At 40.8% G+C, this 57,086-nt stretch carries 51 protein-coding genes, 1 tRNA gene, 1 other RNA gene and 1 pseudogene; 23 read left to right on the plus strand and 31 right to left on the minus strand.

All coding sequences use genetic code 11. From position 1 onward, the window contains the following. The first annotated feature begins 79 nt into the window (after positions 1-79). From CQA40_RS06540 to CQA40_RS06545, 3 genes are all read left to right on the plus strand, one after another. Positions 80-2,977: a hypothetical protein gene (locus CQA40_RS06540; protein WP_115520103.1), complete on the plus strand. Its 2,898-nt coding sequence runs from the start codon at positions 80-82 to the stop codon at positions 2,975-2,977. A gap of 56 nt (positions 2,978-3,033) precedes the next feature. Next, the gene (locus CQA40_RS11610; RefSeq protein WP_258864485.1) at positions 3,034-3,162 is read left to right on the plus strand and encodes a hypothetical protein; all 129 of its coding nucleotides are present in this window, start codon (positions 3,034-3,036) and stop codon (positions 3,160-3,162) included. A 225-nt stretch (positions 3,163-3,387) separates the two neighbouring features. Further along, positions 3,388-3,666, plus strand: a complete 279-nt coding sequence (locus CQA40_RS06545) for a hypothetical protein (RefSeq protein WP_115520104.1) — start codon at positions 3,388-3,390, stop codon at positions 3,664-3,666. A 111-nt stretch (positions 3,667-3,777) separates the two neighbouring features. Here the strand turns inward: CQA40_RS06545 and CQA40_RS06550 are convergent, their stop codons facing one another. From CQA40_RS06550 to CQA40_RS06560, 3 genes are read right to left on the minus strand one after another with little or no spacing between them, the layout of a single operon-like run. Next, a complete protein-coding gene (locus tag CQA40_RS06550) occupies positions 3,778-4,680 on the minus strand; it encodes a bifunctional riboflavin kinase/FAD synthetase (protein ID WP_115520105.1) in 903 nt (300 codons plus the stop codon). Then, positions 4,649-5,599: a TlyA family RNA methyltransferase gene (locus CQA40_RS06555; RefSeq protein WP_115520106.1), complete on the minus strand. Its 951-nt coding sequence runs from the start codon at positions 5,597-5,599 to the stop codon at positions 4,649-4,651. The genes CQA40_RS06550 and CQA40_RS06555 overlap by 32 nt, the downstream gene beginning before the upstream one ends. Positions 5,600-5,619: 20 nt before the next feature. Further along, entirely contained in the window at positions 5,620-6,135 is a 516-nt protein-coding gene (locus CQA40_RS06560) for a hypothetical protein (RefSeq protein ID WP_115520107.1), read from the minus strand. 279 nt (positions 6,136-6,414) lie between these two features. Between CQA40_RS06560 and CQA40_RS06565 the strand changes: the two genes are divergently transcribed. From CQA40_RS06565 to CQA40_RS06575, 3 genes are all read left to right on the plus strand, one after another. Then, entirely contained in the window at positions 6,415-7,515 is a 1,101-nt protein-coding gene (locus tag CQA40_RS06565; protein ID WP_115520108.1) for an aspartate carbamoyltransferase catalytic subunit, read from the plus strand. After that, the gene (locus tag CQA40_RS06570; RefSeq protein WP_115520109.1) at positions 7,499-8,809 is read left to right on the plus strand and encodes a homoserine dehydrogenase; all 1,311 of its coding nucleotides are present in this window, start codon (positions 7,499-7,501) and stop codon (positions 8,807-8,809) included. Before CQA40_RS06565 ends, CQA40_RS06570 begins: the two co-directional genes overlap by 17 nt. Positions 8,810-8,933: 124 nt before the next feature. Further along, positions 8,934-9,860, plus strand: coding sequence for a BspA family leucine-rich repeat surface protein (locus CQA40_RS06575; protein ID WP_115520110.1), 927 nt, complete (start codon positions 8,934-8,936; stop codon positions 9,858-9,860). 3 nt (positions 9,861-9,863) lie between these two features. Here CQA40_RS06575 and CQA40_RS06580 read toward each other — a convergent pair whose 3' ends face one another. From CQA40_RS06580 to CQA40_RS06620, 9 genes and pseudogenes are all read right to left on the minus strand, one after another. After that, entirely contained in the window at positions 9,864-11,177 is a 1,314-nt protein-coding gene (locus CQA40_RS06580; protein ID WP_115520111.1) for a ComEC/Rec2 family competence protein, read from the minus strand. Positions 11,178-11,295: 118 nt separating this feature from the next. After that, the gene (locus CQA40_RS06585; protein WP_115520112.1) at positions 11,296-11,868 is read right to left on the minus strand and encodes a hypothetical protein; all 573 of its coding nucleotides are present in this window, start codon (positions 11,866-11,868) and stop codon (positions 11,296-11,298) included. Between the two features lie 8 nt (positions 11,869-11,876). After that, a complete protein-coding gene (locus tag CQA40_RS06590) occupies positions 11,877-12,140 on the minus strand; it encodes a PP0621 family protein (RefSeq protein WP_115520113.1) in 264 nt (87 codons plus the stop codon). Positions 12,141-12,153: 13 nt separating this feature from the next. Beyond that, positions 12,154-12,840, minus strand: a complete 687-nt coding sequence (gene rsmG / locus CQA40_RS06595) for a 16S rRNA (guanine(527)-N(7))-methyltransferase RsmG (protein WP_115520114.1) — start codon at positions 12,838-12,840, stop codon at positions 12,154-12,156. 65 nt (positions 12,841-12,905) lie between these two features. Continuing rightward, positions 12,906-14,216, minus strand: coding sequence for an S-adenosylmethionine:tRNA ribosyltransferase-isomerase (locus CQA40_RS06600; protein ID WP_115520115.1), 1,311 nt, complete (start codon positions 14,214-14,216; stop codon positions 12,906-12,908). Between the two features lie 27 nt (positions 14,217-14,243). Further along, positions 14,244-15,038 (minus strand): twin-arginine translocase subunit TatC, encoded by a 795-nt coding sequence (tatC, locus tag CQA40_RS06605; protein ID WP_115520116.1) that lies wholly within the window; start codon positions 15,036-15,038, stop codon positions 14,244-14,246. 551 nt (positions 15,039-15,589) lie between these two features. Further along, positions 15,590-15,758: pseudogene (gene tatB / locus CQA40_RS11855) on the minus strand (Sec-independent protein translocase protein TatB); the annotation flags it as partial. Positions 15,759-15,772: 14 nt separating this feature from the next. Next, positions 15,773-16,012, minus strand: coding sequence for a hypothetical protein (locus CQA40_RS06615; RefSeq protein WP_023928115.1), 240 nt, complete (start codon positions 16,010-16,012; stop codon positions 15,773-15,775). Positions 16,013-16,056: 44 nt separating this feature from the next. Then, on the minus strand, positions 16,057-16,740 hold the full coding sequence (locus tag CQA40_RS06620; RefSeq protein WP_023928116.1) for a F0F1 ATP synthase subunit A: 684 nt from the start codon (positions 16,738-16,740) through the stop codon (positions 16,057-16,059). Between the two features lie 457 nt (positions 16,741-17,197). Here CQA40_RS06620 and CQA40_RS06625 point away from each other — a divergent pair, with 457 nt between their 5' ends. Next, entirely contained in the window at positions 17,198-17,755 is a 558-nt protein-coding gene (locus CQA40_RS06625) for a hypothetical protein (RefSeq protein ID WP_115520118.1), read from the plus strand. Positions 17,756-17,805: 50 nt separating this feature from the next. Here CQA40_RS06625 and mqnP read toward each other — a convergent pair whose 3' ends face one another. The 5 genes from mqnP to CQA40_RS06650 form a co-directional block, all read right to left on the minus strand. After that, positions 17,806-18,681, minus strand: coding sequence for a menaquinone biosynthesis prenyltransferase MqnP (gene mqnP, locus CQA40_RS06630; protein ID WP_181882870.1), 876 nt, complete (start codon positions 18,679-18,681; stop codon positions 17,806-17,808). A 235-nt stretch (positions 18,682-18,916) separates the two neighbouring features. After that, complete coding sequence (gene rimP, locus CQA40_RS06635; RefSeq protein ID WP_115520119.1) at positions 18,917-19,378, minus strand: ribosome maturation factor RimP; 462 nt, start codon at positions 19,376-19,378, stop codon at positions 18,917-18,919. A 31-nt stretch (positions 19,379-19,409) separates the two neighbouring features. Further along, positions 19,410-19,757 (minus strand): 30S ribosome-binding factor RbfA, encoded by a 348-nt coding sequence (gene rbfA, locus CQA40_RS06640; RefSeq protein ID WP_115520120.1) that lies wholly within the window; start codon positions 19,755-19,757, stop codon positions 19,410-19,412. Between the two features lie 70 nt (positions 19,758-19,827). Beyond that, positions 19,828-22,548 carry a translation initiation factor IF-2 gene (gene infB / locus CQA40_RS06645; protein WP_115520121.1) on the minus strand — a complete coding sequence of 907 codons (2,721 nt, stop codon included), beginning with the start codon at positions 22,546-22,548 and terminating at the stop codon, positions 19,828-19,830. Further along, on the minus strand, positions 22,533-22,886 hold the full coding sequence (locus CQA40_RS06650) for a DUF448 domain-containing protein (protein ID WP_115520122.1): 354 nt from the start codon (positions 22,884-22,886) through the stop codon (positions 22,533-22,535). The genes infB and CQA40_RS06650 overlap by 16 nt, the downstream gene beginning before the upstream one ends. A gap of 214 nt (positions 22,887-23,100) precedes the next feature. On the opposite strand from CQA40_RS06650, the gene CQA40_RS06660 reads away from it, so the two are divergent. Next, positions 23,101-24,327, plus strand: coding sequence for a hypothetical protein (locus CQA40_RS06660; protein WP_115520124.1), 1,227 nt, complete (start codon positions 23,101-23,103; stop codon positions 24,325-24,327). Positions 24,328-24,341: 14 nt separating this feature from the next. On the opposite strand, the gene CQA40_RS06665 is transcribed toward CQA40_RS06660, so the two are convergent. After that, positions 24,342-24,875 (minus strand): hypothetical protein, encoded by a 534-nt coding sequence (locus tag CQA40_RS06665; protein ID WP_115520125.1) that lies wholly within the window; start codon positions 24,873-24,875, stop codon positions 24,342-24,344. Positions 24,876-25,085: 210 nt separating this feature from the next. Here CQA40_RS06665 and CQA40_RS06670 point away from each other — a divergent pair, with 210 nt between their 5' ends. Next, positions 25,086-25,526, plus strand: coding sequence for a hypothetical protein (locus tag CQA40_RS06670; protein ID WP_147290176.1), 441 nt, complete (start codon positions 25,086-25,088; stop codon positions 25,524-25,526). 123 nt (positions 25,527-25,649) lie between these two features. On the opposite strand, the gene ssrA is transcribed toward CQA40_RS06670, so the two are convergent. Next, positions 25,650-26,015, minus strand: a transfer-messenger RNA (tmRNA) gene (ssrA, locus tag CQA40_RS06675). Positions 26,016-26,377: 362 nt separating this feature from the next. Then, positions 26,378-26,965 carry an outer membrane beta-barrel protein gene (locus CQA40_RS06680; RefSeq protein WP_181882868.1) on the minus strand — a complete coding sequence of 196 codons (588 nt, stop codon included), beginning with the start codon at positions 26,963-26,965 and terminating at the stop codon, positions 26,378-26,380. A gap of 399 nt (positions 26,966-27,364) precedes the next feature. Between CQA40_RS06680 and CQA40_RS06685 the strand changes: the two genes are divergently transcribed. Then, entirely contained in the window at positions 27,365-28,534 is a 1,170-nt protein-coding gene (locus CQA40_RS06685) for an FtsW/RodA/SpoVE family cell cycle protein (protein ID WP_023928128.1), read from the plus strand. Positions 28,535-28,562: 28 nt separating this feature from the next. Next, the gene (gene miaA / locus CQA40_RS06690; RefSeq protein WP_115520128.1) at positions 28,563-29,612 is read left to right on the plus strand and encodes a tRNA (adenosine(37)-N6)-dimethylallyltransferase MiaA; all 1,050 of its coding nucleotides are present in this window, start codon (positions 28,563-28,565) and stop codon (positions 29,610-29,612) included. A 102-nt stretch (positions 29,613-29,714) separates the two neighbouring features. Here miaA and eptA read toward each other — a convergent pair whose 3' ends face one another. Next, positions 29,715-31,445 carry a phosphoethanolamine--lipid A transferase EptA gene (eptA, locus tag CQA40_RS06695; RefSeq protein WP_220271902.1) on the minus strand — a complete coding sequence of 577 codons (1,731 nt, stop codon included), beginning with the start codon at positions 31,443-31,445 and terminating at the stop codon, positions 29,715-29,717. Next, positions 31,366-32,079, minus strand: coding sequence for a phosphatase PAP2 family protein (locus tag CQA40_RS06700; RefSeq protein ID WP_115520129.1), 714 nt, complete (start codon positions 32,077-32,079; stop codon positions 31,366-31,368). The genes eptA and CQA40_RS06700 overlap by 80 nt, the downstream gene beginning before the upstream one ends. A gap of 235 nt (positions 32,080-32,314) precedes the next feature. Between CQA40_RS06700 and CQA40_RS06705 the strand changes: the two genes are divergently transcribed. Together CQA40_RS06705 and CQA40_RS06710 are read left to right on the plus strand one after the other, a co-directional pair. After that, entirely contained in the window at positions 32,315-32,620 is a 306-nt protein-coding gene (locus tag CQA40_RS06705) for an ATP-dependent Clp protease adaptor ClpS (protein ID WP_115520130.1), read from the plus strand. Between the two features lie 46 nt (positions 32,621-32,666). Beyond that, positions 32,667-35,129 (plus strand): AAA family ATPase, encoded by a 2,463-nt coding sequence (locus CQA40_RS06710; protein ID WP_115520131.1) that lies wholly within the window; start codon positions 32,667-32,669, stop codon positions 35,127-35,129. A gap of 72 nt (positions 35,130-35,201) precedes the next feature. Here the strand turns inward: CQA40_RS06710 and CQA40_RS06715 are convergent, their stop codons facing one another. From CQA40_RS06715 to trpS, 3 genes are all read right to left on the minus strand, one after another. After that, entirely contained in the window at positions 35,202-35,786 is a 585-nt protein-coding gene (locus CQA40_RS06715) for an alpha/beta hydrolase (RefSeq protein WP_115520132.1), read from the minus strand. A 10-nt stretch (positions 35,787-35,796) separates the two neighbouring features. Next, positions 35,797-36,093, minus strand: coding sequence for a DUF5408 family protein (locus CQA40_RS11860; RefSeq protein ID WP_115520133.1), 297 nt, complete (start codon positions 36,091-36,093; stop codon positions 35,797-35,799). Between the two features lie 115 nt (positions 36,094-36,208). After that, on the minus strand, positions 36,209-37,300 hold the full coding sequence (gene trpS / locus CQA40_RS06725) for a tryptophan--tRNA ligase (protein WP_258864486.1): 1,092 nt from the start codon (positions 37,298-37,300) through the stop codon (positions 36,209-36,211). Positions 37,301-37,483: 183 nt separating this feature from the next. Between trpS and CQA40_RS06730 the strand changes: the two genes are divergently transcribed. The 3 genes from CQA40_RS06730 to CQA40_RS06740 all read left to right on the plus strand — a co-directional run bounded on the left by CQA40_RS06730 (position 37,484) and on the right by CQA40_RS06740 (position 39,983). Next, a complete protein-coding gene (locus CQA40_RS06730) occupies positions 37,484-38,077 on the plus strand; it encodes an LPP20 family lipoprotein (protein WP_115520135.1) in 594 nt (197 codons plus the stop codon). A gap of 186 nt (positions 38,078-38,263) precedes the next feature. Further along, on the plus strand, positions 38,264-38,722 hold the full coding sequence (locus tag CQA40_RS06735) for a tRNA (cytidine(34)-2'-O)-methyltransferase (RefSeq protein WP_115520136.1): 459 nt from the start codon (positions 38,264-38,266) through the stop codon (positions 38,720-38,722). A gap of 40 nt (positions 38,723-38,762) precedes the next feature. Further along, positions 38,763-39,983: an aminotransferase class I/II-fold pyridoxal phosphate-dependent enzyme gene (locus CQA40_RS06740; RefSeq protein WP_115520137.1), complete on the plus strand. Its 1,221-nt coding sequence runs from the start codon at positions 38,763-38,765 to the stop codon at positions 39,981-39,983. Positions 39,984-40,174: 191 nt separating this feature from the next. Here the strand turns inward: CQA40_RS06740 and CQA40_RS06745 are convergent, their stop codons facing one another. After that, complete coding sequence (locus CQA40_RS06745; protein ID WP_115520138.1) at positions 40,175-42,631, minus strand: TonB-dependent receptor; 2,457 nt, start codon at positions 42,629-42,631, stop codon at positions 40,175-40,177. Positions 42,632-43,102: 471 nt separating this feature from the next. Between CQA40_RS06745 and CQA40_RS06750 the strand changes: the two genes are divergently transcribed. After that, positions 43,103-43,178: transfer RNA gene (locus CQA40_RS06750), tRNA-Ala, on the plus strand. Between the two features lie 244 nt (positions 43,179-43,422). Here the strand turns inward: CQA40_RS06750 and CQA40_RS11620 are convergent. From CQA40_RS11620 to CQA40_RS06770, 5 genes are all read right to left on the minus strand, one after another. Then, a complete protein-coding gene (locus CQA40_RS11620; RefSeq protein WP_258864487.1) occupies positions 43,423-43,545 on the minus strand; it encodes a hypothetical protein in 123 nt (40 codons plus the stop codon). A 164-nt stretch (positions 43,546-43,709) separates the two neighbouring features. Beyond that, positions 43,710-45,164: a 2-methylcitrate dehydratase gene (gene prpD, locus CQA40_RS06755; RefSeq protein WP_115520139.1), complete on the minus strand. Its 1,455-nt coding sequence runs from the start codon at positions 45,162-45,164 to the stop codon at positions 43,710-43,712. A 78-nt stretch (positions 45,165-45,242) separates the two neighbouring features. Further along, entirely contained in the window at positions 45,243-46,370 is a 1,128-nt protein-coding gene (locus CQA40_RS06760) for a citrate/2-methylcitrate synthase (RefSeq protein WP_115520140.1), read from the minus strand. Positions 46,371-46,419: 49 nt separating this feature from the next. Continuing rightward, complete coding sequence (gene prpB, locus CQA40_RS06765) at positions 46,420-47,298, minus strand: methylisocitrate lyase (RefSeq protein WP_115520141.1); 879 nt, start codon at positions 47,296-47,298, stop codon at positions 46,420-46,422. 80 nt (positions 47,299-47,378) lie between these two features. After that, a complete protein-coding gene (locus CQA40_RS06770) occupies positions 47,379-49,301 on the minus strand; it encodes a propionyl-CoA synthetase (RefSeq protein ID WP_115520142.1) in 1,923 nt (640 codons plus the stop codon). Between the two features lie 385 nt (positions 49,302-49,686). On the opposite strand from CQA40_RS06770, the gene CQA40_RS06775 reads away from it, so the two are divergent. The 6 genes from CQA40_RS06775 (at position 49,687) to CQA40_RS06800 (ending at position 56,539) form a co-directional block, all read left to right on the plus strand. Further along, positions 49,687-50,607, plus strand: coding sequence for a hypothetical protein (locus CQA40_RS06775; RefSeq protein ID WP_115520143.1), 921 nt, complete (start codon positions 49,687-49,689; stop codon positions 50,605-50,607). A 281-nt stretch (positions 50,608-50,888) separates the two neighbouring features. Further along, positions 50,889-52,427 (plus strand): flagellin A, encoded by a 1,539-nt coding sequence (locus CQA40_RS06780; protein WP_115520144.1) that lies wholly within the window; start codon positions 50,889-50,891, stop codon positions 52,425-52,427. 334 nt (positions 52,428-52,761) lie between these two features. Beyond that, positions 52,762-54,051, plus strand: coding sequence for an argininosuccinate synthase (locus CQA40_RS06785; protein ID WP_115520145.1), 1,290 nt, complete (start codon positions 52,762-52,764; stop codon positions 54,049-54,051). Positions 54,052-54,255: 204 nt separating this feature from the next. Further along, a complete protein-coding gene (locus CQA40_RS11865; protein ID WP_408941416.1) occupies positions 54,256-54,366 on the plus strand; it encodes a TRL domain-containing protein in 111 nt (36 codons plus the stop codon). A 313-nt stretch (positions 54,367-54,679) separates the two neighbouring features. Beyond that, positions 54,680-55,888, plus strand: a complete 1,209-nt coding sequence (locus tag CQA40_RS06795; protein WP_181882869.1) for a transcriptional regulator — start codon at positions 54,680-54,682, stop codon at positions 55,886-55,888. A 252-nt stretch (positions 55,889-56,140) separates the two neighbouring features. Beyond that, entirely contained in the window at positions 56,141-56,539 is a 399-nt protein-coding gene (locus CQA40_RS06800) for a hypothetical protein (RefSeq protein ID WP_115520146.1), read from the plus strand. The last annotated feature ends 547 nt before the right edge of the window (positions 56,540-57,086 follow it).

Genomic DNA, 57,086 nt, shown 5'->3' on the forward strand with positions numbered 1-57,086 from the left:
TTTACTTTTTCATTTGACAAAGTAATCTCGCCAAACCAAAATCTAAAAAAGCGAGATTTTACACGAAAGGAGATGCAAAATGAAAAAAGCAAATTTCAATGCGATTAACGCTATAAACGAGAGAGAGAGAGAGAGAGAGAGTAGCTCACGCTTAAATTGCCATACTACAACTTCTTGTCATACTGAGCGAAGCGAAGTATCCAAAAATGCAAACGCAACTCTGCAAAATCCTTTGGATATTTCGGTTTCTACGAAACCTCAATATGACAATGTCATAAGCACTCAAAGCATTTGTCATACTGAGGCTTTAGCCGAAGTATCTCAAAAACAAAGCAGAGATATTTCGGTTTCTACGAAACCTCAATATGACAATGTCATAAGCACTCAAAGTATTTGTCATATTGAGCGTAGCGAAATATCTCAACCAAAATCCGCGCACACCCCAAGTAAGTCCAAACGCCTAGCACTATCTCTAGCCACTGCTAGCATTATCGTTAGTGCAGCACTCACAAGCCTAGCAGCTGATTGTAGATGGAGCCTAGACTGGGCTCAAGGCGATGCAGATAGTAACAACATAGGACGATTCAACCGAATCGACTGTTCTAACTTGACTGCCGCTCAAATGAAAAGTTATATGCAAAAAACAGCATATAATAACAATGGCTACTACCGCGAAACAAGGTGGTATCTAACAGGCAATATCAGTGGGACAGACACAATATCAGCCGAATTTTCTAAAGAAAGGTTTATGAGTAATGTAACTCGTCCCGAGCGACAATGGGAGAAAAACTATGTCTATCAGGGAATATTTTTCAGAAATCTAAACGCAAGTGGCGCGACTTTTTCTTTAACAAATAAATCAGATAGTAGTTCTAGTGTCCCATTGTTTGAGATAAATTCACAAAACTCAAACATAAAAGAGCTAGAAGTGCGAGGCAATGTCAGTAGAAATATCACTATCAATAGCTCAAATATCGGCACGATTACTACCTCTGCGGCAAATACTGCATATAATATGAGTATAGGCTCTGCCTCAAATATCGGTAGCCTAAATCTCAGTAGCAACCTAAACACACTTACCATAGACGGAGGCTCTGTCATCGGTGCAAAGCTAGCTGGCTCTGGCACTATCGGCACGCTAAATCTAGGTGCTAGAAACCAAGTAGGCTCTGCCTCTATCGCAGATACAGACTTCTCTAGCTCTACTATCGGCACGCTAAATATCCTAAGCTACTCACTTCAGCTAGGAAACACCACAAACACTACCCTAACAAATGGGCAAGGACAAATCAAAGTAGGAAATAACACCCTAGTAGGTGTAGCCACAGCTGGTATCACTGTAACTAGAAAGCCGGGCGATACAGTAACAGCAAATAAAGTCTACTACTTCAATGATTTGATACAAGGTGGTAGCAATAGCTTTAACCTCACTACAAATGAAGTAAGAGCTGGCTCTGGATTTAATATGAACCTCGTTACAAGTGGTGGTAGGCAAGGATTTATCATCGTAGCGGATGCTTCTACGACTTATGGTGCGAGTATGTATCGCTCACTAGCGATGAGCAATATGCGCCGAAACGCTATGACACAAAATATCCTAAACACAATGACAACTAAGACATTCCATAGCGATAGGTATTACAATCAAGAAGTAGAATTGCGTCTATTGCAATATGACTTGTCTCGCCTTACAAATCGCTCTTCCAAATTCTCAAAAACCACACGCAAAAATCAAAGCAAAGTCGATAAAGTGCGTGAAAAAATGGCAAAGCTGACTTTGGAGCAGTCTAAAGGGCAAAATCTAGATAAGGGCTATAACAACTTTGAAGTCATAGACCAACTAGATGCTATCTTTATCCCTTATACAGGTAGGCGAGATTGGCGTTTCTTTGCACTGCCCTATGCTAGCTATACTTATGGCTATCTAGCACAAGCAGAGACACAAGAATACGCTGGTGGTGCGATATTTGGCGTGCAAAGAAACCTAAGGGCAGCTGGAATCTTTGGCGGCTATCTAGGATATGAGTTTGCAAACACAAAAACACAAACAGCTGGTGCGGATACAGGCATACAAAGCAACTCTATCCAAGCAGGGCTAAACTACTTCAAAACCTTTGCTATCACTTCTAAGCTATGGGAAGGCTTTATCAAAGCAAATGTGAGAGGTGGAGTGGATTTACCACGAGTAGATTTTGGTAGTGGTAGCAGACTAAAGCTAGAGAGTGATACCAAAGGTGTGAGCTTGCCACTAATGTGGAATATCGGTGCAGAAGTCTCTGGTGGGCTTACATTTTATCAATTCAAGCGCAACAGCTATGTAAGCCCTGAAATAAGCCTAAGCTATGATATGCTATCCACTCTCGCAGCAAAAACGCTAAAAGAGCAAGTATATGTCGGCAGTGCAATGACTCCCGGAAACGATGAGTTTTATAATGCGTTTTATTGGCATTTGCCTCAATTAGGTGCTAGTGTGCGCTACTATAAAATGTGGGGCAATACATTCCGCACAAACCTAAAAGTAGGGCTAAAGTATAATATGCTAAATAAGCAAGATGTAACCGTTACGCTTAAAGCACATAGAGATAATATCGCTGGTGGTAGCAAATACGGTGGGGAGGAGAATGCTACAAATTCTATCACACTCCCTGCTGTGTATGGAAATCTAGCATTTGACTTTATCTGGATGGTAAAGAAAAACCACGAGCTAAGCTTTGGCTATGATGGACTTTTCTATGCTAGCACCTTTAGCAAAGACCAATACAATGTCAAAACAGATGATTGGTTTAATGGCGTTACCACGACTTTGAACTTCAAGTATGCTTATTGGTTCGGTGGCTCTGACTATGTAACAGACAAAGACGGAAACGCTGTATCTCGCTCAATCGCAGAGGGCAAAAAGAGCAAAAAAGGCAAGAAATCTTCTAAGTCTAAAAAGTCTAAGAAGTCTAAGAAGAAAGTCTACTATATCGATGGGTAAGTGGGCTTGTCATACTAAGGGCGTAGCTCGAAGTGTCTCAAAAGATTCTGCAAACAATGCAAAATCAAGTAGAGATATTTCGGTTTCTTGCGAAACCTCAATATGACAAAAACAGGCTTTTCAGTTTTGTAAAGCACCCCTCCCTAAATCCCTCTGCTACGGGGAGGGACTTTTTTGGTAAGTAACACCATTTTTGATAGGCAACACTATAATAATTCCCCCTCCTTTACAAGTAGGAATCTCAAAATTCCCCCTCCCTTGCGGAGGGGGCTAGGGGGTGGGTATATTGATAGACTTACCATTTGATAAGCTGGGGGTAGATTAGGTTTTAGATTTTAGGGATTTAAGGCTTCATTTTGGATTGCCACGAATTTGGAATCTTAACGATTCCAAATTCGTGGTAATCCAAAATGAAGCCGAAGTTTTTTAGTAATCCACGCCCAATAGTCATTGCGAGTGAGTCGCAAGACTTGCGTGGCAATCCATTCTCTGCCCTAATGTTTTATTTGGATTGCCACGAATTTGCTACGCAAAACAAACGAAGTGAAGTTTCTTTAGTAAATTCTCGCAATGCCGAAAAATTGACACACAATGCAAAATCAGTGTGCAATGACGAATTTTTCCGCGTTTTTACTAATGCAAAAGATACCCACCCCCAAACCCCCTCCGCAAAGGGAGGGGGTTTTTAAAAAGCCAAAACACCACCATTTTGAGATTTGTCAAAACTTATCAAACACTCTTATCAAAGAGTGCCAAAACTTCGCCAAAACAATTCACCAAACTTCTACCAAAACCCTCCACTAAAATCCCTTATCAAGTATCTTTTTTGCATTTGATATGTCTTTTTTGATTTGAGACTTTAGCAAGTCAAGCGTGTCAAAGTGCCGATTCTCGCGCAGTTTTTGGACAAATTCTATTTCTATTGCACCCTCTTTGTAGTCCTTATCTTGCAAAAATTCTGCAAAGTCCCCCAATATATGACTTTCAATAGCAAAGCACCCATCTGTGCTAAGCCTTTGCCCTATGAAGCTCACAGAGTTTGCGCCATTTGTGCGAGTAGCATACACGCCATTTGAGGGCAGGACATAGCCATTTGTGAGCGCGTTTATCGTGGGGAAAAGCTCTTTAGAGCCTATGCCTTGCCCTTTTGTGGTTTTGCATTTTAGTTTGTAGCACCACCCTAGCATCGCATTTGCTATGGCGATGTCTCCGTGCATTATCAAATCCTTTATCACGCTAGAATGCAGTGGAATCTCATTGTGGCTTACCTTTGGCACGATAGTGATTTTTGGCACTCTTGCAAGAGATTTTCCTCCAAATAGCTTTTGCAAATCCTCCGCACCAAAAGCGCGATTTTTGCCAAAAGCAAAATCATAGCCCACCACGATATGCCTAAGATTTGGCAGTAGGTTTTGCATCAACGCCACAAACTCCCCACCGCTTAGCTCACGCACACTATCCAAATCAAGCACAAACACATTGCCAACCATCCTAGATAGTCGCTCATACCTATCATATAGCGAGGTTAGATACTCGCTAGAGTGTGTATCTATGATGATAGTAGCGCACTCCTCTTTAGCAGACGAAGCAAAATCTATAAGCGTGCTAAGTAGCTTTTGGTGTCCTAAGTGCAAGCCATCAAACTTCCCGATAGCAATGCTTGAGATAGAATTATCTTTGGATATGGACAAAAAATTCTGCATTGCCTTGCTTTCCTTTGATATGAGATTTGGCACTATGCCTTATGCAAAAACCCCTTTGTATCAGCATTTCTCTAAATCCTGCTAGATTTTTTTCAATGAGATTTTGCTCTTTTAGCACGCCTTTTTTGTTGCGCTTTGCTTGTATGCCTACTTCAAATTGTGGCTTATATAGCAATATCATCTCATCGCTCAAAACCTCCAATGAATCAAAAATCTTCTCTAGCCCAATGAAGCTGACATCACACACAAGCAAATCAAATGGCTTAGTTGATTTTGGCGGTGTAAGTGGTGTCGGCAGTGATAGCGGCGTTGGTTTTGGTGCTAGTTGTGGTTGTGATGCTGATTTTGGCAGTATTGGTTTTGGTGGCGTTAGATTTCTTTGCGTTGTTTTATTTGCCACAAAATCTAGGCTTTGCCTTTTTGATTCTTGCTTGGCACATTGCTTAGGATTTTGTCCATCATATCGCCCCTCATTACATTTGACTTCATATCGCTTGGCAAACTCCCTCACATCGCAGTTTTCAAACGCCTCTACACAAGGGTGTGATTTTAGCTTGCTATGAAGCTGATTGCTACCCACATCTACGCACACCACACGGCTAAACCCAAACTCTAGCAAAATCTGGCTAAACCCCCCACGCGAAGCACCTATATCCACCGCCACCTTTCCTGCGCCAAAGTCGCTATCCACCCCCAAATCCTCCAAAAATCCCTTTAGCTTAAAAGCCGCTCTTGAGACATACGCGCTACCCTTTGCTAGCACCAAGTGAGAAGACAAATCCAAATCCTTATCCACGATAAACGCTGGCTTTGTTATAGTAGAGTTATCTAAGCGGACAAATCCCGCTTTTATGGCTTCACTAGCCTTTTGACGACTATCAAAAATCCCTCCCTTTACTAGTGCAATATCTAGCCTCATCGCTCAATTTCCATAGATAATCAAATAATCGAAAAAGGCAAAATATGAAAGCTAAAATCTAGCTTGTATGGCTCATCATCGACAAGCACTTGCAGTTGGACATTTTTTTCATCGATTTGGCTTGATTTTTCAAAAGCGATTAGATAGCATTGCGACCACCTATTTAGTGGGCTAATGATTTCATCAAACTCATCTTTTGAGAGTTCTTTTATGTAGTGTGGGGTATGCTTTTGCCCTTTTTTGTCCTGCAAAAGAAATGAAAATCTCGCTAGATTGATTTTCTCGTGGTTTGCATCAGTGATTTCTACGAAAAAATACATTAGATTTGGATAAAAGGATTTTTCTATATCGTTTAATAAAGTGGCAAAAAACATTGTTTGGACTTGATTGTCTTTTATGACTTGAAAACTCCTTGTGGCTTGGATTTTTTTCTCTTCTAGTGTATGGGGTGCAAAATCTCTATTTAGATAAATCGTACAAGAGCTACACAAAAAAGCACAAGCAAAAAGACAAAGCAGAATAAAAACATTTTTCATTAGATTTTCCTTTAGATTTTTTTAGGCTTTTGGGCTTAGATTTTGGTTTTGTGGCTGGACTTGGCTAGTTTGTGGCTAGATTTTGCAAAAATTTATATGCTATTTTTCACGCTATTTTTTGCATTATTTTCTAAGGCACATTTTGCTTGGCATTGATTTTGATATTTGCTAAAAATAAGCTAAAATTATAGCCACACTTCGCCAAAAAAACAAGCCAAGCAATTTATGCAAACCAAAAATCTTAAATGCCTAAAATTCCAAACGCTTCTAAGGAAAAATATGCAAAACCTACCACACATTTCACAAAATCTTTGCACCTCACAAAGCCTTTGCGCTTCGCAAAATAGGCATTCTCCACAGCGACACCTTATCCAAACAAACGATTTAAGCAAAGACGAAGTAGAGCGGATTTTAGCGAGAGCTAGGGAGTTTTTGCCGTTTTTGGATTCTACTTTTGGTGCGACAAATGATTTTGGCAGAGCAAGTGATTCTAATTTGACAAGCGATTCTAGCGCGACAAATGCAACAAAAAGAGCGACTTTAGAATCGACTTCGCAAGATAGACTACCACAAACACTGCTTGGCAAAAATATCATCACCATTTTTTTTGAAAATTCCACTCGCACGCTTAGTAGCTTTGAGTGTGCGATAAAAAACTTAGGCGGTGCGGTTACTAGGCTAGATGTTTCGCGTTCCTCCACGACAAAGGGCGAAACCATAAGCGATACCGCAGCAAACCTAAATGCGATGAGCCCCGATGCGATAATTATCCGTCATCAAAGCTCTGGTGCTCCTGTGCATCTAAAAAAATCCGTATCTTGCCCTATCATCAATGGTGGCGATGGAGCGCACGCCCACCCCACACAAGCATTGCTTGATTTGCTCACACTCAAGCAATGCTTTGGCGAAAATCTAGAGGGCAAAAAAATAGGAATCGTAGGCGATATAAAATCCTCTCGCGTAGCAAATAGTAATATCGAGCTACTAAGTCGCTATGGAGTGGATTTGACACTTATCGCACCACCTCATTTTCTAGGCAATCACAACCTAAAAAGCACGCACAACCTAAAAGAAGCACTGCAAGACTTAGATGCTATCATTTCTTTGCGCACGCAGACAGAGCGACATAGCAAGCAAAATTACGGCTCGCTAAAGGACTACGCGCACGATTTTTGCCTCACACGAAATCTAGTAGGCGACAAAGACATAGTCATAATGCACCCCGGCCCCGTGCATCACAACATAGACATAGAAGATGAACTACTAAAAGATTCTCGCTGTAAAGTGCTAAAGCAAGTCCGCAATGGCGTGGCTGTGCGAATGGCAGTAATGGAGTTTTTTATCCTAGAACTAAAGGGCATAAATGCAAAAACAGCTTAAAATCGGGCTTATCGGCGTGGGCGTGGTAGGTAGCGCGGTAGCCAAAATCTTGCAACAAAACAAAGACATCATCACCGCCCGCACAGGCGTAGAAATCGTAGTAAAAAAAGGAATCGTGCGAGATATAAAAAAGCACAAAAACGCCATTATCCCACTTAGTCAAAACGCAGATGAAGTGCTATATGATAATGAAATCGATGTCATTGTCGAGCTTATGGGCGGGGTAGAAAAAGCCTACAACATAGCAAAAATCGCCCTAAGCCAAAACAAGGCTTTCGTAACGGCAAACAAAGCAATGCTTGCCTATCATCGCTATGAGCTAGAGCAAATGGCAAAAACCCCTATCGGCTTTGAAGCAAGCGTATGCGGAGGAATCCCTATCATAAAAGCCCTAAAAGACGGACTAAGTGCCAACCATATCTTAGCCATTCGCGCAATCCTAAATGGCACTAGCAACTATATCCTAAGCAAAATGTGCAATGAGGGGTGGGACTTCTCTAGCGCACTTAAAAAAGCCCAAAATCTAGGCTACGCAGAAGCCGACCCCACACTTGATATAAACGGCACAGATGCTGCACACAAACTTTTGATACTAGCAAGCCTTGCCTATGGGATAGATTCTCGCCCTGAAGAGATTCTAATAGAGGGGATAGAAACCCTCTCAAGCGAGGATATTGAGTTTGCACGCGAGTTTGGCTACACCATAAAGCTACTTGGCATAGCCAAAAAGCGTGGCGATAGTATTGAGCTTAGAATCCACCCTGCGATGATACACTCCCAAATGCCTCTAGCCAAAGTCGATGGTGTGATGAATGCTATCTCCGTGGTGGGCGATAGTGTGGGAGAGAGTGTGTATTATGGTGCGGGAGCTGGAGGAGAAGCCACTGCTAGCTCTGTGATAAGTGATTTAATCGAAATCGCAAGGGGCAAAATGCCACAAGGCGGGCAAATGCTAGGATTTCACACTTCACAGCCACTTAGCATAATCCCAAAAGAGCAGATTCAAAGTAGCTATTATGTGCGGATTTTGGCTGTGGATACTTATGGCGTGCTAGAAAAAATCGCCGCCGTGCTTAGTCGCAACCGTATCTCAATAAGCACATTTTTGCAAAAGCCTAGCCAAGAAAGTCAAACCCACGCAAACTCCACAAGCAATGACAAAAACCAAAAAGCCAAAATCTTGCTATCTACACACACCACGACAGAATCAGCCATACAAAATGCCTTGTGCGAGCTAGAAGCCCTAGAAGTTGTGCTTGCTAAGCCTATTATTATACGAATAGAGGAGGCATAAGCGCAAAAATCTGCTACAATGGCAAGACTAATGGTAAGATTTCTTGCAATGCAAATAAATCCTAAGATTTCTTATGTCAAATCTTATAGCAAATCGTAGGGCGATTCTAGCTTAAGGAGTGGAAATGCAGCCAAAACACACTATCTGCGCTCACGCACAATCTCACACAAAGCACGACCAAAAACCTGCAAAATCTAAAAAGACACAATCCCACATAACTTCTTTTATCGCATTTTTTTGCCTAACCCTCATTGCTTCAGTGATATTTAGCGGGTGTGGCAAAATGAGCGGACTTGATTATGAAAAGTTTGAAAGAATTATGGCGGAGGATTCTAAAAAGTCAAAAAAAACTCGTCCTACTTCGTTTGGCAAAATCCGCTCTCAACACATCAGAGAAAACAAACCCAAAAGACGCACTAATGCGAGGCAAGAGAGGCAACAAGAAAGGCAAATGGCTGATTTAAGTCAATTTAGCTTTAGCTCTTCTTATGCCAAGCCTACTACCAATGAAGCAAATGCAATGCTACTAAATCCTTTCTCTTCCTCAAGCACCTTTACCCTCCCACAAGGGCTTAGCCCATACTATGCAGAAGTCATCGAAGATGAAATGCTACCCTTTCCACTAGAGCGCAAAAAGCCTGCTAGATACAAGCCAACTTCCCATAGCGAGCTAGTATCGCTTGTGCAAAATGAGAGCATAAGGCTTAGCGAGATTGACACAAGCAAAATCACTGATATGGGATTTTTGTTTGCGTGCAATGATGCGTTTTTGACTTGCAGGGAGGATTTTAGGGGGATTGAGCGGTGGGATACAAGCAAGGTAGTAGATATGGAATCAATGTTTGATGGAAATCCATTTTTTAACGCTGATATTAGCTCGTGGAATGTATCCAAAGTGCGCAATATGTCAAAAATGTTTTATAACGCTAGTAAATTCAATCAATCACTTAGCAGATGGGGGGATAAAATCCGCAGAGACACCAAAAAACACAGTATGTTTCTAGGCTCTAAGCTAGAATCAAACCCGCCAAGGTGGTATTACAGACGATAGAGCTTAAGTCGCACTAACAAATCTAGCAAGCAAATACACCCAAAATATCAGTGCGAATGCTAGCATTGCAAAGTAGATTTTCCTAGAAAAAATCGAGCCAAAACTCAAAGCCACATAGCAAGCCATAAGAGGCAGTGATAAGTAATAATCAATACTTGGAATCTGCAAATTCACCACCATATCTAGCCATTTATCAAAAACCCCACCAAGCCCAAAAATATGTAGCGCAATCATCAGTGGAAACGCCACCACAAAAGCCAAGCTAACAGGAATGCTAACGAGCTGATAAGGCGAAAAATAAGGGAAAAAATAATGCACCAAAGGCGTAATGCTAAAAAATATCACAACATTAAACGCCATCCAATACCACACAAAATTCCATACACTAGGCAATTTAGGGCAATACTTAACGAACAAAAATATGTAAAACACCCCTGCCATTGAGAGAATAAAGCCTATATTAAACGCAGCGCTTGGAAATAGCGCGACACAAATAGCACCCACCAAGCCCAAAAGTTTGAAATTCACAATCTCTAGCCCCCAAAAAAGTAGCAAAAATCCCAAAATCCCCATAACAAGCGCACGCAAAAATGAGGGCGTAAAATCTAGTAACACCAAGTAGCCACACATAAATAGCAAAATCACTCCACCCAAGTCATACAACTCGTTGCGATAGCTAAAATATCTATTCTGCAAAAAACGATATGGCAGCACAAAAAGCCCAAACAAAAACGCACTAAGCACACCCAAATGAAATCCACTAATAGCGATGATATGAGCTAGCCCTAGCTTGTTTGCTATTTCCCTCCACTGCCTAGCCAAACTATCAGCAAAAAATAGCGCACCAAAAAGGCTAGCTTGAATTTGGCTTTGGTGCTGGGAGGCAAAGTATTGCTTTAGTGGTGCGCTAAATTCTCTTTTTGGCATTAGAGAGATAGAAAAAGCGATAAAAAAGCAACTTCTAAAATACTCCACAAAGCCACACCTTTTATCGACTTTGCCATACACTCGCACAAATCGCCCTTGCAAGTCTTTTAGATTTTCTTTTGAAGTGATATAAAAAATATGCCCACTAGATTCTAGCTTCATCACGGTGTAGGGTTTATCTGGCTTATCTGGTTTGGTTTTTTTGTATTGGAGTAGGACTTGGGCTTTTATCTCTTGTGACGTATCAAAGGGTAAGTTTGTGTAGCTGTGGTATTCATAGCTTATCTTTGCCAAACAAAGCAAGGCAAGGCACAAAAGCGCGATACACCACTGCTTAGCACCATCAATGAGTGGGATTTGATAGGGAGAGAATTTTGCTTTTTGTGCCATAAATGCGTAAGAATCACCTTTTATTATTTTTTTAGATTTTGGGCTTGCTTAGCGTTGCTTGGAGCTTGGCTTTGCCTGATTTTTGCTAATAAAATTTTGGTGCAAGTTTTTGGTGGGTTTATTTGGGTTGCAGTGCGTCTAAAAATATTGCCCCATCAATGTGAGATAACGCTAGGGATTCTATCTCTTGCTCACTTTGAATAACAGCCAAAATCTTAGAATCAAAAAGATAAGAATCTGCAATATTTTGGCAAACTTTTGCTAGGCTATGTGAGGGGCTACAATCCTTTCCTAAGCCAAACTCACTCACTCTCAAATCTTCCCCACTAGCTTCCAAATCTTTTTCACTAGCTCTTAAATCCTGCAAACCCGCTTCCTTAGGATTTTCCAAACTAAGCAAACTAAAATCCACCACCCTAAAATCAACTATTAAGTATTTTGGCATATATTGCGCACTTAAAATGCACTCCTTGATATTTCCTATCATCACGGCAAAATCTATTTTATTACTAGCACAAAATTTACTTAAGGCAAATTCTCTATCCTCACTAGCACCAAACCAAAAAACCCTACCCCGTGTGCTCCGCGCTTCATCGCCCTCACTTAAGCGCAAATCCCGCTCCAAATCACTTAGCGAAGTGATATGTCTAAAAGTTTCGCTTGGGATATGTGGGTGTCCTATGAGTATCATAAGCTACCTTACTTTTGGCTTAGTGATAGCTCTAAGCACTCTTTGGAGCAAAAATGCACTCCCCTGTGGCTAAAGCTATCTTGTGTATCTATGTATGTCCCGCATTGCTTGCAGGGTATCATTTGATTTTGTGTTTCATTTTGTGCTTTATGCTCTGCATAGTTTCTTGCTTGATTGCTTGAGCTAAAATGCCCTAGTGCCTTTCGTATAGCATTTATCACAAACCCCACAAGCAGAGCAAAAAGCCCTACAATAATTAAACCTTTTAACATTTTTTTCCTTATGTTAGTTGAGATTTTTTGAAATATAGAGATAAACCCGCTCGCTATTATAGCTATTTGCACAGCCAAAATCTAAATTTTTTGCCAAATCTCTAGCACAAACCCTAAGTGTATGATATGCAAAATCGCTAAAATCGCCACTTTGTGAGCCTTTGAAAAATAGCCAATGCCCATTTGGCTCTAAAATCTCTTGTGTGGCTAAAATGAGAGATTTACTATCCATAAGTGCTCGCGAAGTGATAAGCTCAAAATCTCGCGCTTTTTTTGCGCTAGATTTTGCTAGATTCTCTTGCGTAGCTACTAGAGATTGTATGCGAGTTTTGTGGATATGGAGATTTTCTAGCCCTAGCTTTGTAGCGATAAATGAAAGAAAAGCAACCCTTTTTGCGCGTGGCTCACATAGATGAAAATCCACTTTTGGACGCGCTAGTGCCATAACAAGCGCAGGAAACCCCGCTCCAGAGCCCACATCTAGACAGCTAGAAAAAGGCAAGATAAACGCAAGAGGCAGAAGCGAATCAATGATATTTTCCTCCACTTGGGCGGCTTGCTTTGCCCCACTAAGATTGTGCGTGGCATTCCACACAAGCAGATTTTGACAAAAATCTTTTGCCCTCTCTAAGGCGCACTCTTGCGTGGTGTCTTGCAAAATCTGCGGGGCGGATTCTAGGAGTTTTTTTAATTTTTGCATTTTTATTACTTTTTTTGATTTTATTGTGCGGATAAAAATCTATTAGCCTTGCTAGACTTGTGGCTTTACAAAATCAGCATCGCATCGCCATAGGAGTAGAATCGATATTTTTGCGCTATTGCTTCATTATAGATTTTGCGCCACTCATCTAGTCCCACCATAGAGGCTACAAGCATTATGAGGGTGGATTTTGGCAGATGAAAATTAGTAAGCAAAAAATCCGTCTTTATAGGTGGATTTTGTGGGTGCAAAAATATATCGCACTGCATTTGAAAATCGCTTGTGAAATCTAATGCAAAATCACTTGCAACTTCGCTTGCAAAGTCATTTGTGAAATCGCTTGATAAATGTTGTGATTTTTGCTCATTTTGTGCGGATTTTTGTGCAACTTCCTTTTGTGTGATATTTAGCGCATTTGTCAAAGCCCTTGCATAGCATTCCACACTACGCATAGATGAGCTCCCCACACACAAAATCTTACTAGCATTTTTTATCGCTTCTTGCGTCTTTGGTGGGATACTTAGCCATTCTTTGTGCATTTTATGCAGGCGAATATCCTCACTCACCACAGGGGCAAATGTCCCCGCGCCTATATGAAGTGTAAGTGTGGCAGTAGAGAAGCGCAAACACAGCTCTTTAAGCATAGATTTTGAGAAATGTAGCGAAGCCGTAGGAGCAGCGATAGAACCATTTTGTGTGGCAAATACGGTTTGGTATTGACTCTCATCTAGTGGGCTATCCTCGCGCTTTATGTAGGGAGGCAGTGGGATATGCCCGATAGTTTCTAGCATTTTTATGATTTCATATTGAGTGCATTGCTTTTGCTGGCAAAAAAACGCGATGACTTTATAGCCACTTGGAAGTGTGGCAAGCACCCTAGCTTCATAGCCATTTTCTAGGGCGATTATGTCGCCATTTTTTAGCTTGCCTTTTGTCTGACATAGCGCGCAAAAATCCACTTGAGATTGCGACAAAATCTCTGCTAGATTTTTATCTTGTGATACTTCTTGCAAAACCTCATCTTTGCTGATAAAGCGATGAAAGAGAATTTCTCTTTTTCCACCACTTGATTGATTTTGTGATTTATCTTGTGTTTTATTGTTTGCTTTATCGTTTTTAGAGAGTGGATTTTGGGCAGGGATTTTGCCTAGCCTTGTGCCATAGATTCTAGCTTTTAGCACACGCGTATCATTTAGGATAATAGTCGTGCTAGGCGGGATAAACTTAAATAGATTCTTAAAACTGCTGTGCGTGATTTTTTTGCTCGCTCGCTCATAGATAAGTAGCCTTGCACTCTCTCTTGGACTAGCAGGGTAGCTAGCAATAAGCTCGCTTGGCAAATCATACTCGTAGCTTTGTAGCGCGTAAGAATCCATTTTTAGAATAATCCATTTTTTGCATTGTTAGTTTTTATCTGTCTTAGCAGAATCTTTTTTGCCTTGTGAAAAATTGTGGGTAGATTTTTTTGCGGGCTTTTTTGGCTTTTGGGCAGGATTGGTAAAGTAGGCGATGATAATAGCAAGCCCATATAGCCCTACAAGTGGGATTGCCATTAGTAGCTGTGAGAATGGGTCTGGAGGCGTGATGATAGCAGCGATGATAAAAATCAGCACTACGGCGTATTTAAAGAAATTTTTTAGGCTTTCATCAGTGATAAGCCCCACGCGTGCGAGAAAGTAAGCAAGCACAGGTAGCTCAAATGCCACACCAAACCCAAGCACAATGCGTATAAAAAATCCCACATAGCTTTCAATAGATATATTTGCCGCAAACATATCATTTCCAAACATCAAAATATACTTAATCATAAAAGGAAACACAATATAGTAGGCAAATGCTGCACCTAGCGCAAACATAGCACTACCAAAAAACACAAATGGCAAAATGATTTTTTTTTCTTTTTTATACAATCCCGGTGCGACAAATAGCCAAATCTGCCAAAAAATAATAGGCGTAGAAATCACGAGTGCTGCCAAAAATGAAATACTCATCGCAGAAAAAATACCCTCTAGTGGGGTAAGCTGCATCAAAGTCCCCTTGACATTATCACTAAATGCACGCTCAATGGGGGATTTTACAAACTCAAATATGGACTTCCAAAAGCTAAAGCACACAATAAACGCCACCAAAATCGTGGCAGTGGAGATGACAAGTCGCTTGCGCAAATCCTGTATATGGGGCTTTAAATCTTCAAACATTCTAGCACGGCCTTATCGTAGGGTTGGTTTTTGTGGTGGGCTGTTTTTGCGCTAGGTTTTTGTGTAGCATTATATCGCCCCTATCATCGTTTTTGATTTTGCGCTAGGCTTTTTGGTGGATTTACCATTTTGGCTTATGCTAGTTTTTGTCGTAGTTTTTGGGGTAGGCTTTTGGGTGGTAGATTTGGAGGATTTTGCTATATTTTTTGGGACAGATTTTGTGGTTGTTTTTGTAGTAGACTTTGGGGTGGATTTGTTTGTGGTGGATTTAGAAGTGGATTTTGTAGTAGATTTTGCGCTTTTTGTTGGTGTCTGTTTTTTTGTGCTTGGTAGTGCGCTATACTCGCCAAAGAGAGAATCACTAGCCCCCACATTTCTACCCAAATCCCCCAACTCATCTTGGAATCTATCTTTTATGCCCTCTAACTCGTTTATTTCTTGCTTTATCTCTTTGATTTCTTGTAGATTTCCCAAATCTATATCTTTTGTGATAGAATCCACCTGTGTTTCAAATTGAGATTTTATCCCCTCTACTTCGCTTGCAAGTTTGCTTATCTCTAGCTCTTTATCAAGCGTGTCTTTTGCTTCGTTTATGCTTCTTTTTAGCGCACGAAGAAACTTTACAAAATCCACAATCGCTTGTGGCAGTTTATCAGGTCCTAGAAAAATTACCGCCACAACTAAGATAATGAGAATCTCAAAAAAGCCGATTCCAAACATTTGTATAAATCTTTTTAGGTTTTGGGAGGATTTTGCTTTAGTAGCAGGCAAAGAGATTTCGCCACTAGCGCAAAAAACACAAACACACAAAACACGATAAGTGCCAGCAAGGCAGAGAAAAACGGCTCATCAAACACTATATCAAATATCAAATATCCCATAAACGCACCCAAAATCCCAAGCCCAAAAAAAAGCCCACAAAAAAACTCTAAAATTCTAGGCAAAAATGCTTCAAAACTCCCAAAAAAAGACATTATCGACACTCTAAATCAACTAAAAGTTTGCTTCAAGGTATCGCTTATGCGTGCCCCTCATCGACTACGACTGCACCAGCCAAATACACATAAGTCAAAATCATAAATACAAATGCTTGCAACACAGCCATAAAAAGCAAAATCGCAAAAGGAACAACAGGCACAAGGTATGGCACAAGCATAAGCATAACAAGCAAAAACATATCATCACCCTTGATATTTCCAAAAAGACGGAAAGAAAGCGAAATGATACGAGATAGATGAGAGATGATTTCGATAGGAAACATAAGTGGGGCTAGCCATTTGACAGGTCCCATAAAGTGAGCAAAATAGTGGATAACACCCTGTGTGCGAATCCCCTCAAAGTGATAATAAAAAAACACAATCAGTGCTAGCACAAGCGTGAAATCCCAAGCAGAAGTAGGAGCTTCAAAGCCCGGAATCATACCGATGATATTGCAATAAAACACATAAAATCCTATCGTGCCAGCAAGTGGAAAGTATTTGCGTGCTTTTTCCTCGCCGATGACATCTTTTGCCATATAGAGCATTCCGCTTATAGCGGCTTCGTGTAGGTTTTGCAAAAAGTTTGGAATCACGCTCATTTTGCGTGTGGCTAGTTTTGCTACTGCCACGGTTACGACAGCGCAAACGATAGTGTAAAAAGCGATGATGAAGTGGTGGTCAGTGCTAAAAAGACTTGCAATGGTAAAAAGTCGGTTTTCCATTTTGGCTTCCTTTTGTATGGATTGTGGGGGTTGTGGGGGGGTTATGCAAATCTGCAAAATGTCTAAGAAAATATTGCCTTGGAGGCTATTGTTTCACAAGCATTTTCTTGCGAGCATTTTGCAAATTTACAAAGCGTTTGGCAGTATTTTGCCCAAACTTTGTTAAGTAGCAGATTAAATCTGCATATTTTTTTGCAAATTTTGCAAAATCTACACATTTTTTAAAATTTTGCAAAAAGTTATCAACTCATTTATCAAACATTCAGGGGGGATAACATTCTCTTTATGCCCTTAGGCTTTAAAATCACAAAACCACCCTAAGCATAGCTTCTTAATGATTACTTCTTTCGTTTTCTTTCGTTTTCTTTAGCCACTAATTGACAAGTTGTTTTTTTTTTTTTTGATATAGTTTTGGTTTTATCCTAGAAAATTTATCCTAGCAAGTGAGGAAACGCAAATGCAAAACAACGGCAAGTCAAAATCGCACAAACAATTTATCTTAAAGATTGAGGGGCAAGGCGAATATTTACAAAATGCTAAGTGGGCTTGGATAAGTAGTGTAAAAGGATTTGATGAAAGCAAAAAATGCAAAAAATGCTTTAAGCCAAGAAAAGATGTCTTGCTAGGCTTTCACAAAAAAGTCAAAATAGGCGAGGATTATCCATTTGAAGCTGATAGTGAGCAAATGCCTATAAATCCAAAAATCAACGGACATAATGGTGAAGTGCCACATTACTTGTGTATTGATTCTACAAACGGCAAGGATTATTTGCATATAGGGTTTATCTATGATGAGGGTAACAAGAAAGGAGTTAAAGGGGAATTTATGGAACAAACTATCATCATAAAAAACGCTAGAGAACTTAATTTTGATTTTAGAGAAAATAGCGAGATAGGCAATAAAGTGCGAGAAAAATACGCAGATTTTGACAATCCAAATGCAAAGAAAGAATGCAAAGCCACAGAATGTAGAAACTTTTGGTTTGGTGCGTATTTCTATGGCGATAGAATCTAAAATTTTTGATTTTTGCTAAAAATCTACAAATCCTAATCGCTAGCCAAAAATCAAACAAGTGCGTCTAGCACGACAAAGCCAAGCAATATAAATCCCAAATATCCATTTGTTACGAAAAATGCTTTTGGGATATTGGCAAAATCTTTGCTTACCAAATACTGCTCATAGCACAGCATAATCGCACTTATGCCAATTCCTACAAATCCAAACACACCAAGCCCTGCACTCATACCAAACCACACCCACGCCAAAACCGCAAATATATGAAACACTCTTGAAAAAATAAGTGCGCCCCTTACCCCAAATCGTGATGGCACAGAAAAAAGCCCCTCCCTTTTATCCACTTCAATATCCTGCAAAGAATACAAAATATCAAACCCAGCCACCCAAAAAGCCACCCCCACAGCCAAAATCACACTCCACGCGCCTACCTCGCCAGACACGGCGATGACGCCAGCTATGGGGGCTAGTCCTAGAGAGATACCTAGCACCAAGTGCGCCAAAGAGCTAAATCGCTTCATCAAACTATATCCACCCAAAATCAACAAAAAAGGCACGCTAAGGGCGAATGCCAAATGGTTGATAAAATAGCTCGTAGCGATAAATCCAAGTGCATTTACCACACAAAAAATAGCGATAGAAAAGCTAGAGATTCTACCATCTACACTTGGGCGTGAGGTGGTGCGTGGATTTAGCGCGTCTATCTTTCTATCACAAAAGCGATTAAACCCCATAGCGAAGTTTCGCGCAGTGATGAGGGCTAGCGCACAAAGGCAAAAAGTCTTAGTCCCCACCCAAATGCTACCATTACTCTCCACACTCGCCACACACATAGCTATCAAAATAAAAGACGCACTAAAAATCGTATGCTTAAACGCCACTAGCTCACTAAAGTGTGCGATTTTTGAAGCAAGGACTTGAAGCAAGGGGAAACTAGCAATACTTTCACTAGGACTAGATTGTGTGCTAGCTTGCGCTTTGGCAGAGTGTGCTAGACGCTCTTTATTAGAATCCTTACTAAAATCTCCGCCAAAATCCGCACTAGAATCTACTTCGCAAAAATCACAAGGATTTTCCCCACAAGAATATTTTTTAGAGCTTTCGCCACGATTTCGTCCAAAATCTTTAGAATCCATATTGTCTTGTGTATTTTTTTTCATTTCACCACTCAAAAATAGTTTTTACCTTTTTTAATTCTGCATAAGGGATGCGCACGCTAGATTGCTCTAGCCCAAACTCTACACCCTCTTCATCAGCACCCAAAATAGTGGCTTCTAGCTCGCTTTTATCAATAGTGCACACAAGCACCTTTGTCCCCACAGATAGCATAAAATGTCTTGGTATCTTTAGCACTCTCTCTAGCCCGGGCGAGCTTACTTCCAAATGATATGCGTCTTTTATAAAATCTTTGACATCTAAAAAAGGCGAGATAATCTCACTTACCTTTGTGCATAGCTCAAGCGTGGTGCTACCTTTGCTTGCCATAATGCTAATGCGTAAAATCAGCACTTCATTTTCGCGCACAAGTGCTATGTCATAAAGCTTGCACTCACAAGAGTGTATAAGCGATTCTAGCTCGCTTTGAATCTCGCTATCTAGTTCATAGCTTAGTTTGTGCTTCATCTTTTGCCTTTGTCAGTAAATCTTTCCTAGACTATTTGGAATCTTGCGCAATTTTGGCAAAGATTTGCTCTAGATTTTGCGCTACTTCTAGGCTATCATCAAAGCTAAATTGTAGATTTGGGCACTTAAACCACCCACTAGCATTTAGCACATATTCTTTTAAAATTCCCTTTGCCTTCTCAAGCGTTTTTAAAATCTCTTTTTTTTCTTTTTCATCATTTGTGTTAGCTTGGATATAGACTTGAGCATTATACTTGCCTTTAGAGCAGCGCACAGCTGTGATATTTAGCGAGTTTATACGCGAGTCTTGCAACTGCGATAGTGCCTCTATAAGTAGCTCTTGGAGGAGGGATTGGGTGCGCTCTAGGTGGATAGACATTTACACTGCTTTATGCTTCTTGGCTTTATGCTTCTTGCTACGCTTCTAAACCCTAAAAATCTCTGCTAAATTAAATCTTTTGCGCTTTTTTGACTTGGATAAATGTCTCAAACACATCACCCACTTTAATGTCATTGTAGTTTTCAAGCATTATGCCACACTCATAGCCCTTTGCCACTTCTTTGGCATCATCTTTAAACCGCTTTAGGCTTGCAATCGCGCCTGTGTGCACCACTACGCCATCACGGATAAGTCTAACCCCAATCCCACGCTTGATACTACCATCTGTAACCATACAGCCAGCGATAACGCCCACTTTGCTAATGCTAAATGTCTCACGCACTTCAGCTTGCCCTGTGTTTTCTTCCTCTATGAGCGGACTCATAAGTCCAGAGATTAGGGCTTTGACATCATCTAGCAAATCATAAATCACCGAATAAGTCTTAATCTCCACTCCAAGTTCTTTCGCACTTGTTTTTACGATTCCTGTGGGGCGTAGTCCAAACCCCAAAATCAGTGAATTTTCACTAGCACTTGCTAGCTCGACATCGCTTTGGGTTATGCCACCTACACCAAAATTTATCACATTTACTTGGACTTCATCATTATTTAGCTTCTCTACGCTAGCTTTTATCGCTTCTAGACTGCCTTGTGTGTCGGCTTTGATGATGAGTGGGATAGTCTTTAGCTGTCCTTTTGCAACCATTTCACTTAGCTCCTCAAAAGAAACTTTTGTAGATTTGCTAAGTTCTTTTTGTCGCAAATATATGGCTAGTTTTTGAGCTTTTTCTCTTGCAGCTGTATCGCTTTGCTCGACAAATAGCTTGCTTCCAGCACTTGGCACTTCAGATAACCCTGCGATAGAGGCCACGCTTGAAGGCTCTAGCTTATCAATACTCTCGCCCCTATCATTTACCATAGAGCGCACGCGTCCATACGCTGTGCCCGCATACACAGGGTCGCCCACCTTTAGCGTGCCTTGCTTTATGATGACACTCGCCACAGGTCCTCGCCCTTTTTGGATACTTCCCTCTAGCACGATAGCTTGAGTAGGTGCGTTATACGCGGCTTTTAGCTCCAAAATCTCTGCGTGCAACAAAATCGATTCTAGCAGATTTTCTAGACCCTCGCCACTTTTTGCCGAGATGGGCAAAAACTCATACTCCCCACCCCAATCTTGCGACATAAAGCCTAGCTCCGCACACTCACTTTTTAGTTTATCTGGATTTGCATTTTCTTTGTCCATTTTATTCATAGCAATGATGATTTCTACACCTGCTGCTTTTGCGTGATTTAGGGCTTCTATGGTTTGTTGCTTCACGCCATCATCAGCTGCAATTACGATTATGGCAATGTCGGTTACTTGTGCTCCTCGCGCTCGCATTTGGCTAAACGCTTCGTGGCCTGGAGTGTCTATGAAGCTAATTAGTTTGCCATTTTTCTCCACCATATACGCACCGATATGCTGTGTGATACCGCCCGCTTCTGCGCTTGCTATGCGTGAATTTCGTATCGCATCAAGTAGCGAAGTTTTTCCGTGGTCTACATGCCCCATTATTGTTACCACAGGAGGACGAGGCGATAGCTCACTTTCATCAAAGCTAGATTCTCCATCTTGGGACAGAGCCTCCTCGCTTTGGATAGATACCTCCATCTTAAACTCTTCAGCCAAAATCTCAATAGCATCTTTGTCCAAAAAGTCATTTTTTGTCGCCATAAGTCCCAAGCCAAAAAGCACTTTGATGACTTCTGTGAGTGGTCGTCCTGCCGCTTCAGCAAACTCATATACGCGCACTTCTTCGGGGATAACTATCGCACTTTTTGCACTCAAATTAGATTCTACTTGTTGTTTTGGTGGTTTTTTGCGCCTTGAGCGAGAGATAGAGCGCGTCTCATTTAGCCACGGATTTTTGCGCTGCACTCGCACTCTATCAGTGATGATTTGCCTAACCTCGTTTTCTTTGTCCTCATCACGGATTTCGCGCTCATTTAAGTCAAAAAGCACGATTTCATCTTGCTCATCATCAAAATCTTTTGAGCTTATTTCCCTGCTTGTGATTTGAAGTTTTTGCTCACCCTCTCGGTGCGTGGCTGCGACTTTTTTTGGCTTTTTGGGCTTGCGGATAAGTGGCTCTTCATCTTTCATTTCTTTATCTAGCATATCGTGCAAAGATGGTGCATAAGCCTTTTGTCTAGGTGTCTGTGGGGCTGGTTTGGGTGTAGAATCTGCTTGGGGAGTTTTTTTGACGATACGAATGCCTGTGCTTCGCTGGATAAGCGTAGAATCTTTGTCTATGTCTGGTTTATCATTTGTAGCTTGCTGTGATAAAACTTGTGTCTGTGTGCTATCATCTGCTTCATCTTGTTTGGAGACTTCTTTAGATTCTTTTGTTGTTTTTGCTTCTTTTTGTGTGGTGGATTTTGTAGATTTTTTAGGAGAAGTTTTTGTAGTGTCTTTAGATTCTTGCTCTTTTTTAGAATCTTTAGTTTTTTTAGCAGTTGCTTTTTTTGGTTTATCACTATCCTCTTTATCGCTTTTTTTAGCTTGGCTTGTTTTGGTAGAATCTTTTGATTTTGTCGTGCTTTTTGTGGTGGATTTTGTAGATTTTGGAGCGGGCATTTTATTTACACCCGTGAGGACATATTCTGAAATATAGCCTGCGATTTCGACATCTACCGAGCTTGTTACATTATGCACCTTTAAGCCCATCTCTTTGGCTTTTGCGACAACCTCTTCTGGTTTTCTTGCGATGTCTTGTGCGATTTCTGATAGTTTTACTTTGATAGCCATTCTTGTGCAATCTCCTGAATTTCTCCTAGATTTTGAGGCAATGCCCTAATAGCTTTTGCAAATCCCTTTTTAAGCTGCTTTTCATCTGCTAGGCAATCTTGCAAGCACTTTTTGCAAAAATAAAAGCTTTTTCCTTTTTTTTCGCCCTTTTTGCCTTTTTTGTTTGTGTCATCTTTTTTAGTCTCGTAGCTTTGGTGGGTATAGGGCTTGATGATTTTTTGTGTGTCATTTATAGATTCTACTAAAAATCGATACAACTCCGCTTGAGCAAACCTCCCGCGACAGCACACACACATTCGGATAGATTTTGCGCTAGCATATTTGCTAAAAGGGGACATTTATATTTCTTTATGCAAGTAAATTTGGTGCGTATTTTAGCATTAAATTCCCTAAAATACCATAAAACTTTAGCCTTTTTAGATTTTGACTTTAGTTTTGGCATATTTACTTTTTATAAAGTTTGTCCTATACAATACACACGCTTAAAAATAGCATACCAAAATCTTAAAATCCAAAAACACCAACAAGCAAAACCAAACACAAGGGGAAAAAATGCAAAACTCAAAAAAGATAGATAGCACCGCACAAAAAAAATCTAGCAAAATCTTTGACTTCAAAATCTTAGCATTATCTAGCCTGCTAGCCACAAGCGCAAACGCCCTAGAAATCCCTGATATAAAAATCGACACCAAAGGCACGCTAGGCGCAGTAGGCGCGGCAGATTTTGCCTCAAGCAATAGCCACATAGGCGTTATGGCAAAAATCGGTGCGACTTTTTCACTAGAAAATGGCTTTGTGTGGGGGATAGGCGCGATAGGTGGCTGGACTCCTTGGGTGCAAAGAGAAACAACCACCATTTATGCTAGCTCTGGCGATGCTGCGCAAGCCTACATAGGCTATGAAAACAGCCTTGTGTCGTTTTTTGCAGGGCGATTTGACAATGAGTTTGCAAAATTTGAATGGCTTGGTGGAAATGTGCAAGGACTATCTTTGCGCTTTAAAACTTATGAGGAGACAATGTCTTATTGGCTTACTTATGCCAACTCTTACCTCTATAATGGAGTGCAAAAAGATGATGTGCAAGGTGAGAGAATCGCAGCAAATCTAGGCTCGCTAATAAGCTACAACACAGGCTCGCGCAAAAATGAGCTAGTAGGTGGCGAGATAGTGGCTGGTGGAGTAGACTTTGACTACAAGGGTGTGCTATTAAAACCCTTTGTGCTATTTAACACAAAAGTGCAAAACAGCTTTTTGCTTCAGGGCGGAATCAAAGCGGGGCTAAATCTACCTATCGGGCAGAGTGGATTATTTTCTTATACGACTTTGCGTGCTATGTATCAGTATTGGGACATTGCTCAAGGTGGTGCAGCTAGCTCGGTGCTTGTGTGGGGCGATGAAGCGATGAGTATCAAAAACTTCAACTTCGGCGGGGGCGTGGTGTGGATAATGGGAAATAGAAATAACCGCATCTATGCTCTAAGTGATTCTAGCAGATTTTATGGTAGGTCGTTTTTTGGTAATGGTATCGCGCCATATCTACAAGGCTCATCGCTATATGGCTATGTATTTGGCGGTATTGATTTGCAAGAAAAAATCGGTGCAAGGCTTGATGTGATGATAAGTTTTGGGACTTATACAGAGTATAGCATTATGAGTGATTTCGCGCTATGGAAGCGTGAGGCTATGAGACTAAGTGCGGGCGTGGGCTATGCCTATATGGATGCTAACAACTTCGGGAAAGGCAACTCACTAAGAGCATTTGTGCGCTTTGCGTATTAGTTTTTCGCCAAAATCTATTTATAGCCTTTTAGCTGAAAAAGCACGATACTACACAGGCAAACTATCACTCCAGCGATGTATCCCAGCACGCAAAAAAGCCCCAAATCCATAAGCACGACAATCCCCACTGCTAGCACTAGATACGCTAGCACACGATACAGCCCAAAAGATAGCTCCACTCCTAAGATAAAGCGCGAAACAGGGCTAGGTTTTGGCTCTTCATCATCTTGTGTGGAGTGAAGTTTTCTATCTGTGGATTCTCTAGCCTCTTTAGATTCTTTAGCTTCAAGGCTAGCCTTTTTTAGTTTATTTTTCATCGCATAAAACGAGCTAAGCACGACCAAAAACGCACTCACTTGAGCGACAAAAAAACTTATAGCATAGCCAAATCCTAGCACAAAATGCACACCCAAAGCTAGAGCGATATTTATGCCAATAAGCGTGCCAAGACATTTGAAGCAGGGTTTTAAACTCTGTGGGGATTCTTGGGTGTGATTGGTGTAGTTAGTGTGATTGGTGTCGTTTGTGTCTTGGTGGTTTTGCGACATTTTTGTCCTTTTTGCGTGGCTTATACTTTGCTTATTCTTTTTGCAGTTTGATGGCTTATGTGATAGATTTTAGCATTAGAATTCTAGCGCAAAATTTTACTAGATTTTAGTATAATGCAAAAATCTTAGAAAACCTTGCGAAATGACAATTGGCAAAATGATAAAATCACAAACGCTAAAATCAAAGATTCCCAAACTACAAGGCAAAATATGCGACTTCCTCACACTCACTTTTCACATTTTTTTTGGCAGATTTTTGCCACATTTGCACTTTTTGTGGTGCTTTTTTCTAGCCCAGCCCACTCCGCAGAATCAAACATTGTAGAGATTATGCAAAAGCTACAATATGATAGCGATTTAATCCAAAAAGGGTTTAGCCTAAATCGCTTTGAGCTAGTGAGAGAGGGAATCACGCGACACAAAGTGGATTTTGACGCGCTAAGGAGGTTTAATATCGAAGTCTTTTTGACAAAAAATAATCTAAATTACGCACCGATTATTTATTCATTTATCAACAATATCGTAGAAGAGCGCACAAGCCTAGAATATTTCCTAAGCAAAAACCAAAAAATGAAAGCTTATGAAGCGTTTCAAAAAATCAATCATCGCTGTATGCAGTGCCACGCACTTACTCGCGGGTGGAGCAAATAAACAAAAAAGTAAAAATACTTAGGTTTATGAGAATCTAAAAAGATGGGAAAGTCTAAGGACTTTACAAAAAGTTTTCAGAGTTTTTCAAAGAAGTAAAAAACGGAAGCAAAAAGAAGCAAAAAATGGTGGAGTCGTGGGGAGTTGAACCCCAGTCCAAAACTCACCTCCAAATCAAGAGAATCTACATGCTTTCATAGGTTTAGATTTCTTGTGTGGCTAAACCTAAAAACCCTCACACAAAAAGCTTTATAAGTCTTTGCTTAAAATCCTAAAGCGAGATTGCAAGCGCAACTAGCAGAAGTTACGACCATCACTAGTGAGCTAGTATAGCTAGGATAATCGGCTCGAAATTAGTTAAGCTTACGCGACTTTTGCGTAGGCTGGAGCGAATTTTGTGTTGTTTGCGTTTATTGCAAGTGGGAGTTTTACAGCCTCCCGCGCTGACATGCACTCAAGGGAAGAGAATCCTGTCGAAGCCAAGTCGACCCCAAAAACACGAGCGTGATAAAGCCAAAACTGCGGGTAAAAAGAAAAAACACAAATCGCCAAAATTTTGTATAACTTAATTTTTGTGCAACTTTTAAGAATCCACACAAGCACAAAAAATATACAAACTATACTAGCGACTTGAAAACGCGGATTTTAGCACCACATACATAAATTTTAGCTTAAATTCTAGTTTAAAAGCAAAATCTAAACCACAAAAACTACGCAAAACTTAAGCAACACAAAAAGTTTATAAAAACCTCAAAAACTATAAATATACCTCAAAGCTAAATTCCAGCTTTGCTTTCTGCTATCTAGTATTTCTATATCCGTCATAGTGGTGGTTGTGGTTTGCCCTCCACCACTCACAAGCTTAGAATCTTTAATATTTGTTCTTGGATATTTATCTTGGACTCCGACACAATAGGGATTCTTACCACAAACTCTACACTATGATTTTGTAAAATGCTTGTCCTTAGACCGACATTTGTAGCAAAAAACAAATTAGTATAATTTTGGCTTTGTTCTATCCAAGTAAAACCACCAATGCCAACACCAGCAAAAACACCAAAAATTACTTTTTCTAAATTTACAAAATTAACCAAAGCATCAATATTTGCAGTGTAATTCATTAGCGTAGCGGCAGTTTGCGTTGTTGTTACTTCTCTAGTGGTAATAGTTGTGGTATTTCCATTACCAAATTGATTGCGAGTAGTATTTGGAATGCCTATTTCTGTGATAGGAAAATCGACATTCAAAAAACTTAAATCAGCATAATATCGCAAACCAAAATACTTGTTAAAAAATTGTTTGTATCCTGCAAGGATTCCATAGGTTACATTACCATACCAATAGTCAGTTTGGGTTGTGTCTTTGGTATTGCTATTTGTGGTTGTTTGCCCTCCACCACTCACAAGTTTTACGCTTTCATACCGTGTTTCTTGGGTTATCAAGTCAGCAAAACCATAGCCTAGCTCTACGCCACCAAAAATCCACTCATCTCTCTAGCATTTGCAACAAAAATAAACACAACAAACATAAACAATGCCCGAAACATAGCTAAACCTCCTAGCTTTTTTTACAAATGCTAGGCTACAAAAAAAAAAAAAAAACGATTTGTAAATAAAAAACTTAGTTCGTAACTAGCGTTTTTATCTTTTGCACTCTGGCAAATCTAATTCTATGAAATGGCTGTTTAAGTCAAATTTAGTATATATTGTGCTATTTTCGCTATACTCCTCACTTCTTAAAATGTCTAATTTATGGCAACAAAACCACAGAAAATCTATCCGTAAAACCTAGCAACAAACCATATCAAACACAAAATCAAAACCTCCCAAAAGGACGCGCAAATGGCAGATTCTAGGCTATTTTTATTTACTAGCGCACTCATCGGCATAGGAGTTGTGATGAGCTATTCACTATCTAGCTATCCCGTGCTAGCATATCATTATAGCGAGCTACACTTCGTGCAAAGGGAGTTTGCAAGTGCGGTTATGGGGATTTTGCTTATGTGGGCTTTGGCTCAATGCAAACCAAACACTTTTTTTCTCAAATTTGGATTTTTGCTATTTTTTGTGGCGTTTTTTTTGATGATTGTTATGCCGTTTTTGCCCGAGAGTATGGCGACTTCCGCGGGCGGAGCGAAGCGGTGGATTCGCTTGCCACTTATCTCTATCGCGCCTAGCGAGTTTTTCAAGATAGGGTTCGTGTTTTTTTTGGCGTGGAGTTTTTCGCGCAAATTTGCATCAAACCAAAACCGAAATATTTTCCAAGAAATCCTAGTAGTTTTGCCCTATATCGCGGTGTTTGTGCTAGTGGTTATGGTGCTTGCAGTTATGCAAAATGACTTAGGGCAAGTAGTCTTGCTAGCCCTCACGCTAACCATAATGCTAATCGCAGCAGGTGGAAGCTCGGGACTTTTTGGGGTGTTGCTTTTGGTAAGCGGAAGTTTGGCAAGCCTTTTTATCGCCACTTCAGAGCATAGAATCAATCGTCTAAAATCGTGGTATGCAAATGCCCAAGATTCTATACTGCCATTATTGCCACACCGCTTTGCTGATTATTTGCGCGTAGAAAACCTGCCAGAGCCCTACCAAATCTACCACGCTACCAATGCCCTATATAATGGCGGAATCTTTGGCACAGGGCTTGGAAATGGAATCATAAAGCTAGGCTTTTTAAGCGAAGTGCATACTGATATGGTGCTAGCTGGCATAGGCGAGGAGCTAGGGCTAGTAGGGCTTAGCGTGTGTGTGCTACTCATCATCTACATAGTCTATCGCATACTAAAAATCGCAAATCGCGTCCAAAACGATGTGCATTATCTTTTTTGTGTGGGCATTGCTATGCTTATCGGGCTTAGCTTCCTTATAAACGCACTTGGTGTAGCAGGGCTTATCCCGCTTAAAGGCATTGCCGTGCCTTTCCTTAGCTATGGTGGCAGCTCTATGCTTGCAAACTGCCTAGCAATCGGGCTTGTGCTAAGTCTCTCCCAAGTAGCCCAATACCCCAAACACTAGATTTCTGCTGATACCACAAAGCCGATAAATGCACTCTAAACACCTTTCGCATTTGCCCGACTTATCAGGCTTGTCAAATTCACAAGACTTGCCACACTCACTACACCTCCCACGCCCACTACCCCTGCCACCAAAAATTTTTGCCATTGTCGCACCTACTGCAAGTGGCAAAAGCAATCTTGCTATAAGCCTTGCTAGCAAGCTAAAAATGCGGATTTTCTCATTTGATTCTCTAAGTATTTATAAGCATATCTCTATCGCTTCAGCAAAGCCTAGCAAGGAGGATTTAGCCAAAATCAAGCACTATGGCATAGATGAGCTAGAGCCTAGTTGGCATTGCAGTGCGGGTGTGTTTATGAGGATTTTTACGCGTGCGCTAGAGGACATAGTAGCCAAATCAGCAAGTAAAATAACAAACCAAACAAGCAATGACACTAGCGATACAAATGGGCTTATCCTAGTGGGTGGAAGTGGATTTTATCTGCATAGCATTATGCAGGGCTTATCCCCGCAAGATTTTACGCTTAGCGATGAGATTTGCCAAAAAATCTCCACACTAGAAAATCCTTACGCATTCCTAAAATCTATCGATGAGATTTCGGCAAAATCTATCCACCCAAGCGATACTTACAGGTTGCAAAAACTGCTATGTATTTACTTTTCAAGTGGTATGCCACCAAGTGAATATTTTTCCACACACAAAAAAACTCCACTTTTGCCAAATATACCTATCTACACCATAGACACGCCAAAAGATGAGCTAAATGAGCGCATAAGCAAGCGCACAAACTCAATGATAGAAAGCGGGCTAGTGCGTGAAGCAAAATGGCTTTTAGACACTTATGGGAGTGAGATTCAGCCATTTAAGGCTATCGGGCTAAAAGAATGCCTCCAAGCCTTTAAAAGCAATACTGATTTGACAGATAAGCAAAATCTGCAAAACCTAGCGCAAAATATTACCACACATACAAGGCAGCTTGCCAAGCGACAGCGCACTTTTAACCGCTCAAAATTCTCTAGTGCGATTTGCTTGCCCTATCACAAACTAGAAGAGAAAATCTTGCAAGATTTTTCTTAAAAAATCATTTAGATTTGAAATTTTGCGTTTTTAGCAAATTTTAGATTTTTAAGATTTTACAAAAGGGTAATGTAAGGTAATGTGTATTATTGATAGTTTATTTTATTCATTAAATATATTTAGCCCTCCATCAAACACTTCGCTTTTTACACCCAAAAATGCCAAAACACTATGAAAAATATGAAAATGCGTTGCTTCCGTCAAATCTTTGATACGATTTGTGCTAGAACTCCACACGATAAAGGGTATCTCGTATTGCTCTTTTGGTGCGAAAGCCAGCGGTATGCCGTGCATATACACGCCATTTTCGCCCAAACTCTCCCCGTGGTCGCTCACATAAATCATCGTGCTATCATAGTTGTCTAGTTTGCGGAGTTGCTCGATGATTGAATGTAGCAAAAAATCAGTATAAAGGATTGTGTTGTCATAGGCGTTTATGATTTCACTTTGCGCACAGCCCTTTGGCTCGACACTCTTACACACGGGTGTAAATTTTTCAAATTTGGGCGGATACTTTTTGCAGTATGTTGGTCCGTGGCTTGTGCTTGTGTGGATAATGATAAGCACTTTGGGCGATTTTGCCCCCTCAATCTCTTCGCTTAAATTCGCTACAAGCGCACTTTCATAGCCATCATCAAGGGAGGCGTATTTTTGTGCTAGCTGAGAATATCGCATAATATTTTGCAAATGCAGTGGTGGCTCGCCCCAATTTGATGAACGCCACACTACGCTAACTCCCGCGCGCGAAAGATAGTTTGGCAATATCTCATACAAATCCCCGCTATATTTGTGTGATAGCATATTTTTCACAGACGCGCTGGTGTATGTCGTGCTTGATTTTGCATTAAAATACTTTAAGCTCCCCCCCCCCGTTTCAATTTTTGCTAAAAGTGGATTTGTTTCGCGCAAGTAGCCATAAAGTGAGAAATTCTGCGCCCTAGCTGACTCGCCAATCACTAGCACAACTATGGATTTTTTATCATCTATGATATGCGCATCAGGCAGTGGAATCTCGCGTTTATTTTTGGCTAGCTCACCTTGAAAATACCGCACAGAGTTTATGATATATGAATAAGGCATAGCTAGCGCGCCAAGCTGTTTTGCGTGCTTATCAAGCCAAAGTAGGTTTTTAAAGTTTATCCCCGCAAGCACGATAAGAGCCAAAAGAATTAGTCCGCTTAGTTTAGCAAGTGCTTTGCGCGTGGGCTTTGCCACCTTTAAAGAGAGGATAAAATACGCTGGGACAATGCCTAGCGCGAATATCCACAATGCCATTTTAAAAGACACAAACGCGCTTGATTCTGCGATATTTGTATTAAAAAGATTGCCCATCATTGTTTTGTCCAAAAACACGCCATAAGTAGAGACAAAATACACTGCTAAGGCATTTGCAAGTGAGGTTAGCGCGAACCATATTTGAGTGAGCTTGAAAGAAATGAGTGCAAGTAAAAGTGGCACAAACGCCACAAGTGCGAATAAAAACAACACAAGCGAAGCAAATAAAATAACCGCGCTAAGTGAATCAAGCGATAGATTTGAGTGCACAAACTCTAGCAAAGGAAAATGGAAAAATACAACTTGCAATACACTTATGACAAAAATAAAGGCTATGGGGTTAGATTCTGTTTTTACATTTAAAGCGCGTGTAAAATATGCGTGCAATATCACAAAAAGACAAACTAACGCGCAAATAAGCGCAAGATAAAATATTGCTAAATTATATGTGTCGATATGTTTAAGCAGTAGCACAATTTCAATCGCACAAAAAAGCGTGAAAATAAGCAAACCAAAGCGCGATTCTAGCCACGCAAAAACGCGCGTCTTGCTCGCCACAAGCACGCCAAAAATCCCACAAATGCACCCAAGCAACGCCCCAGCCAACACATCTAAGGGATAATGCGCAACCAACCCCGACACGCGAAAGCCCCACAAACACACCAAATAAAATAATGCCAAAGGCAAAAAAACAACGCTTTTTATTTGTGTGTGGCATAAACGCAAAGAGCAACACAAAAAGTGTCGTAAATATCGTAACGGTATGCCCTGATGGAAAACTATTTGAGCCCATTAGCTTTTCGCCGATGATATTAAAGGCATCATTACCAAAAACCCGCGCTGGACGGGGAATAGCATAGAGTGCTTTTAAGCCTTGACAAAGCACAAGAGAGAGCAAAGAACCAGAGATGAGTGCTTCCCACAGCTTTGGTGCGATAAGTGCAAAACACAGCAACAACGCAAGCGATACGCTCGCATCGCCAAGTTGAGTGAGATTGTGCGCGAGGGCGGGGGCGTTTGAATAAAGCGAATTGATAGCTAAAAAAATATCCTTTTGAATGTGCGGATATGCTTGCGCCTCGCTCCACCCAAAGAGATTAAACGCACCCAACAACAAGGCAAAGATGCCCACCGCTAGGGCGAAATGCCACAAACGCACTTTGGCAAAATTATCACTTACTTGTTTATTCATAGGGCGAATTATATATAAATTTGATTAAATTTGGATTTTCTATTGGGGCATTTGGGCGATTCTATGATTGTTATAAGACTTATAAGTTTTTGTGTGCTAGATTTGCTATATTTGGCGAGCAGAATTAGATAGATTTAGTGTATGTATGCCAAATTTTTGTTACAATATGTGGTATGTGGTTGCAAGAAATAGACTTAGAGAATCACCACAAATGCCAAACGCCAAAAGGACAAATATGCCAGAATTTAGCACAAAACTTGATATAGACTCCCAACTTTTGCTAGAAACACCCAAAATGGTGCGCGTAATCTTGCTAAATGACAACTACACAGAAATGGAATTTGTCGTAGAAATACTCCAAAGCATCTACTCTAAAAGCCGTGATGAAGCTATCGCTATCACGCTAGAAATCCACAAAAACGGCAAGGCAATCGGTGGAATCTACCCTTATGACATAGGCGAAGTCAAAGTCCAAGAAACCATAAAAGCCGCCAAAGAAGCGCAATTCCCCCTCAAAGCCTACGCAGAATCTATCGAGTAAAATAGCCAAACCAAAATCTAAAAAAATCCAAAAAAGAGAATCCAAAATGCCATTTTCAAATCCACCTTTTAGAGCCCAGCCTATTTTTACTGATACGCTAAGTGAGATTATTGATTACTCCGTGCGGGTAGCAAGAGAGCTTCACCACGAGTATTTAACCATTGAGCATATATTTTTGGGGCTTATCGTGCATAAAAAAAGCAAAGAGTTTTTGGAAGCCTGCGGGGCAAACACCGCACAGCTTGAATCCCACATAAAAGACTATATCATAAGATATATTCCAAGCAATGAAAAAATTTCACTACCTAAACAAACCCCTGCTTTGGGGCGAGTGTTTTCTCAAATGGTTCGCCACGCGGATACTTCAGGAGCAAATGTCGTAGAATTTTGGGATTTTTTGGCATTTGCTATGGAGGAGCAAGATAGCTATTGTGCGAGATTGCTAAAAAGTCTGCAAGTCGCTAGGCTTGATATTTTGGAAAATATCCCAAGTTTTAGCGATTTTGATAAACAAAATGCCGAAAATATGCGAGCAGATTTTAGCCCACAGCCTAGCTTTGAAGCGGGTGCAGCATTTACGAAAAACAAATCAAAAAGCACACTTACAAAATCCTCACTTGATGGCTTTTCTAAAAACCTAAACTCCCTTGCAAAGCAGGGCAAAATCGACCCACTAATCGGGCGAGATAGTGAGCTAGAGCGCATTTGTGAGATTCTTTGCAGGCGCAAAAAAAATAACCCAATCCTGCTAGGTGAGCCCGGCGTTGGCAAAACCGCCATTGTCGAGGGACTAGCCCTAGCCATTGAGCAAAACAAAGTCCCCCAAAAGCTACAAAACGCCACGATTTACGCGCTTGATTTGGGCGCACTTGTCGCAGGAAGCAAGTATAGAGGGGATTTTGAGAAACGACTAAAAGCAATCATAGCCGAGCTAGAAGAGAGGGAAAATGTCATCGTTTTTATTGATGAGATTCATACCTTAGTCGGTGCAGGTGCGACTTCGGGGGGTAGTATGGACGCTTCAAACCTGCTAAAACCAGCCCTTGCAAATGGCAATATCCGTTGCATCGGTGCTAGCACTTTTAGCGAATACAAAACAAGCATTGACAAAGACAAAGCATTATCACGCAGATTTTGCGCCATTGACATAAAAGAGCCAAGCCTAGATTCTTGCTTAGAGATTTTACACTCACTAAAGCCACTTTATGAGGAATTTCACGCGCTAAAGTATGATGATGAAGCACTTGAAACGTGCTTAGAGCTAGCAAATCGATATATACACGATAAGTTTTTGCCTGATAAGGCGATTGATTTACTAGATGAAGTGGGGGCAAGATTTGCGCTAGGTGGCTACTACCCAAGCGATAAAAATTTAGATTTGTCAAAAGACAATAACGCTCTAAAAAATCCAAAAAACTTACAATCTCAAACCACAAACACCAAAATCGCAAACAAAATTGTGGGACTAAAAGAATCTACAAAACTAACACAATCTAGCAAATCAAAAACCCCCAAGCACTCTGCAAAACCCACCATAATCGTTACCAAAAAAGATGTCGAAGAGGTAGTAAGCAAAACCTATCATATCCCCAAATCCCAAGTAAATGCAGATGAGCGCAATGCACTAAAAAGCCTTGATAAGCGACTAAAAAAGCGCATTTATGCCCAAGATGAAGCCATAGACAAAGTTGTCCGCGCTATCAAAATCGCCAAAGCAAACCTAAAAGAGCCAAACCACCCCATAGGTAGCTTTCTTTTTAGCGGTCCTAGTGGTGTGGGAAAAACAGAGCTAGCAAAAGAGCTAGCCTCGCATTTGGGAATGGCATTTGTGCGATTTGATATGAGCGAGTATTCTCAAGCCCACAGCGTAGCTACCCTCATCGGTGCGCCAGCAGGATATGTGGGCTATGAAAATGGCGGAATCCTCGTAGATAAAATCCGCAAAAATCCGCATTGTGTCCTTGTCCTAGATGAAATAGAAAAAGCACATAGCGATATTTATAATATCCTCTTACAAGTGATGGATAATGCCACCCTTACGGACAATATGGGCAATATCGCACGGTTTAATAACTCTATTTTGATTCTCACTTCAAATGCAGGCAGCAAAGAGGGCAATGCTATTGGGTTTGGTGCGGATAATTCCGCTCGCATAAGCGGTGCGCTAAAAGATATTTTTAGCCCCGAGTTTCGAGGTAGGCTTGATGGACTAATTCACTTCAACCCACTTAGCAAAGCAGAATTTAGAAAAATAGCACAAAAAATATTTAGCGATATAAACGAGTCGCTAAAGAGTCGCGGGATAAAAATCACACTTGATTGCAGCGCACTAAATCGTCTAAGTGAGAGCAGTGGCGAGAGCGCACTAGGTGCTAGAGAGATAAAAAAGACGATTGATAGTGAGATAAAGGCAAATTTAAGCGAGATTATCATTAGTGGCAAGCTAGATAAAGGTGGCGAAGTGCTTGTAAGTTTTGTTAAAGGTGAGTTTGTATTATCACTAAAGTAAGTCCCACTTAAGCACACTATGCTGGAATGTGCCTAGAATGGGGCTTAGAATTTAGAAGCGTGTTTAGTATGCCTAGCATTCTAGCTGCATACGCAATAGACAAAATCCAAGCTCAAAAGTATCAAACCCATCGCTTTGCATAAAATGCCCTCCTTTTGGCTCGCACACAAATGTTGCTTCAATATTTTGGGCTAGATTTTGACTTAGCCCACAAGGCACGATTTCGTCATCTTTTGCAGCGATGATGATACGAGAGCGAGCGGTAGAGATGATACTACCATACTCTAGCTCTCCACTTGTGAAACTATCTAGCTGTGGAAGTGAGGGAAGTGGAGCACAAAAGCCCGATACAAGCAGGATTCCACCGAGTTTTTGTGAATCTTTTTTTAGCGTTTGGGCATAGCGCAGTGTGGTAATCGTCCCCAAACTATGAGCGACAAAAAAAGTATTTGTATCTGCTACTCCTACATTGTCCTTTATGCACTCTAGCCATTGTTCTAGGGTTGGCATTTGTGGATTTGGCATAGCCAAAATCTCTGCCTTTGCTCCTAGATTTTCTACCTGCTCTCTTAGCCACACAAACCAATGCTTGCGCGGGTGCGCGTCAAATCCGTGAATGATAAATACGCGCTTTTGTTGATTTTCTGCGGATTTCATTTAGTGCTACTTATTTAGTGTTGATTTGGTTTTGATTTGTCGTTTGGCTAGATTCCACGCCAAAGTCCTCACTAGAGGGATTTCCTAGCACTTGCTTTATTGTTTTTATCTCTCGGCTTATTTGCGCGGTAGCAGTGATTTGGTTTAGAAGTATATAGATATTTATCATTAGTAGCACCACTGAAGCCATACCGATAAATATCACGATTTTCATCGCTCTGCGAGCGATACATACAGCTAGTTGGCTATCACTAGAGGTGCTAGAAGTGTTTTTGTGAGTTTCTTGCGAAGTGTTTTGTGTATCCATAAGTATGCACCTTTTTAGAGTATTTTTGATTTATAATCTAAAGCAACAATCTTGCCAAATCCCCACACAAAAACCAAAAAAGCTAGATTCTAGCAAAACTATTGTTTTATACATCTCACACAAGCCCTATAAGGTTTTTTGCCCTCTCATAAGTGGCTTTGGCTATGGGGCGGACTTTGTCCGCGCTAGATTCCAAAACCTGCTTTATATAGCCCTTTTCACGCATTATCTCATCATATCTTTCTCTAATAGGACGCAAAGACTCTACTAGCAAATCCCCTAGCCTAGACTTTAGCTCGCCATAGCCCTTGCCTGCGAACTCAGCTTCTATCGCCTCTCTACTTTGCTCACTAAAAATCTCATACATACATAGCAAATTATAAAGCCCCAAGCGATTCTCATCAAACACGATTTCACGCGCAGAATCTGTCGTAGCTTTTTTGATTTTGCGCGTGATGACTTCAGGACTATCAAGCAAAAATATTGCGTGATTTTCGCCCTTTTGGGATTTGCTCATTTTTATTTGAGGATTATCAAGTCCCATTATTTTTGCGCCGACTTTTTGGATAAGTGGATTTGGGATTTTGAAGCACTCACCATAGTCGCGATTAAATTTTTGTGCGACATTGCGCGTAAGCTCCAAATGCTGCTTTTGGTCTTGTCCCACAGGGACGAAATCCACCTCATAGAGTAAAATATCTGCCGCCATAAGCGCAGGGTAGTTAAAAAGCCCAACACTTGCTTTTTGTGCACTAGATTTCGCACTCTTATCTTTGAACTGCGTCATTCGCCCCATATCGCCCATAGAAATATTACAATCCAAAATCCACGCTAGCGCAGGGTGATAATCAATCGCGCTTTGGACAAAAAGTGCGGATTTTTGCGTATCTATCCCGCAAGCTAGAAGCATAGCAGCTAGTTTATAAGTGCTAGATTCTAGCTCTTTTGGGTTATGAGGCATCGTGATAGAGTGAGAATTGGCGATAAAAAAGATATTTTCATACTCATCTTGGGAATCTACCCAATTTTTTACCGCACCCAAATAATTTCCTAGATGAATCTCTCCTGTGGGCTGTATGCCCGAAAAAACGCGCTTTTTCGTGCTTAAGTTTTTGACAGATTTAGAGTTTGAGGGCAAATCTGTGGGAGTTTTTGCCAAAGATTTTATCTGTGGATTTTTGCTAGCAGAATCTTTTTTGCACATCATTATCCTTTTTGTTGATTTTGTTAAGATTTGTCAAATTTAGACTTGCCAAGTTTGCGCAAACAAAGTGCATAAAATGGAAAAAACCTCATATAAGGTTATTTTAAGCGCATTATATCGTTTTTTAGAAATCGTTAATCTTTTAAAGGATATAATGCGAGCTTATTCCAAAACAAAGGATTCAAAATGAGGAATGTAGTAAAAATGTCAGCTAACCTAGTTCTTGGGCTAGTGTTTGGATTTATCGCGTTACTAGGCTTTGTAGGCTGTGGCGACAAAGGCGGACTACAAGGGATAAAAAACGACCCAGCCGTAGCAGCAGAATTTGATGGCGCACCTGATTGGGTTACGGGCGATTCTGGGCTACTTGCTGCCACAGGCAGTGCCAAAATCAAAAACAACAATCTTAGCTTTGCCACTACTCAAGCAGAAGCAGCTGCTCGCACAAAGCTTGCAGGGCAAATCAACACCCAAGTAGAAAGCAAGTATAGAGAGCTAACCACAAGTGGCGAAGACAGCGTAAACCAAGAAGCAGTCCAAGCCATACGCCAAAGCGTAAATGAGTCTCTAGCTGGCTCTCGCGTGGTAAATAAATGGGTAAGCAAAACAGGAAATCTATATGTGCTTATCAAAATCGAAAAACTTGACACACGACTTTTGGAAGAAAATCTACAAAAAGCAAAAGGTGTAAATCAAGCCGCTGCCAAAAAACTAGCTCAAACCGTTGATGAGCTAATCGATGGCGAAAAAGCAAAAAGCCAAGAGTCAAACGCACAGTAGCTTTTTAAGTCAAGAGCACCAAAATCTTAAAGTAATTTTGCTTAGGATTTTGCGTGTTTGACTTTGACGCCTTAAGCATTGCATTTTTAAGCATTTGGGTTAGATTCTAGCCCAAATGCTTTTTTTATGTTTTAGACATTTTGATTCTGCTTTTTTCTTTTTATCATCTTTATCTTAAGTGCTAAAATGACACACATTATCTTACTTCAGCCTAGAATCCCCCAAAACACAGGAAATATCGGCAGGCTTTGCGTAGCAGCGCAAGCCAAGCTACACCTTATCCACCCGCTAGGATTCCACCTAGATGACAAATACCTAAAACGCGCGGGAATGGACTATTGGGAGCATTTGGACTTAAAAGAGTGGGATTGTGTGGAGGATTTTTGGGAGTGCTACCCGCTTGATTGCAGTCATTATTTTTTCAGCACAAAGGCAAAAAAGATTTTTTATGAAGCACGATTCCAAAAGGAATGCTTTTTGTATTTCGGTAGAGAAGATGCGGGAATCGATGAAGTGATTTTGAAAGACAATGAAGAAAAAACTTTCAAAATCCCTATGTCGCCAAAAGCACGAAGCCTAAACCTCGCTACAACCGTAGGCATAGCACTCTATGAAGCTATAAGGCAAAATGGCTTGCAACAATAAACCACCCCCATACTTTAGACAAAAGCACAAGTGAGAAAAAATGCCAAACCAAAAAAGCAATATATTTCTACCATACAGCACACAGCTAATTGATAAGCGCGACATAAAGCGTGTAAAATCCGCGCTAAAATCCCCACTTTTGACACAGGGCGAGCTATGTGAGGAGTTTGAAAAAAAAATCGCCAAATACATAGGAGCAAAATACGCGCTTTGCTTTAATTCTGCGACTTCCGCGCTGTATTGCGCGTATCGTTGCGCCTTTAAGCAAGGGCAAAGTGTGATAACCACGCCAAATAGCTTTGTGGCTACGGCAAATATGCTCATTGCGTGCGGGTGCAAGCCCATATTTGCTGATATTTTAGACGATGGCAACATAAGCGTAGAATCCATAAAATCCCTACTAGCAAAAAAAATCACAAACACCACAGGCAATAATGCAAAAGCGCAAAATATCGCAGGAATCGTAAGCGTGGATTTCGCAGGCAAAAGTGTAGAAGCAAAATCAATAAAGTCCCTTGCTAAAGCACACAATCTAGCCTTTGTCTCTGATAGCTCTCACGCCTTTGGTGGCGAGCTAGATGGAAGCAAAATCGGCACTTTTGCAGATGTGAGTATTTTTAGCTTCCACGCTATAAAGCCTATCACAACCGCAGAGGGTGGAGCGATTATCACAAATGATAAATCTATCTATGAGAGAGCAAAACTTTTGCGCTCACACGGGCTTAGCAAGATTTCACTTTGGGATAGTGAGGTGCAAGATTTTGGGTTTAATTTCCGCTTAAACGAATTGCAAGCTGCACTAGGGCTATCACAGCTAGAAAAAATCGATGAGTTTTTAGCCAAGCGGGAAAAAATCGCTAAAATCTATGATGAGGCTTTTTGTGAAAATCCAAAATTTGCCAAAGAATACTTTACCCCCACCCACGCGCAAAATCCTCCAAATATCAAAAGCACAAATCATCTCTACCCTATCTTATTGTCAAATAAGCTAATCCCCCACAAAGAAGCGATTTTTAGAGCATTGCAAGCAAGGGGACTAGGTGTGCAGGTGCATTATAAGCCGATTTTTGATTATGAGCTTTTTAGGGATTGCACACTAGATAGACAAGCAAAAAGCCAAGCAGGACACAAGGCAAGGCACAAAGCAAAGTGGTGGTATGAAGCTGAAATCTCTATCCCACTTCATCAAGCGATGAGCAAAAAAGATATAAAATACTGCATAAAATCTGTGCTAGAAGTGTTTAAAAATGCGTATAGATAGTGATATTTTTTAAGCAAAACTAGATTTTGCTTTTTTACAAAAATTTTTGCAAAAAAGACTTTGCTAGCAAAAATGCGTAGCAAAATCTTAAAAAATAGCTTTTAGATTTTTTCATTTTTACTTTGCTTTTTATGCTTTGCTTTTTTACGCGCTTTACTTGCCTTGCGACTTTTGCTTATGCTTTGCTTGGCTTAAAACTCCCATTTACCTGCGATATAGTAGCTTCTCCCCTCGCCTGCTAGATAAGTCCTAGTATGTGTATTTGTTTGGCCTCTAACCGAGCTAGAGCTACTTTGATAAGCGATATAAAAGCTATCATACACATTTCGCACGCCCGCACTTATGCTAAATCCATTATAAGCATAAGTAAATCCTATATCCCCTAGCACATATCCTCCACGATTCATTAGCGCGTAGTTGTTATCTACTTGTTGCCCATAGTAGCTGTTGTTATAAAAAATATTTAGAGAATGCTTGCCTACTTTTATAGCTTGCACATTTGCTAGCAAACTTACCTTGACTATGGGCACATAAGGGATTTGCTTGCCCTCTTGGCTTGCATCGCTCGCACCTATGGCATTAGCATTAAATGTAGCAGTTTCATCTCTCCCCTTTAGCACATTTGAGTAGTTAAAATTTATCGATTCTTGCAAGCTCAAAATCTTATCAAAAAGTCGCTGTTTGCTCACAAACTCAAAGCCAAATCGTTGCGTCTCGCCAAGGTTAAAAAAGTTTCTTACAGCGGTTTGATAGATATAGCGGATTTCATTAAATGAGTGCGTATAATACGCGCTTGCAGAAAAGCTAGAAAACAAAAACTCATCTCTCCACCCTATCTCACCTGTGAAATACTGCTCTGGCTTAATGTTTGATTTTGCAAATTCTTTTGAACTATTACCTGTGCTAATCGCGTTTATAATCTGTGCGACACTAGGGCTAATAAACCCTATCTCGCCTTTGGCATACAAAGTTCCTGCCTCGCCGTAGTGAAATGCTGGAGTGATTTCGGCTGCATAGTTTGCCTTAATATCTTGGCGTGAACCCAAACTGCTTACAATGTTGGTAGGTGGGTTAGCAAAACTTGTAACCGCAGTTCTATCCACATCATAATACACCACCTCTCCTCTTGCACCACCTGTGAGTGAGAAATATTTACTCGGCATAAACGAATCTAGCAAATACACTCCACCGCTATATCTCACCCCTTCACGCTTATCGCTACTTCCGCTATTTGCGCTACTGATTTCGACATTGTTATCTAGCCCTGCATAGAATTTATTATTTTTGGTGCTGTGCTTTAGCTTTAGAAACACACCTGCGTTGTGATTGCTATTTGTGCCTGTGATATTTGCATTTGCAATCGTTGGGTCGCCTGAAATTTCAGGGAAAGCAAAATCACTAAATGAATAAAATCCAAGTGCGCTAAAGCTCAAATGCTGACTAAAATCTGCGCTATATTTCAAAGAAGCCTGCACCAAATCCTGCATAACAACGCCATTTAAAGTAGCTTGTGTAGGCGTGCTATATCGCTCTTGCTTCATTGCAGAGATAGATTTTTCTTGTGTGCCATTTATAAATTTATTATTATAGCCTGCAAAAAATTGATAAGATTTTGCATAGTTCGCACTAAAATCTAGCTTGTGTTTTTCGCTGATTTGGTATGAGGCTTGCAAGGAGGCATAGGCATTTTTGGTGTATTCTCTCGGGCGCAAGCCATTTTTGTAGGCATAAGATACATTTGCACTTATGAATGCTTTGTCTTTGATATTATATCCTCCACCTACACTTGCTTTGCCACTTAGAGCTTCTTTTGCTTCGTATGCCACTCCCTCTAGGCTAACCCTGCCGTAATTTTTGCTAGGCTTCTTGGTAATGATATTTACCACACCACCGCGTGTGCCACTGCCATATAGCACAGAGCCGCCACCTGCAAGCACTTCTATGGATTCTATGTCGTTAATGTCTATGAGATTAAATGGATTTGCTCCATTTAGCGAAAAGCCGTTGCGACTTGCGCCATAGCCCGTGTCGTTTATGTTGATTGGCACACCATTTATGTATGTTTTTACAGATTTGATTGCATCTAAGCCCTGCCCTCGAATGTCAATTTGTCTTTGTCCATTTACACTAGGGGTAAGCGTGATAGAGGCTTGGTGTGTGAGGGCTTGCTCCAAGTCTGCATATCCTTTGTTTGCCAAGTCCTCCTTGTCGATAAAGATAGTATTTTCTCTATTCATTTCTCGCTTTGGTGCGCTAGCACTTACTCTCCCCAAATCTTTTGCTTCTAAGTTTTTGTAGCTTGCTTGGGTGTCTAAATCATCTTGTGTGCTTTGGCTAGAGTGATTGCTTGAAGTGCTTTGAGGAGGTAAATCCTGCGAAGTGTTTGCAGGATTTGTAGCAGTTGTGGCGTTTGTAGAAGTTGTGGTGTTTGTGTTATTTGTGGTGTCTAGCGCGGAATCGATTTTATCCCTAGATTTTACGCTTTGTGGCTCTTTTGATTCTAGGCTAGTTTGCGCTAGGATTACTCTCTCTCTCTCTCTCTCTCTCTCGTTGTCTGCATTTAGCTCTACTGAAATAGCACTTTGAGATAGTAGCATAGTAGCCAAAGCCACGCTCAAAGTCGCGCTAATGTGGGTATGCCTTTTCATTTTTATTCCTTTTTGCAAGATTTTTTTTGCGGGTAGATTTTATTTTTTATTAAAAGCGATTTTTATTTCGCTTAAATAAAAATAGCGCATTATAATACAAAAAAATAATAATAAAATAAAAATGCACTTAATTCTTATAAATTCTCAAAAACAGCTTCATAATAAGAGTGCCTATAAAATTTCAAAATAAGTTTTTACCCTAAATAATGCTTGATTTATCCCACAGCTTTAAATCAAAATCTATTTTGTAGGGGACAAATATTTATTTCAAACGCGTTTATCAAAACCGCTTAATGATTTTTGGCAAATTGCTATATCTCAAAAGTTTGGAAAGTGCTTGGAAAATATTTGAGGAGTATTTGGAGTTTTTTTGCTTATTTTAGGGATTTTTCAAGGATTTTTTGGTAGGATTTGGTTCTTAGATTTTATAAGTTTTTGGCGTAGTTTTAGCTTGATTGTCAAGTCTAAAAAGGGGTGTTAGCTCAGTTGGGAGAGCGCAACGCTGGCAGCGTTGAGGTCAGGGGTTCGAACCCCCTACACTCCACCATTTTTTTGTCGCTTTTTTGCATTTTATTTTTCTTGTAGCCTTTTATCTCTATTGTCGCCTCTTATTTTTCTTGCAAAACCTCATCTATTCTTTTTACAACTTTTTTACAAAATCGTTTCTTAAGGCACATAGTCGCTAAGTTTTTTTCAGTGTATTTTTTTATAGATTTTCTTTGCATACCAAATTTTTATGTGAATTTGAATATTTTTTATGAGAAAGTATGAGGTATTTATAAAAATATTTTTTAAGCTAGCGATTCTACCAAGCCCTGCTTAAAATCTAAGATTCTTGCTAGTAGATAAAACACTAGCAAGTGATTTTGTGGTTTTTTGTGGTTTTTGCTAGATTCCCCCTCCTTACACGACATTGATTTTTAGCACCGAGCAAATTTTCACACCGCGTAATTCTCGCACCGCGTTAGGGATTCCCTGCGCGGTGGTTTTTAAATTCTCGAGCTACACTTAGATTTTGCGCGGGGATATTAGATTCCCACGCGCCTAAAATTCTCACACCACGCACGCCACCTCACAATTACAGCACAAACAAATCGCTAAACTCATTAAAATTCATATTAAGCAGATTTTTATCATTCTCAAACGCGCCTAAAATCCTTTCACACTGCTTTGGCGAAAATCTAGTCGCTAGATTTGTCCTAAACTTCGCTTCAAGCACGGGGATTCCCTCTTTGCGTCTGCGCTTATGCCCGATTGGGTATTCTACCTCGACTTTTTGTGTGCTAGAGCCGTCTTTGAAAATCACTTGCACCGCATTTGCGATACTGCGCTTATCAGCTTCCAAATACTCACGTGTGTATCGCTCATCGACTTCTACCACCATTTTTGCGCGTAGCTCATCGATTCGCTTATCGCTTGCTACGCTATCCTCATAGTCATCAGCCACAAGTCGCCCAAAGATAAGCGGCACGGCAACCATATATTGTATGCAGTGGTCTCTATCAGCGGGGTTTGCTAGCTCGCCTACTTTGTTGATGATTCGGTGTCCAGATTCTTGAGTGGTGATGATGATTTTATCAATCTCATTTAGCCTATCTTTGACTTCGTTATGCAAACTTAGCGCGGCTTCTACCGCAGTTTGCGCGTGAAATTCCGCAGGGAAGCTGATTTTGAAAAGCACATTTTCCATTACATAGCTACCAAATTCTTGCGGGATTGTGAGCTTTTGCCCTTTCATTTTGACATCGTGGTATCCCCAAAAGCTCGCAGTTAGTGCGCTTGGGTAGCCCATTTCGCCCGTTTTTGCTTTGAGTGCCAAATCCACTCCCCTAGAGCTCGCATCGCCTGCAGCCCAGCTTTTGCGTGAGCCTGTGTTTGGCGCGTGGCGATAAGTGCGAAGCGCACCACCATCGATAAATGCGTGCGAAACTGCGTTGCGGATTTCGTTAAAATCACAGCCCAAAAGTTTTGCCGCTACCGCCGTGCTAGCAATACGCACAAGTAGCACATGGTCTAGCCCCACTTTGTTAAAGCAGTTCTCTAGTGCGAGCACACCTTGAATCTCGTGCGCTTTTATCATCGCTTGTAGCACGCAAGAGACTTTGAGTGCTTCTTTGCCCTCGCTTATGTTTTTGCGACTGACATAGTCTGCTACTGCCCAGATTGCGCCTAGATTATCGCTTGGGTGTCCCCACTCTGCAGCTAGCCAAGTATCGTTGAAGTCCAGCCAGCGCACCATTGCCCCGACATTAAACGCCGCACGAATAGGCTCTAGCTGATAGCTTGTGCCCGGCACCTTGCTTCCTAGCGGGCGAAACTCCGCGCCCTCCACACTTGGTCCTAGTAGCTTCGTGCAAGCAGGATACTTTAGTGCCAAAATCCCGCAGCCTATCGTATCCATTAGGCAGTATTTTGCCGTTTCTATCGCTACATCACTCTTTGCTACAAACTCATCAGCATATTTTGCGATTTTGGTTAGTAGCTCGTCAAATTCAGGTCGTTTTGCCTCTAGTATTCCCATATCGTTACTCATTGTGTTCTCCTTTTGGTTAGTTTGGTTTAGTTTTGGTTACGCGTTTTGTCTAGATTCTAGAATCTAGACTTTAGAGTCTTAGCGATTTTTAAGCTCTACAAAGCCACGAGGTGGCACGCCTATATACTCACTGCTAGGGCGGATAATCTTGTTATTTGCCCTTTGCTCCTTTATGTGAGCAGTCCAGCCAGAAACCCTACTCATTATAAAAATGGGCGTGAAGTATTCTGTTGGGATTCCCATAAAGTGATATGCTGAAGCACTATAAAAATCCGCGTTTGGAGGCAAGTTTGGCTTTTTCTCTTTCATTAGCGATTCGATTGCTTCACTCACTTTGAATAAAAGCGTGTCGCCTCCTAATTTCTTGCTCCACTTTTTGATAAGCGCGTTTCGTGGGTCGCCACCTGCGCCATAGATTCTATGTCCAAATCCCATTAGCAACTGCTTTGTCTCTAGCTTGTGATTTACGCCAGCTATGGCTTCATCTACGCTAGAGAAGCTCTCTATTAGGTGCATTGCTGCTTCATTTGCTCCACCGTGAAGCGGTCCTCTTAGCGCACCGATAGCCGCTGCCACCGCGCTAAAAATATCACTTCGTGTGGAAGCACAGATTCTCGCTGTAAATGTCGAGGCGTTAAACTCGTGCTCGGCATAGAGGATAAGCGAGCAGTGCATAGCTTTGACAAACTCGCTTGGTGGATTTTCTCCCTTTAGCTTTTCCAAAAAATACCCCGCGATAGAATCTTGCTTGCTTGCAAAATCAATTTCCTTGCCGTTATAAACGAAGTTGTGCCAAAAGCATAGCACACTAGGAAGCACGCCAAGCAAGCGGATAATCTTGCTATCTTGGTCGCTAAAATCCTCGCTCTCTCCCTCTAGCGCACCAAGTGTCGCCACCGCACTTTGCATAAGATTCATAGGATGCACGCCTTTTGGGATTTGCTTTAGGACTTCTTTTAGCTCTTTTGGTAGTCCTCTTTGCGCGGCGATTTTAGATTTGTATTCAGCAAGTTTGTTTGCATTTGGTAGCTCGCCAAACTGCAACAAATACGCCACTTCCTCAAACTCACAATGATGAGCCAAATCCTCAATAGAATAGCCGTAATAATTTAGCCCATTTCCTAGCCCGCAGGTGCATATCGCGCTTTGTCCAGCGATGATTCCTGCTAAGCCACCACTTTTTTTGCTCGCTTCACTTTTGCTCATTGTTACTCTCCTTTTTTTTTGATTTATGTGGGTTTGTCTTTCCGCAACGCTATTTTTTAAACAACTCATCAAGTTTGTTTTCATACGCATAATAATCAAGCATTGCATACAGCTCCTCACGCGTTTCCATTATATCAAGCACATCTTTTTGATGTCCATTTGCCAAAATCGACTTATACACAGTATTTGCCGCCTTGCTCATCGCACGATTTGCCGAGAGGGGATAAAGCACCATTGAGATTCCCGCACCCTTTAGCTCATCTGCGCTAAAGTAAGGTGTCTTGCCAAATTCTGTGATATTTGCTAGCACAGGGACTTTGACTGCCTTGACAAAGGCAGAATACTCCTCAAGTGTGTGCACCGCTTCGGCAAATATCATCTCTGCTCCCGCTTCCACATAAGCCACAGCGCGCTCTATTGCTTTATCCTGCCCCTCGATAGCGTGCGCATCGGTGCGTGCCATAACGACAAATTCACTATCGATTTTGGCATCCATTGCAGCTTTTATCCTATCGCACATTTCTTGCGTGCTTACGAGCTCTTTGTTTGGGCGGTGTCCGCAACGCTTTTGTGCGACTTGGTCTTCTATATGTGTAGCAGCTGCACCTGCGCGGATTAGCTCTTTTATCGTGCGGGCGATATTAAACGCCCCACCAAAGCCCGTATCACAATCCACAAGCAAAGGCGTATCCACGCGCGAAGTGATTCTACGCACATCGATACAAAAATCCTCTAGTCCCACGATTCCCAAATCGGGTAGCCCATAGCTCACGCTTGCCACGCCCGAGCCAGAGATATAGATTGCCTTATGCCCGATTTTGGTGGCTTGCAGCGCGGAGTATGCGTTTGGTGTGCCTACGATTAGCAAAGGAGAATTCTCCTTTAATGCCTGCCTAAATCTCTTTCCTGCTGAAGTTATGTTACTCATTTTGAACTCCTTATTTTAAAATTTAAATTCTATGCAAGGGCGAGGTTTTGCGCGTAAAATCCGCAAAATCTAACTAAAACCTACTTCGTGCTTGGCTCTTCTTTTTTAGCTTCTTTTGGGTAGCCAAGTTTTGCGATTGCCTCCTTGCAGCTATCAAGCACACTCACATCTTCGATAGTCGCAGGGATAGCGTATTCTACGCCATCAGCGATTTCTCGCAAAGTCTTGCGCAAGATTTTGCCACTTCGCGTTTTTGGCAGTGCTTCTACTACCGCTGCGGTTTTAAATGACGCTACCGCACCGATTTGGTGGCGCACAAGCGAAACCACGCCATCTACGATTCCTTTGTGGTCGCGCTCGATTCCTTGCTTTAGCACGATAAAGCCAAATGGAATCTCGCCCTTTAGCTCATCATTTACGCCGATTACTGCGCATTCTGCGACATCGGGGTGTTTGGAGATGACTTCCTCCATTTCGCCTGTGGATAGCCTGTGCCCAGCGACATTGATTATGCCGTCCATTCGCCCTAGCACATAGACATAGCCGTCTTTGTCGATATAGCCCGTATCACCCGTGAGGTAGTAGCCTTTGAAATGCTCCAAATAGCCCTTGCGATACCGCTCCTCGTTTTCCCAGATTCCCATTAAGCACGCAGGTGGAAGCGGTAGTTTAATGCAGAGCGCACCTTTTTTGCCCGCTTTTAGCTCTTTACCATCTTCGCCTAGCACTTTTAGATTAAATCCGGGTGTGGGCTTGGTAGGGCTCCCCGGTTTGACAGGCATAGGGTCTAGCCCCATAGGATTTGCCGCTATCGCCCAGCCTGTCTCTGTTTGCCACCAATTATCAATAACAGGCTTGCCCGTAACCTTTGCAATCCACTTTAGTGTATCGCTATCGCACCGCTCGCCCGCGACAAAAATACTTCGCAAACTATCAAGGTTGTATTTTTTGGCTAGCTCGCCTTTAGAATCTTCTCGCTTAATCGCGCGAAATGCCGTAGGCGCGGAAAACAAAATATTGACTTTGTATTCATCAATGATTCTCCAAAAGCTCGCAGGATTTGGCGTGCGCACGGGCTTGCCCTCATAGACAATCGTGGTGCAGCCATTCATAAGTGGCGCATACACGATATATGAGTGCCCAACCACCCAGCCTACATCAGAAGCGGTGAAAAACACATCGCCCTCTTTGGCGTTATAAATATTATCCATACTCCACTTCATCGCCACAGAATGCCCACCATTTGAGCGGATAACGCCCTTTGGCGTGCCAGTCGTGCCCGAAGTATAGAGGATATAAAGCGGGTCGGTGGCGAGCACAGGCACAGGCTCTACGGGGTGGGTTTTTTCCTCCTCCACTTCCCAATCGACATCTCTCCAAGGAAGCATACTTGCCTTATACTGCGGTCGTTGCCACACGATACAAGTGGTTGGCTTGTGTTGGGATTTTTTGATTGCTTCATCTAAGATAGGCTTATACTCGATGATATTGCTTACTTCGATTCCACAGCTTGCTGTCATTATCACGCGGGGCTTTGCGTCCTCTATCCTCATCGCTAGCTCGTGGGAAGCAAAACCCCCAAACACCACGCTATGAATCGCCCCAAGCCTAGCACACGCAAGCATAGCAATCACCGCCTCTGGAATCATCGGCATATAGATGATGACTCTATCGCCTTTGACTACGCCTTTGTTTGCCAAAATCCCCGCTGTCTTTGCCACTCTATCGCGCAACTGCTTGTAGGTGTATTTTTTCTTTGTGTCCGTTACGGGGGAGTCATAGATGAGGGCTAGCTGGTCGCCTCTGCCGTGATGAATATGCAAGTCAAGCGCGTTGTAGCAGGTATTCATACAGCCTCCTACAAACCACCTATAATGCTCGCCACTATCATCAAGCACATTGTCCCATTCATTATACCAATGCACTTTTTGCGCAGCCTCTGCCCAAAAAGCCTCTGGATTTTCTATTGACCGTTTGTATGTTTCATCATAAATTATTCCCATATTTTTACCTCCTAAAAGTTGTTGTTAGGGAAATTCCATTATAAACGATTTCATACACAATCTAGGCACAATCCACGCAAAAAGAGAATCAAATTTTTGGGACAATACGCACAAAAGATTTGGAAAAAACTTCAAAAAACGACTACTTTTTACAAAAATGCGCAAAAATTGTGCAATAATCTTGTATAGTTTCATAAAAATTTTTAACCTAAAAGCCAAAATCTAACCCAAAAAACACCCAAAAAAGTGTTACAAAAAGTAAAAAGCCTAAAATTTTTTGCAAAATCTATGAAAAATCGATAGACAACAGCAAAAAAAGTAACAAAAACGCTTCACAAAAATCATTTGCAAGATTTATAAAATGTTGCAAGAAAAAGGAAAGGTAATGCTAGATTTTACACAACGATTACAAAAAATGTTTGCCCGCTCTGGTTTGAGCGTGAGTAAGTTTGCCACTATGGTGCAAAAAGATAGGCGCACTGTGGCTAGCTGGATAGAGGGGAATGCCAAAAAAGAGCTAAACATACATATTAGAAATGCTATCTCAAAAGCGTTGCGCTACCCAAAAAAAATATGGGAATGCGATGAAAAAGAGTTTTATGAGTTGTTAGATTCTGCAAGTGTGAGTGAAATAAGTATCATTGATGAGAGCTATTGTGCTGGGGTAAAATATATCTATGAAAACGAAAATGAGGGCTCGCTAATCATTCACCCATCGTTCCCAAATCCTGCGTATAGGGATTTCATAGTCCCCCTTGTGTATAAAAAAAGCAATGATGAGCTAACAGAATCCTACCGCAGAAGACGCGGGGAAAAAATGCGAGATTATTCATTTAACGCTAGTGAGTGGTATTCGATAAAATCCTTGCTAGAGTTTTGCTTCTCGCCTATTGGCAATTTTTACACAAAAGACCAAAAAATACAGATTTTATCCCTTATGATAGATATTTTTCGTGATAATCTAAACAAATCACTATATTTCTTTGACTCATATAGCCAAAAAATCTATGGGCTTGATATTTTCTACACCTCCATAAACACCAAAACTCAAACAATGTTTTTTAAAGCCCCTATGGAATCAATGATAGTAGAAGTGCGCAACTCTGAGCTTATCAAAAAACTCCACCGACACTACACAAATGCCAAAGAATGCCCCCCACATATCGCACCACGAGATGCAGTAATGGTGCTAGAAATGCTACTAGAATGCCTAGAAAATGATTTATCTTTGCAAGAGACTTGCTCTTATGTGGATAGAAATAGCAAGTATGGAGAGCTATTTTTCCGCACGATAAATGTGGATTAGTCAAATTATCGCACTACATTATCACCGCTTAAATACAAAATCACAAACGCAAAAATCGTTTTAAGACAACTCTATTTTTTGACTTTTTGGCATTTTTGCGAGATTCCACTAAAACCACATAAAAGATATATAAATTCAAATACTTTGTCAAATATTTGCGTATTTTTGGGGGTTTTTGCCAAAAATCCCTTAAATTCTATTAAAAAGAGTTTTTTTATGTCGATTCTAGCCTAGTCAAAGGCAAGGATGCCTTTAGACTAATCCCAAAAAGGAGTTTCACAATGGCTTTTCAAATCAACACGAATGTCATGGCACTAAATGCCCATGTGCAAGGTGTAGGAACACAATGGAATCTCAAGAACTCTCTTGAGAAACTAAGCTCAGGTCTTCGTATCAATAAGGCAGCTGATGATGCTTCTGGTATGATTATCGCAGACTCTTTGCGCACTCAAGCTAGCGCACTAGGACAAGCTATCCAAAACACAAACGAGGGTATGGGTATTATCCAAATCGCTGATAAAGCGATGGACGAAATGCTTAAAATCCTTGACACTGTGAAAACCAAAGCTATCCAAGCAGCACAAGATGGACAAACTTCCGTTTCTCGTAAGGCAATCCAAAACGACATTATCCGCTTGGTGCAAGGTCTAGATATGGTGGGTAACACTACCGCTTACAATGGACAAGCTCTTTTGTCTGGTCAATGGACTAACAAAGAATTCCAAGTAGGTGCGTATTCTAACCAATCTATCAAAGCCTCTATCGGTGCGACTACTTCTGACAAAATCGGGCAAGTTCGCCTTGAGACAGGTGCGATGATTACCGCTTCTGGTGAAGTGGCTATCAAATTCCGCCAAGTCGATGGTGTCAATGATGTCCAGCTAGAATCTGTCAAAATCTCTCACACTGCTGGCACAGGGCTAGGAAACCTAGCAGAAGTCATCAACAAAACTGCTGACAAAACAGGTATCCGTGCTAATGCTGTCGTGCTTTCTACCTCCGACCAAGAAATCCAAGCAGGTGAAATGCTAGGCGTTGTCATCAATGGATTTTCACTAGGAGACATCAAAGGTATCAAGCAAGCTGATAGCGATGGAAGACTAGTCCAAGCGTTTAACGCTGCAACTGCTGAAACAGGTGTAGAAGCATTTGCTGACAATGAAGGACGACTAAACTTGCGCTCTATTGATGGACGCGGTATCGTGCTTCAAGCTGGCACTCCTGTGGGTGGTGGTAAGCAAACAAATGGTCCAAAAGCTATCGAAAAGATGAACGGGCAAGTCCTAACAGGACCGGGCTCTGTGAATTATGGTAGATTGGCACTTGTGCGACAAGACTCTCGCGATATCCTTGTATCTGGGACAGGTAACCTTGCTTCCACAGGATATGCAGCTGGACAAGCCGTAGCTGAAACAGTTGTAAACCTACGCGATGTGCTAGGGCTATTTAAAGAAGACGCTCGCTCTGCTGCTGGTGCAAACGAAAACAACGCAGCTGTGGCAAGAAATCAAGTGCTAGGTGCTGGTGTAACAACCCTAAGAGGTGCTATGGTGGTTATCGACATAGCAGACTCTGCGACAAAGACACTTGACAAAATCCGCGCTGATTTGGGTTCTGTGCAAGGGCAAATGATTGCAACTGTGAATAACATCTCCACTACACAAGTGAATGTAAAAGCAGCTGAAAGTGGAATCCGCGAAGTGGATTTCGCTAGAGAATCAACAGAGTTCAACAAATGGACGATTCTCGCGCAATCTGGTAGCTACGCGCTAAGCCAAGCAAACGCAGCACAACAAAATCTACTAAGACTTCTCTCTTAAATAGATTTTGGGGCTAAGATTTATCCTTTGGAAAAATCTTAGCTTTTTAGCTAGCCTTGTGCTTGTCTTTAGATTTTTTGGCAGATTTTCTAGGGATAAGGCTTAAGGGCTAGCTTTTTTATTGCCCAAATCCGCCACGATTTTAAAAACTTAAAAACACAAAATCCCACCCTAAAATATTTTTACAAAAACTCAAAAAGCTTCTTAAATAAAAACCCCACAAAAAAAAATCTCGCAAAAAAATATACAAGCAAACTTCTTGCAAAACTTTCCCAAACATATTCCAAAATCTATTATAATTGTGCCACTTCACTACTTCATAAGGAGCGACCAGATGGCAAAATCTGCTAAAACCACCACAAAAAGCACCAAAAAATCCATAAAAAAAGTAGTCCTTGCTTATTCGGGCGGACTTGACACAAGCGTGATACTCAAATGGCTAGGCGATGAGTATGGCTGCGAAGTCATCACTTTCACTGCAGATATAGGGCAAGGCGAAGAAGTATCCCCCGCTAGAGCAAAAGCCCTAAAGCTAGGAATCAAGCCAAAAAATATCTTTATTGAGGATTTGCGCGAAGAGTTTATCGCTGATTTTGTGTTTCCTATGTTTCGCGCAAATGCGATATATGAGGGCGAATATCTGCTAGGCACGAGTATTGCTCGCCCTCTTATAGCCAAGCGACTTGTAGAAATCGCTCGCAAAGTTGGTGCAGACGCCATAGCACACGGCGCGACAGGCAAAGGCAACGACCAAGTGCGCTTCGAGCTGGGGGCTTACGCGCTAAACCCAGATATAAAAGTCATAGCCCCGTGGCGTGAGTGGAATCTAAACAGCCGAGAAAAACTCCTAGCCTACGCAGCCAAGCACCAAATCCCTATCGAAAAAAAGAAAAATGCCTCGCCCTACTCAATGGATGCAAATCTATTGCACATAAGCTATGAGGGGCAAAATCTAGAAAACCCAAGCCAAGCACCAAAAGATGATATGTGGCGGTGGAGTGTCAGTCCCAAAAACGCCCCAGACAAATCCCAAATCATCACTATTGATTTTGTAAATGGCGATGGCGTGGCAATCGATGGCAAAAAGCTAAGCCCTGCAAAATTTTGGAGCAAGCTAAATGAGCTAGGTAGCAAACACGGAATCGGGCGACTTGACTTGGTAGAAAATCGATTTGTGGGTATGAAATCGCGCGGTTGCTATGAAACCCCCGCAGGCACAATCTACCTAAAAGCCCACCGCGCAATAGAATCTCTAACACTAGATAGAGAAGTCGCCCACCTAAAAGATGAGATAATGCCACGATATGCAAGCCTTATTTATAATGGATTTTGGTTTAGCGATGAGAGACGCGCACTCCAAGCCCTAATCGACTACACCCAAAAGCGTGTAAGCGGACGCGTGCGCGTAGAGCTATACAAAGGCAATGTAATCATTCTAGGCAGAGAGTCAAATAACTCCCTATTTAACGCCGCGTATAGCACATTTGAAGAAGACAGCGTCTATGACCAAAAGGACGCCGCAGGATTTATCAAGCTAAATGCACTGCGCTTCATCATCGCAGGAAAAGCGGATAAATCAAACACAAACAAAGCAAAATCTAGCAAGACACGCAAAAAGTCTTAAGCCACCACAAAGGCTAAATTAGCAAAGCTAGGCAGAAAATCATCTTTGCCAAGCCTTTTTGCACCTTTTATACTGCTTGCGTTATTTACGCTTAGTGCCTGTGCGACAAACTATATCCCTTAGCAAGCCACAGGCATAAGCCCACCCGCATAAAGTCAGCAAAGCAAGTCGCATAAATGCGCTGTATTTCTTGGCTACACGATTATCAAAGCAACCAAAAATGGTGGGATAGAGGACATTAGCACGGTGGATTTTGTCTCAAGTGAAATCAAACATATCTACACCAAGCGCACTACGATAGTCTCGGGGGAATAGTTGGTAGTCGTTTTAGGAAACCCACTAGACAAATGTCTTTTATCATTGCTAAGCACACTTGGCTAAGCACATTGCAATACTTTTGCTACTCCAAACTAGCTTCTTAAATCATTTGCAAAATCTATACACGCACTTTATCACGCTTCATCGCACTTCATCATAAAAGGCATAAATGATTTTATAGCATTGTCAAAATTTTTAGGGGTAAGCAAAGTTTTGCAAGCAGTTTTGGCATTTATGCTAGCCAAAAAGATTTGTGCTATAATCCAAAACCTTGCAACCCAAAATCCGCAAACACCTAAAAAGGATAAATATGAAATATCTGCTAAAAAACAAAGATAGCGTTGTTTTGGAATTTGAAGTAAGTATAAAAGAATCTTTTATACAAACATTGCAAGAAAAAAGCTATACAAATGAAATTAGCGATATAAAAATCATAGATAAAAAATTATTGCCCAAAAGTATAGACATACAAGACTTGGCAAATTCTCTCACACAATGGATAAATGGGCGCAAAGCACCCAAAAATAGGGAATTTATAGATGAGATTGTAGCAACATATAGCCACACAAATAAACAAGAGGGACTAATGGATTATATTGACATATCATTAGGGCTATCACTTAATGATTCTTATTGGATAATCCCAGCAAATCAAAACTATGAATGGCAAAAATACAATCTCTACACAAATGATTTTGACAAAGCACTTGAATTAGTTGCTTTTAGTGGAAATTCACACAAAGCAAACAAAATCACTAGCTCTCCTGAATACACAACAAATGGAATGCTAAAAAAATGCTGGCATAGAGAAAATGGGCAAATTTATTTATATAAAGGTTGTGTAAGCGCAAATTACAAACAATCAAATGTAGGCAAAGAAGCATATAGCGAATACTATATGGCACAAATCGCAAAAGTTTTAGGATTTGAGCATATTTCTTATGATTTGAGAGAATTTCACGGACAGCTTGTAAGCACTTGCCCTATCTTTACTAATGAAAATGAGGGATATATAGCTATTTATTATTTGCTAGATAAGCAATCTTTACAAAAAAGAGGTTTAGAAACTATTGACCCACTATCAAATATATATGGAAAAGAGTCTTTACAAAATCTAATGTTTTTTGATAGTGTTATTTGCAATAAAGATAGACATTTAGGTAATTTTGGAATGATAATTGACAACAACACAAATGAACTTCTACGCCCTGCGCCGATATTTGATAATGGATTTTCTATGATAAATTTTTTAAAAGAAAATGAACTAAACAATATTGCAGAATCTATCAAAAAATATCAATCAAAACTTGATAAAAGTTTTGATGAGCAAATGAGGCTTTTTGTCCAGCCGCGCCATATCCCAAACCTAGAAAAACTACAAACCTTTGAATTTAAAAAACATAAAGAGTTTAATCTCCCTGATGAATGGCTAGAATCTATCCAAAAAGCTATCCAAGATAGAGCCAAACTAGCAATAGAACTATGTCATAAAAAACCAACAATCCCCACAAACCAATAAAACAAACCAGCACTCAAACTACAAAGATTCTCATTCCCCGCCCCTCCTAAATGACAAAAAACAATAGCGCAAAAACTATGTCTTATATTTCTTAAAATACATTTTCAAACACATACATTCTAAGAAGTTGATTAAATTTGCCAAAGACTTTGCAAACAAATTAGAGATAAAGGCTATATCAAGCAATTTGAATGGCACAGCCCTCAAAAATGATACAATACCGCCCCAGAAATGCGATAAGGATACAATCAAATGAAAATCAAGCAAAACACAAATGGCGATTATCTACTAAAAGATAGCGAGGGCAAAAGCCACATTGTGTGCAAAGATTTAGCTCAACAATGGCTAGATACTTTTGGGCTAAAAAGTCTTAGTCAAAGCTATAAACCCAACCTAAAAGATGATATAAAAAATGCTATATGCAAAGGCATAGAAATAAACACAAAAGATTTGCTAAAACTTATAAACAAAGGCAGATACAAATACATAAAAAACATAAAATCAACTTTTGAAAATCCACAAATTGTTTTTATAGATGAAAAAGATGATTTGATTTTTGCAAAAAAGCTAAACGATAGATTGTTTTTTGTCAGTGTAAGCAGAGATTATGGAGAAAATTATCTAAACATAACGCTAAGTCCAAAAAAGTAAACAATACTAAAAAATAAAGTAAGCAAAGCAAAAAGAGTGATTTATAAGAGTTTGTAAAAGAAAGTTTTGTAGTTGCAGGTTAGCTTCCGAGCTTCGAGATTCCTCAGCACATAAAGCTTCTACAGGCTTCCTATCTTCCACCAGCAAAGCTAACTCAAGGCGATTATACTTAAAAAATTTTTTAAAGTCAAATTAAATTCCCCCTATACACCCCCTCACACATTCACTAGCTCTAGTGTGAGGTTGTTTATGTGGATTGTTTGTGTGTGGTTGTGTGTGGGTTGTTTGTGAATTTAGTTGGAGTTTGTTTGGCAGTGGTTGCTTGTGTAAGTTTGTTTAGCAAGGATTGTTTGTAGAAATTCGTTTAGTGTAAGTTTATTTGGTGGAAGTTTATTTAGTAGAAACTTATTTGCAAAAGTTTATTTTTTGGGCTTTGTAAGTTTAGTAGGTTTATTTCTTAGGTTTAGTTTGTTTAGTTGGCTTAGCTGAAGTGCTTGGCTTTGTAGTGGTTGGTTTGGTAGATTTGGCATTAGTAGGTTTTGTGGGT

The sequence above is a fragment of the Helicobacter sp. MIT 01-3238 genome, from assembly GCF_003364135.1.
Classification (GTDB): Bacteria; Campylobacterota; Campylobacteria; order Campylobacterales; family Helicobacteraceae; genus Helicobacter_B.

Excerpts from the sequence above, each read along its gene's own strand:
- CQA40_RS06540 (WP_115520103.1), top strand. The coding sequence starts at position 80 with ATGAAAAAAGCAAATTTCAATGCGATTAACGCTATAAACGAGAGAGAG.
- CQA40_RS11610 (WP_258864485.1), top strand. The coding sequence starts at position 3,034 with ATGCAAAATCAAGTAGAGATATTTCGGTTTCTTGCGAAACCTCAATAT.
- CQA40_RS06545 (WP_115520104.1), top strand. The coding sequence starts at position 3,388 with ATGAAGCCGAAGTTTTTTAGTAATCCACGCCCAATAGTCATTGCGAGT.
- CQA40_RS06550 (WP_115520105.1), bottom strand. The coding sequence starts at position 4,680 with ATGCAGAATTTTTTGTCCATATCCAAAGATAATTCTATCTCAAGCATT.
- CQA40_RS06555 (WP_115520106.1), bottom strand. The coding sequence starts at position 5,599 with ATGAGGCTAGATATTGCACTAGTAAAGGGAGGGATTTTTGATAGTCGT.
- CQA40_RS06560 (WP_115520107.1), bottom strand. The coding sequence starts at position 6,135 with ATGAAAAATGTTTTTATTCTGCTTTGTCTTTTTGCTTGTGCTTTTTTG.
- CQA40_RS06565 (WP_115520108.1), top strand. The coding sequence starts at position 6,415 with ATGCAAAACCTACCACACATTTCACAAAATCTTTGCACCTCACAAAGC.
- CQA40_RS06570 (WP_115520109.1), top strand. The coding sequence starts at position 7,499 with ATGCAAAAACAGCTTAAAATCGGGCTTATCGGCGTGGGCGTGGTAGGT.
- CQA40_RS06575 (WP_115520110.1), top strand. The coding sequence starts at position 8,934 with ATGCAGCCAAAACACACTATCTGCGCTCACGCACAATCTCACACAAAG.
- CQA40_RS06580 (WP_115520111.1), bottom strand. The coding sequence starts at position 11,177 with ATGGCACAAAAAGCAAAATTCTCTCCCTATCAAATCCCACTCATTGAT.
- CQA40_RS06585 (WP_115520112.1), bottom strand. The coding sequence starts at position 11,868 with ATGATACTCATAGGACACCCACATATCCCAAGCGAAACTTTTAGACAT.
- CQA40_RS06590 (WP_115520113.1), bottom strand. The coding sequence starts at position 12,140 with ATGTTAAAAGGTTTAATTATTGTAGGGCTTTTTGCTCTGCTTGTGGGG.
- rsmG (WP_115520114.1), bottom strand. The coding sequence starts at position 12,840 with ATGCAAAAATTAAAAAAACTCCTAGAATCCGCCCCGCAGATTTTGCAA.
- CQA40_RS06600 (WP_115520115.1), bottom strand. The coding sequence starts at position 14,216 with ATGGATTCTTACGCGCTACAAAGCTACGAGTATGATTTGCCAAGCGAG.
- tatC (WP_115520116.1), bottom strand. The coding sequence starts at position 15,038 with ATGTTTGAAGATTTAAAGCCCCATATACAGGATTTGCGCAAGCGACTT.
- CQA40_RS06615 (WP_023928115.1), bottom strand. The coding sequence starts at position 16,012 with ATGTCTTTTTTTGGGAGTTTTGAAGCATTTTTGCCTAGAATTTTAGAG.
- CQA40_RS06620 (WP_023928116.1), bottom strand. The coding sequence starts at position 16,740 with ATGGAAAACCGACTTTTTACCATTGCAAGTCTTTTTAGCACTGACCAC.
- CQA40_RS06625 (WP_115520118.1), top strand. The coding sequence starts at position 17,198 with ATGCAAAACAACGGCAAGTCAAAATCGCACAAACAATTTATCTTAAAG.
- rimP (WP_115520119.1), bottom strand. The coding sequence starts at position 19,378 with ATGAAGCACAAACTAAGCTATGAACTAGATAGCGAGATTCAAAGCGAG.
- rbfA (WP_115520120.1), bottom strand. The coding sequence starts at position 19,757 with ATGTCTATCCACCTAGAGCGCACCCAATCCCTCCTCCAAGAGCTACTT.
- infB (WP_115520121.1), bottom strand. The coding sequence starts at position 22,548 with ATGGCTATCAAAGTAAAACTATCAGAAATCGCACAAGACATCGCAAGA.
- CQA40_RS06650 (WP_115520122.1), bottom strand. The coding sequence starts at position 22,886 with ATGTCCCCTTTTAGCAAATATGCTAGCGCAAAATCTATCCGAATGTGT.
- CQA40_RS06660 (WP_115520124.1), top strand. The coding sequence starts at position 23,101 with ATGCAAAACTCAAAAAAGATAGATAGCACCGCACAAAAAAAATCTAGC.
- CQA40_RS06665 (WP_115520125.1), bottom strand. The coding sequence starts at position 24,875 with ATGTCGCAAAACCACCAAGACACAAACGACACCAATCACACTAACTAC.
- CQA40_RS06670 (WP_147290176.1), top strand. The coding sequence starts at position 25,086 with ATGCGACTTCCTCACACTCACTTTTCACATTTTTTTTGGCAGATTTTT.
- CQA40_RS06685 (WP_023928128.1), top strand. The coding sequence starts at position 27,365 with ATGGCAGATTCTAGGCTATTTTTATTTACTAGCGCACTCATCGGCATA.
- miaA (WP_115520128.1), top strand. The coding sequence starts at position 28,563 with ATGCACTCTAAACACCTTTCGCATTTGCCCGACTTATCAGGCTTGTCA.
- CQA40_RS06700 (WP_115520129.1), bottom strand. The coding sequence starts at position 32,079 with ATGAATAAACAAGTAAGTGATAATTTTGCCAAAGTGCGTTTGTGGCAT.
- CQA40_RS06705 (WP_115520130.1), top strand. The coding sequence starts at position 32,315 with ATGCCAGAATTTAGCACAAAACTTGATATAGACTCCCAACTTTTGCTA.
- CQA40_RS06710 (WP_115520131.1), top strand. The coding sequence starts at position 32,667 with ATGCCATTTTCAAATCCACCTTTTAGAGCCCAGCCTATTTTTACTGAT.
- CQA40_RS06715 (WP_115520132.1), bottom strand. The coding sequence starts at position 35,786 with ATGAAATCCGCAGAAAATCAACAAAAGCGCGTATTTATCATTCACGGA.
- CQA40_RS11860 (WP_115520133.1), bottom strand. The coding sequence starts at position 36,093 with ATGGATACACAAAACACTTCGCAAGAAACTCACAAAAACACTTCTAGC.
- trpS (WP_258864486.1), bottom strand. The coding sequence starts at position 37,300 with ATGATGTGCAAAAAAGATTCTGCTAGCAAAAATCCACAGATAAAATCT.
- CQA40_RS06730 (WP_115520135.1), top strand. The coding sequence starts at position 37,484 with ATGAGGAATGTAGTAAAAATGTCAGCTAACCTAGTTCTTGGGCTAGTG.
- CQA40_RS06735 (WP_115520136.1), top strand. The coding sequence starts at position 38,264 with ATGACACACATTATCTTACTTCAGCCTAGAATCCCCCAAAACACAGGA.
- CQA40_RS06740 (WP_115520137.1), top strand. The coding sequence starts at position 38,763 with ATGCCAAACCAAAAAAGCAATATATTTCTACCATACAGCACACAGCTA.
- CQA40_RS06745 (WP_115520138.1), bottom strand. The coding sequence starts at position 42,631 with ATGAAAAGGCATACCCACATTAGCGCGACTTTGAGCGTGGCTTTGGCT.
- CQA40_RS11620 (WP_258864487.1), bottom strand. The coding sequence starts at position 43,545 with ATGTCGTGTAAGGAGGGGGAATCTAGCAAAAACCACAAAAAACCACAA.
- prpD (WP_115520139.1), bottom strand. The coding sequence starts at position 45,164 with ATGAGTAACGATATGGGAATACTAGAGGCAAAACGACCTGAATTTGAC.
- CQA40_RS06760 (WP_115520140.1), bottom strand. The coding sequence starts at position 46,370 with ATGAGCAAAAGTGAAGCGAGCAAAAAAAGTGGTGGCTTAGCAGGAATC.
- prpB (WP_115520141.1), bottom strand. The coding sequence starts at position 47,298 with ATGAGTAACATAACTTCAGCAGGAAAGAGATTTAGGCAGGCATTAAAG.
- CQA40_RS06770 (WP_115520142.1), bottom strand. The coding sequence starts at position 49,301 with ATGGGAATAATTTATGATGAAACATACAAACGGTCAATAGAAAATCCA.
- CQA40_RS06775 (WP_115520143.1), top strand. The coding sequence starts at position 49,687 with ATGCTAGATTTTACACAACGATTACAAAAAATGTTTGCCCGCTCTGGT.
- CQA40_RS06780 (WP_115520144.1), top strand. The coding sequence starts at position 50,889 with ATGGCTTTTCAAATCAACACGAATGTCATGGCACTAAATGCCCATGTG.
- CQA40_RS06785 (WP_115520145.1), top strand. The coding sequence starts at position 52,762 with ATGGCAAAATCTGCTAAAACCACCACAAAAAGCACCAAAAAATCCATA.
- CQA40_RS06795 (WP_181882869.1), top strand. The coding sequence starts at position 54,680 with ATGAAATATCTGCTAAAAAACAAAGATAGCGTTGTTTTGGAATTTGAA.
- CQA40_RS06800 (WP_115520146.1), top strand. The coding sequence starts at position 56,141 with ATGAAAATCAAGCAAAACACAAATGGCGATTATCTACTAAAAGATAGC.